The sequence below is a fragment of the Paenibacillus sp. 4624 genome, assembly GCF_050435065.1.
GTDB classification, from domain to species: Bacteria; Bacillota; Bacilli; order Paenibacillales; family Paenibacillaceae; genus Paenibacillus; species Paenibacillus amylolyticus_D.
In genome coordinates, this window is record NZ_JBNDJR010000001.1 from 749,729 (window position 1) to 807,399 (window position 57,671).

51 protein-coding genes (2 of these 51 running past the window's edge) are annotated in these 57,671 nt (G+C 46.9%); 43 read left to right on the forward strand and 8 right to left on the reverse strand.

The genetic code is table 11. The features are described from left to right. The 5 genes from ABIE27_RS03390 to ABIE27_RS03410 form a co-directional block, all read left to right on the forward strand. Positions 1-766: the final stretch of a GGDEF domain-containing protein gene (locus ABIE27_RS03390; RefSeq protein ID WP_429349902.1), read on the forward strand. Its footprint begins 1,226 nt before the window's first position; 766 of the gene's 1,992 nt are visible here — the last part of the coding sequence; its start codon lies beyond the left edge, outside the window; it ends in the stop codon at positions 764-766. Between the two features lie 168 nt (positions 767-934). Then, a complete protein-coding gene (locus ABIE27_RS03395; protein ID WP_123062377.1) occupies positions 935-1,792 on the forward strand; it encodes a hypothetical protein in 858 nt (285 codons plus the stop codon). A 109-nt stretch (positions 1,793-1,901) separates the two neighbouring features. Next, a complete protein-coding gene (locus ABIE27_RS03400; RefSeq protein ID WP_123062376.1) occupies positions 1,902-3,017 on the forward strand; it encodes an aminopeptidase in 1,116 nt (371 codons plus the stop codon). A gap of 96 nt (positions 3,018-3,113) precedes the next feature. Then, entirely contained in the window at positions 3,114-3,359 is a 246-nt protein-coding gene (locus ABIE27_RS03405) for an HPr family phosphocarrier protein (protein ID WP_090923662.1), read from the forward strand. 220 nt (positions 3,360-3,579) lie between these two features. Continuing rightward, a complete protein-coding gene (locus ABIE27_RS03410) occupies positions 3,580-3,873 on the forward strand; it encodes a YlaN family protein (protein WP_090923661.1) in 294 nt (97 codons plus the stop codon). A 176-nt stretch (positions 3,874-4,049) separates the two neighbouring features. Here ABIE27_RS03410 and cax read toward each other — a convergent pair whose 3' ends face one another. Next, positions 4,050-5,120, reverse strand: coding sequence for a calcium/proton exchanger (gene cax / locus ABIE27_RS03415; protein WP_090923660.1), 1,071 nt, complete (start codon positions 5,118-5,120; stop codon positions 4,050-4,052). Between the two features lie 183 nt (positions 5,121-5,303). Here cax and ABIE27_RS03420 point away from each other — a divergent pair, with 183 nt between their 5' ends. Then, a complete protein-coding gene (locus tag ABIE27_RS03420; protein ID WP_090923659.1) occupies positions 5,304-5,666 on the forward strand; it encodes an Asp23/Gls24 family envelope stress response protein in 363 nt (120 codons plus the stop codon). Positions 5,667-5,777: 111 nt separating this feature from the next. On the opposite strand, the gene ftsW is transcribed toward ABIE27_RS03420, so the two are convergent. Together ftsW and ABIE27_RS03430 are read right to left on the reverse strand one after the other, a co-directional pair. Beyond that, positions 5,778-7,064: a putative lipid II flippase FtsW gene (gene ftsW / locus ABIE27_RS03425; RefSeq protein WP_429349903.1), complete on the reverse strand. Its 1,287-nt coding sequence runs from the start codon at positions 7,062-7,064 to the stop codon at positions 5,778-5,780. Between the two features lie 12 nt (positions 7,065-7,076). Next, positions 7,077-7,424, reverse strand: a complete 348-nt coding sequence (locus ABIE27_RS03430; protein ID WP_090923657.1) for a YugN family protein — start codon at positions 7,422-7,424, stop codon at positions 7,077-7,079. A 210-nt stretch (positions 7,425-7,634) separates the two neighbouring features. Here ABIE27_RS03430 and ABIE27_RS03435 point away from each other — a divergent pair, with 210 nt between their 5' ends. The 8 genes from ABIE27_RS03435 (at position 7,635) to ABIE27_RS03470 (ending at position 16,062) form a co-directional block, all read left to right on the forward strand. After that, positions 7,635-8,807, forward strand: coding sequence for a M20 metallopeptidase family protein (locus ABIE27_RS03435; protein WP_123062374.1), 1,173 nt, complete (start codon positions 7,635-7,637; stop codon positions 8,805-8,807). A 142-nt stretch (positions 8,808-8,949) separates the two neighbouring features. Then, a complete protein-coding gene (locus ABIE27_RS03440) occupies positions 8,950-10,677 on the forward strand; it encodes a DNA repair helicase XPB (RefSeq protein WP_429349904.1) in 1,728 nt (575 codons plus the stop codon). 29 nt (positions 10,678-10,706) lie between these two features. Further along, positions 10,707-12,596, forward strand: coding sequence for a helicase-associated domain-containing protein (locus ABIE27_RS03445; protein ID WP_161556826.1), 1,890 nt, complete (start codon positions 10,707-10,709; stop codon positions 12,594-12,596). 96 nt (positions 12,597-12,692) lie between these two features. Continuing rightward, positions 12,693-13,130 (forward strand): YlbF family regulator, encoded by a 438-nt coding sequence (locus ABIE27_RS03450; protein WP_123062372.1) that lies wholly within the window; start codon positions 12,693-12,695, stop codon positions 13,128-13,130. Between the two features lie 93 nt (positions 13,131-13,223). Continuing rightward, on the forward strand, positions 13,224-13,487 hold the full coding sequence (locus ABIE27_RS03455) for a YlbG family protein (RefSeq protein WP_123062834.1): 264 nt from the start codon (positions 13,224-13,226) through the stop codon (positions 13,485-13,487). A gap of 163 nt (positions 13,488-13,650) precedes the next feature. After that, the gene (locus tag ABIE27_RS03460; RefSeq protein WP_090923653.1) at positions 13,651-14,088 is read left to right on the forward strand and encodes a hypothetical protein; all 438 of its coding nucleotides are present in this window, start codon (positions 13,651-13,653) and stop codon (positions 14,086-14,088) included. A gap of 154 nt (positions 14,089-14,242) precedes the next feature. Beyond that, positions 14,243-15,154 (forward strand): selenium metabolism-associated LysR family transcriptional regulator, encoded by a 912-nt coding sequence (locus ABIE27_RS03465; protein ID WP_123062371.1) that lies wholly within the window; start codon positions 14,243-14,245, stop codon positions 15,152-15,154. Between the two features lie 44 nt (positions 15,155-15,198). Continuing rightward, positions 15,199-16,062: a PHP domain-containing protein gene (locus ABIE27_RS03470; protein WP_429349905.1), complete on the forward strand. Its 864-nt coding sequence runs from the start codon at positions 15,199-15,201 to the stop codon at positions 16,060-16,062. A 16-nt stretch (positions 16,063-16,078) separates the two neighbouring features. Here ABIE27_RS03470 and ABIE27_RS03475 read toward each other — a convergent pair whose 3' ends face one another. Together ABIE27_RS03475 and ABIE27_RS03480 are read right to left on the reverse strand one after the other, a co-directional pair. Next, positions 16,079-16,528 (reverse strand): GNAT family N-acetyltransferase, encoded by a 450-nt coding sequence (locus ABIE27_RS03475; protein WP_123062369.1) that lies wholly within the window; start codon positions 16,526-16,528, stop codon positions 16,079-16,081. Between the two features lie 204 nt (positions 16,529-16,732). Next, entirely contained in the window at positions 16,733-18,538 is a 1,806-nt protein-coding gene (locus ABIE27_RS03480; RefSeq protein WP_123062368.1) for an Rqc2 family fibronectin-binding protein, read from the reverse strand. Positions 18,539-18,885: 347 nt separating this feature from the next. Between ABIE27_RS03480 and ABIE27_RS03485 the strand changes: the two genes are divergently transcribed. The 19 genes from ABIE27_RS03485 (at position 18,886) to spoVM (ending at position 40,826) form a co-directional block, all read left to right on the forward strand. Beyond that, the gene (locus ABIE27_RS03485) at positions 18,886-21,744 is read left to right on the forward strand and encodes a calcium-translocating P-type ATPase, SERCA-type (RefSeq protein WP_123062367.1); all 2,859 of its coding nucleotides are present in this window, start codon (positions 18,886-18,888) and stop codon (positions 21,742-21,744) included. Between the two features lie 176 nt (positions 21,745-21,920). Then, a complete protein-coding gene (gene dapF, locus ABIE27_RS03490) occupies positions 21,921-22,754 on the forward strand; it encodes a diaminopimelate epimerase (RefSeq protein ID WP_123062366.1) in 834 nt (277 codons plus the stop codon). A 234-nt stretch (positions 22,755-22,988) separates the two neighbouring features. Beyond that, positions 22,989-24,878 carry a bifunctional homocysteine S-methyltransferase/methylenetetrahydrofolate reductase gene (locus ABIE27_RS03495; protein WP_429349906.1) on the forward strand — a complete coding sequence of 630 codons (1,890 nt, stop codon included), beginning with the start codon at positions 22,989-22,991 and terminating at the stop codon, positions 24,876-24,878. 19 nt (positions 24,879-24,897) lie between these two features. Further along, positions 24,898-25,797 carry a YicC/YloC family endoribonuclease gene (locus ABIE27_RS03500; RefSeq protein ID WP_123062364.1) on the forward strand — a complete coding sequence of 300 codons (900 nt, stop codon included), beginning with the start codon at positions 24,898-24,900 and terminating at the stop codon, positions 25,795-25,797. A gap of 51 nt (positions 25,798-25,848) precedes the next feature. Beyond that, positions 25,849-26,109, forward strand: coding sequence for an extracellular matrix/biofilm regulator RemA (gene remA / locus ABIE27_RS03505; RefSeq protein ID WP_006209218.1), 261 nt, complete (start codon positions 25,849-25,851; stop codon positions 26,107-26,109). Positions 26,110-26,122: 13 nt separating this feature from the next. Further along, a complete protein-coding gene (gmk, locus tag ABIE27_RS03510) occupies positions 26,123-26,695 on the forward strand; it encodes a guanylate kinase (protein WP_123062363.1) in 573 nt (190 codons plus the stop codon). 164 nt (positions 26,696-26,859) lie between these two features. After that, positions 26,860-27,072: a DNA-directed RNA polymerase subunit omega gene (gene rpoZ, locus ABIE27_RS03515; protein ID WP_123062362.1), complete on the forward strand. Its 213-nt coding sequence runs from the start codon at positions 26,860-26,862 to the stop codon at positions 27,070-27,072. A 315-nt stretch (positions 27,073-27,387) separates the two neighbouring features. Continuing rightward, positions 27,388-28,701, forward strand: coding sequence for a bifunctional phosphopantothenoylcysteine decarboxylase/phosphopantothenate--cysteine ligase CoaBC (coaBC, locus tag ABIE27_RS03520; protein WP_123062361.1), 1,314 nt, complete (start codon positions 27,388-27,390; stop codon positions 28,699-28,701). 3 nt (positions 28,702-28,704) lie between these two features. Then, on the forward strand, positions 28,705-31,254 hold the full coding sequence (priA, locus tag ABIE27_RS03525; protein ID WP_123062360.1) for a primosomal protein N': 2,550 nt from the start codon (positions 28,705-28,707) through the stop codon (positions 31,252-31,254). 128 nt (positions 31,255-31,382) lie between these two features. Continuing rightward, positions 31,383-31,871, forward strand: coding sequence for a peptide deformylase (def, locus tag ABIE27_RS03530; protein WP_123062359.1), 489 nt, complete (start codon positions 31,383-31,385; stop codon positions 31,869-31,871). Positions 31,872-31,883: 12 nt separating this feature from the next. Beyond that, positions 31,884-32,843, forward strand: coding sequence for a methionyl-tRNA formyltransferase (fmt, locus tag ABIE27_RS03535; protein ID WP_429349907.1), 960 nt, complete (start codon positions 31,884-31,886; stop codon positions 32,841-32,843). Continuing rightward, entirely contained in the window at positions 32,840-34,384 is a 1,545-nt protein-coding gene (rsmB, locus tag ABIE27_RS03540) for a 16S rRNA (cytosine(967)-C(5))-methyltransferase RsmB (RefSeq protein WP_429349908.1), read from the forward strand. The genes fmt and rsmB overlap by 4 nt, the downstream gene beginning before the upstream one ends. Before the next feature lie 260 nt (positions 34,385-34,644). Continuing rightward, a complete protein-coding gene (rlmN, locus tag ABIE27_RS03545; RefSeq protein WP_123062832.1) occupies positions 34,645-35,685 on the forward strand; it encodes a 23S rRNA (adenine(2503)-C(2))-methyltransferase RlmN in 1,041 nt (346 codons plus the stop codon). A gap of 7 nt (positions 35,686-35,692) precedes the next feature. After that, positions 35,693-36,469 carry a Stp1/IreP family PP2C-type Ser/Thr phosphatase gene (locus tag ABIE27_RS03550; RefSeq protein ID WP_123062357.1) on the forward strand — a complete coding sequence of 259 codons (777 nt, stop codon included), beginning with the start codon at positions 35,693-35,695 and terminating at the stop codon, positions 36,467-36,469. Further along, positions 36,466-38,685, forward strand: coding sequence for a Stk1 family PASTA domain-containing Ser/Thr kinase (gene pknB, locus ABIE27_RS03555; protein WP_429349909.1), 2,220 nt, complete (start codon positions 36,466-36,468; stop codon positions 38,683-38,685). Before ABIE27_RS03550 ends, pknB begins: the two co-directional genes overlap by 4 nt. Positions 38,686-38,746: 61 nt before the next feature. After that, positions 38,747-39,664, forward strand: a complete 918-nt coding sequence (gene rsgA / locus ABIE27_RS03560) for a ribosome small subunit-dependent GTPase A (protein ID WP_123062355.1) — start codon at positions 38,747-38,749, stop codon at positions 39,662-39,664. Position 39,665: 1 nt separating this feature from the next. Then, positions 39,666-40,325 (forward strand): ribulose-phosphate 3-epimerase, encoded by a 660-nt coding sequence (gene rpe / locus ABIE27_RS03565; RefSeq protein ID WP_123062354.1) that lies wholly within the window; start codon positions 39,666-39,668, stop codon positions 40,323-40,325. 3 nt (positions 40,326-40,328) lie between these two features. After that, on the forward strand, positions 40,329-40,580 hold the full coding sequence (locus tag ABIE27_RS03570) for a hypothetical protein (protein ID WP_090923633.1): 252 nt from the start codon (positions 40,329-40,331) through the stop codon (positions 40,578-40,580). 165 nt (positions 40,581-40,745) lie between these two features. After that, positions 40,746-40,826, forward strand: a complete 81-nt coding sequence (gene spoVM / locus ABIE27_RS03575) for a stage V sporulation protein SpoVM (RefSeq protein WP_019424875.1) — start codon at positions 40,746-40,748, stop codon at positions 40,824-40,826. 191 nt (positions 40,827-41,017) lie between these two features. Here the strand turns inward: spoVM and rpmB are convergent, their stop codons facing one another. Beyond that, a complete protein-coding gene (gene rpmB, locus ABIE27_RS03580; RefSeq protein ID WP_024631107.1) occupies positions 41,018-41,206 on the reverse strand; it encodes a 50S ribosomal protein L28 in 189 nt (62 codons plus the stop codon). Positions 41,207-41,638: 432 nt separating this feature from the next. On the opposite strand from rpmB, the gene ABIE27_RS03585 reads away from it, so the two are divergent. The 5 genes from ABIE27_RS03585 (at position 41,639) to ABIE27_RS03605 (ending at position 47,229) form a co-directional block, all read left to right on the forward strand. Continuing rightward, the gene (locus tag ABIE27_RS03585) at positions 41,639-41,845 is read left to right on the forward strand and encodes a hypothetical protein (protein WP_123062353.1); all 207 of its coding nucleotides are present in this window, start codon (positions 41,639-41,641) and stop codon (positions 41,843-41,845) included. After that, a complete protein-coding gene (locus tag ABIE27_RS03590) occupies positions 41,842-43,641 on the forward strand; it encodes a DAK2 domain-containing protein (protein ID WP_123062352.1) in 1,800 nt (599 codons plus the stop codon). Before ABIE27_RS03585 ends, ABIE27_RS03590 begins: the two co-directional genes overlap by 4 nt. A 101-nt stretch (positions 43,642-43,742) precedes the next feature. Next, positions 43,743-44,606 (forward strand): DegV family protein, encoded by an 864-nt coding sequence (locus tag ABIE27_RS03595; RefSeq protein WP_429349910.1) that lies wholly within the window; start codon positions 43,743-43,745, stop codon positions 44,604-44,606. Between the two features lie 10 nt (positions 44,607-44,616). Further along, positions 44,617-46,662, forward strand: a complete 2,046-nt coding sequence (recG, locus tag ABIE27_RS03600; protein WP_123062350.1) for an ATP-dependent DNA helicase RecG — start codon at positions 44,617-44,619, stop codon at positions 46,660-46,662. 279 nt (positions 46,663-46,941) lie between these two features. Further along, positions 46,942-47,229, forward strand: coding sequence for a stage VI sporulation protein F (locus ABIE27_RS03605; protein ID WP_123062349.1), 288 nt, complete (start codon positions 46,942-46,944; stop codon positions 47,227-47,229). Between the two features lie 727 nt (positions 47,230-47,956). Here the strand turns inward: ABIE27_RS03605 and ABIE27_RS03610 are convergent. Together ABIE27_RS03610 and ABIE27_RS03615 are read right to left on the reverse strand one after the other, a co-directional pair. Then, positions 47,957-49,498 carry a response regulator transcription factor gene (locus ABIE27_RS03610; protein WP_429349911.1) on the reverse strand — a complete coding sequence of 514 codons (1,542 nt, stop codon included), beginning with the start codon at positions 49,496-49,498 and terminating at the stop codon, positions 47,957-47,959. Positions 49,499-49,515: 17 nt separating this feature from the next. After that, the gene (locus ABIE27_RS03615; protein ID WP_429349912.1) at positions 49,516-51,312 is read right to left on the reverse strand and encodes a sensor histidine kinase; all 1,797 of its coding nucleotides are present in this window, start codon (positions 51,310-51,312) and stop codon (positions 49,516-49,518) included. Positions 51,313-51,442: 130 nt separating this feature from the next. Between ABIE27_RS03615 and ABIE27_RS03620 the strand changes: the two genes are divergently transcribed. The 5 genes from ABIE27_RS03620 to ABIE27_RS03640 all read left to right on the forward strand — a co-directional run. Next, positions 51,443-52,771: an ABC transporter substrate-binding protein gene (locus tag ABIE27_RS03620; RefSeq protein ID WP_123062346.1), complete on the forward strand. Its 1,329-nt coding sequence runs from the start codon at positions 51,443-51,445 to the stop codon at positions 52,769-52,771. Positions 52,772-52,874: 103 nt separating this feature from the next. Beyond that, on the forward strand, positions 52,875-53,738 hold the full coding sequence (locus tag ABIE27_RS03625) for a carbohydrate ABC transporter permease (RefSeq protein WP_429349913.1): 864 nt from the start codon (positions 52,875-52,877) through the stop codon (positions 53,736-53,738). Then, positions 53,735-54,571 carry a carbohydrate ABC transporter permease gene (locus ABIE27_RS03630; protein ID WP_123062344.1) on the forward strand — a complete coding sequence of 279 codons (837 nt, stop codon included), beginning with the start codon at positions 53,735-53,737 and terminating at the stop codon, positions 54,569-54,571. The genes ABIE27_RS03625 and ABIE27_RS03630 overlap by 4 nt, the downstream gene beginning before the upstream one ends. Positions 54,572-54,586: 15 nt before the next feature. Then, complete coding sequence (locus tag ABIE27_RS03635) at positions 54,587-56,182, forward strand: sugar hydrolase (RefSeq protein ID WP_429349914.1); 1,596 nt, start codon at positions 54,587-54,589, stop codon at positions 56,180-56,182. A gap of 575 nt (positions 56,183-56,757) precedes the next feature. After that, positions 56,758-57,671: the 5' portion of a sensor histidine kinase gene (locus tag ABIE27_RS03640; RefSeq protein WP_123062830.1), read on the forward strand. Its footprint extends 739 nt past the window's final position; 914 of the gene's 1,653 nt are visible here — the first part of the coding sequence; it begins with the start codon at positions 56,758-56,760; the stop codon falls past the right edge of the window.

Below are 57,671 nucleotides of genomic sequence, written 5' to 3' on the forward strand. Positions count from 1 at the left end.
TTCTGGCATTGCGGGTTACATGTATCAGACAGAAGAGCCATTAATTATATCTGACTATACGCAGTTTGATAAGGTAACTTCCAGTTTCATGGAACTGACAGGCGCGATGTCTCTGATTGCAACACCAATTCGAGTGGACGGACAGGTAAAGAGTGCTATTTTGCTTGCCCATGTGCGGGAGCATTTTTTCTCCTATGAGAACTACAGGTTGCTGCAAATGTTATCGATTCATCTTGGTCTTGCTCTAACCAATGCCACCCTGCATGCGGAGGTGCGCCGGCTGGCTAATCTGGACATGTTGACAGGACTGTACGTAAGGCATTACTTGGATAATATTATTCACGAACGTCAGGCTCATGACTACTGCGGTTCATTAGTTGTCGTCGATATCGATCAGTTTAAACAGGTGAATGATACCTTCGGTCATCAAACTGGGGATCAAGTATTGAAACAAGTCAGTGATATTGTTACAAGTTCGGTTCGAGCCGAGGATATTTGCGCAAGGTGGGGCGGTGAAGAATTGGCTATTTACATGCCTCAGATCGGAATTCAGCAAGCGCTTGTTTACGCAGAACTGATCCGTACCCGAGTTGAAGCCGAGACGAGGCCGTCTGTCACGGTGTCAAGTGGCATTGCCGAATGGAACTGGATGGATGAGAAAGTAAGTGTAGAGTCCCTGTTTTACCGTGCAGATATGGCTCTATACTGTGCAAAGAACGGGGGTCGGAATCGGATTGTTATAGAGGAACAGGAAGTTACACGATAAGGGAGAAACATTCCGGTTATGGGGTCGTTTCTCTCTTTTTTTTGTTTTTTTTCGGAGCGGGGATGTGTGGATGAAAATCCGCGTGATTCGTCTGGCCGCAAAGAAGAAAGTATAACCACATATTGTGAGGGCAATCTAAGGGAAATATGACTGAAAGGTGGAATAGATATGCTGAACCGCCAGTCTACGTATGCTTTATCGCTAATCCTTTGCTTTGTGATGGCCATTGTTCCGGGGTGCGGGATGCTCCAGCATGATCGGACGCCGGAAGAAATATTTTCTCTGGCATTATCCGGCATAGCCGGGAAAGAGACGTTGACGTTTGAGGGACAGGCTGGATTAAGACGGGAAAACAGTGGAATGTTTGAAAATCAATTCAAATTTGAAGGTAAGCTGGAAGACCATGACCGGCTGACGTTGCAGACCCGATTACCAGGTGCCGTGACTGCAGCGGACTCAGGAGTAAGTTTGAATGCGGTGAAAAGTAATGGCCAACCGAGCGGGTTCAGTGCCTCTTTTCAACGTAAAAAAGGACAATGGAATGCTTTAACGGCGCAGCATGAACCATTACGTGGGTCCTTATCCCGTTTTAACCCCATTGCGCAATTAGAGAAGATTGACGGTATGAAAAAAACAATTCAATCCGAATATGGCTCAGGCCGCCAAACACGTATATTGCGGATAGAGCTTGCGCCAGAGGACGCCAAAACTTGGGCTACAGAACAACTGACAGATGAGATGGCTTCCATTCGCGCAGAGTACATGCACAAGGCGAGCCAAGTGAAAGGTGCAAGTAAGCAGAAACTTGAGCAGGAATTGCAAAAGGTATGGCAACAGGGCGAGGATACGATGCAGAAGTTGATTCAAAAGGCCGAGGTACATACCGTCTATCATCTGACGGTCGATCGCAAAACCAGCTTACCGATGCGACTTTCCTCCGAAAGTCAAGTGAAATATACCGATAACAGTAGCCGAAGTAATATAGAAGCACTGGTAACCGATGTGAACTTTAAATCATATCAATAAATAAAACCTGTGACTGCCTGCTGACGGGATGTCTGGTGCGTGCTACAATAGTAACGTAATTTACCGTTGTTCAATTCATTGAATGGCAGATGACAGGAGGATTTATCGAATGAAGGACCCAAGAATTCAGAAGCTTGCAGCGAACCTGGTAGGTTATTCTGTTGATGTACAGCCCGGCGAAAATGTATTGGTTGAGATGATTGGATCAGAGCGTGATTTGATCAATGCCATTATTGAAGAAGTGGGCAAAAAAGGCGGTAACGTATTTGTACAGTTGACGGATCGAACTGTTCAGCGTGCAATGCTTCGAAATGCTACGGAAGAGATGATGAAAACGTGGGCAGAGATTGATCTGAACCGTATGAAACAAATGGATTGTTATATCGGCATTCGTGCGGGAGAGAACGTGAATGATCTGTCCGATGTGCCAGAAGAAAAAATGAAACTGTACAACTCTCTGTATTCCCATCCGGTACATAGCGAACAGCGTGTCAAACATACCAAATGGGTGGTGCTTCGTTATCCTAACGCAAGCATGGCACAACTCGCGAACACGAGCACGGAAGCATTTGAAGATTTCTATTTTGACGTATGCAACCTGGATTATGCGAAAATGGACAAAGCGCAAGACTCACTCGCGAGTCTCATGAAACGTACAGATAAAGTACGGATTACGGGACCAGGCACGGATCTGAGCTTCTCCATTAAAGATATCGGTGCAGAGAAGTGTTCCGGGCAAAAAAATATTCCGGATGGTGAAGTGTACAGTGCACCCGTACGCAACTCTGTTAATGGAACGATTAGTTATAATACACCGACGCTGTATAACGGAATTACATTTGAGAATATCAAGTTTACATTCAAAGACGGTAAAATCGTGGAAGCATCCAGCAATGATACGAAACGTCTGAATGAAATTCTAGACTCAGATGAAGGCGCGCGTCATATCGGTGAGTTTGCGATTGGTTTCAACCCGCACATTCTGCACCCGATGAAAGATATTTTGTTTGATGAAAAAATTGCAGGCAGCCTGCACTTTACGCCAGGTCAGGCATATGAAGAAACAGATAACGGAAACCGCTCATCCATTCACTGGGATCTCGTATTGATTCAGCGTCCAGACTACGGCGGCGGGGAAATCTATTTCGATGATGTGCTGATTCGTAAAGACGGCATCTTTGTCATTCCTGAGTTGGAGTGCCTGAATCCTGACCAGTTAAAATAGGAACTGCATTTTGCAGTTGCTAGGAAAGCGGATTCACGGTATCATGTAGTGGTAATTAATAGATGATACCAAAAGTGAAAAGACGGAGGGATTCCTATGTCGAGTAATAACGCGGCTGTAGTGGAAATTGCTCAAACAGCAGGCAAGTTTACTTCTTCAATCGTGCTTCATTCGGAAAACAAGTATATCGACGTAAAAAGTATTCTTGGGTTGTTTACAACGCTGATTAGCACGCACAGTTATGAACTGCATGTTCATGGCCCGGATGCAGACGAAGCGAAGGCAGCGATGTCAGAAGTATTTGCAAAGCATGGCCTGAATGTAAACATCGCATCTGAATAACATCATTTAAGAACACCTCTGCCTTCGGGCAGGGGTGTTTTTAGTCATAGCGGAACACGATGTCCCTTAGAGTGAATTAGAGAAAGGGAGAAAAGGCTGTAACAGAGCTCACAACTCATGCGGTTATTTTGGTCAGGTTCTTGTATTAGCTCTTCATTTCGTCTAATATTAGAGGTAGAACGTCTTTACGCGATTTTGGGACATAGGGGGGAAATGATGCATGACTTCATCTGATCTGCAGGACCAGCTGAACCTGAAAGCAATCAATCTTCTTCAAGAAGATGCAGATAAAATACAGAAGCTTATTGAAGTACAGATGGAGAATCTGGCTACCCGCTACTGCCCTCTCTATGAGGAAGTATTGGATACACAGATGTATGGGTTCTCCAAGGAAGTTGATTTTGCTGTTCGTGCAGGACTCCTTCCAGAAGGTACAGGTAAGCAGATGGTTAGCGCGCTTGAGCGGAACTTGGCGATTTTATATGAAGCTTTGAACAAAAAGAATGAGCAATAGCCTGCTATCGCGCGGGTCAGAATAGAAGGCATGCACATTCCGTTGCATGCTTTTTTTGTATGTGTCGATGTATCGTCTATTGTTGCAGTAGGAGTAAAGAGACAGCCGCGGGAAAGAAATCCCTCGGCTGTCTCTTGATGTATGCAGGAGTGGTATGACGGTCAATCTACAGTTCTTTATACCAAGAAGAATGAGACGCCTAGAATGACATAAACAACAAGCAGAAGCAAACCTTCATACCAGTTGGTGGAGCCATCCTGTGTGATCGATTTGGCGATAAAAACAGACACACCGATGGCGACCAGTTCAATGGTGGTAAATACGATATCCATCGTACGACCCGTAAAGTAACTTACAAAGATCAGCACTGGAGCTACAAATAGTGCGATCTGCAAACTGCTGCCTACTGCAATTTCAACAGCGGCACCGATTTTGTTTTTCATCGCAAGCATGATGGCTGCACTGTGTTCGGCTGCATTACCGATAATGGCCACAAGGAATGCACCAACAAACAGCTCACTTAGTCCAAACTCTGAAGTGAATACTTCAAGTGTGCCGACCAGCCATTCACTGACAAAAGCGACCATGACCGTAGCGATCACGAGATAGAGGATCGACTTTTTCTTCGACCACGCCGGAGCATGCTCATGAGGCAGTTCTTCGTCCTGGTCATCTGTTACATCGGCAAGATAGCTTTTATGTGTGACCATTGAGAAGATGAGCCACGCGATATAAGCTAGAATGAGCAAGCCGGCCACAATGAGACTGAGTGTATTCGTATCCCGCTGTGTGATAGAGTGGGTGTTCAGGAATACGGCCGGGACGAACAGAGCAATAATGGCAACGATCATCAGGGAGCCGTTCAGCCCTGCAAGCGAAACGTTGTAATTTTGCGTTTTATACTTTAGCCCGCCGGCAAAAATGCTGAGTCCCAGCACGAGTAGCAGGTTGCCGATGATGGATCCGGTCAGACTGGCCTTGACCATGTCGAACAAGCCCTCTTTAACGAGAAAAATCGCGATAATTAGTTCGGCTGCATTGCCAAAGGTGGCATTTAGGAATCCTCCTAGTCGTTGACCTGCATAGTGAGCTACACTTTCGGTCGCTTTACCTAAAAATCCGGCCACAAAAATAACCGAAATGGCAGATATGACGAACTGTAGAATCGAATCCCATTTCAAGAAGTGGGCGATGGCACTGAGTGCAAAAAATGCAATCAGCAAAAAAGATGAAATCCGGTTTCTCACAAAAAACACCTCGGTTATTTACTTATTTTGTTTTGAAATTCACGTTATGTACCTATGCGATTAATTTCATATTTCAATATAACCAAAGAGGGGCAGGTTGTAAACGCATCTTTTACAGTTAAATTTGCTTTTTAGGGTGGAAAGGATTTAAAATACGAGTAACGAAGTGAAGGAGGATGTGGCATGGCAGAACAACTTCAAATGGAGAGCGGAAACATCCGGATTGCCGATGACGTGGTTGCGAAAATTGCCGGAATGGCTGCAATGGAAACACCTGGAATCGCCGCAATGTCTGGAGGTTTGTCAGAGGGCTGGGCGAAACGTCTCAGTGGTAAAAACGTACAGAAGGGCGTAGGCGTAGAGGTCGGCCAGCTGGAAGCAGCCATTGATCTGCGCATCATCGTCCTGTACGAAACCCCGATTCATGAAGTTTCCCGTATGCTTCAGCAGAATGTAAGAGAAGCAGTAGAAACGATGACCGGATTACGTGTAGTCGAAGTGAATGTAAAGGTTGAGGGAGTCTCTTTCAAAGGCGACGATCTGTAAATCTTTAGACTACGCGATGGGAATGAACAAATCTATTTTGTTCCTTATCTTTATACAAAGAAACGAAAAAAAGACTTTGCATCGTACAGATGCAAAGTCTTTTTTCATTCCTTAACGAACTCGGCGAATCGAATCCCGTGAACGAAGTGCAGGGGAGGTACGTGTCTGCACCGTTACCGATTTCGTTTTTTCTTCCTTGATTGCTTCAAGGTTGTTGGTCCGTGAAATACTCAGTACAATACCCATCGCCACCATCATGACAAAGAGCGAAGTCCCCCCATAACTGATAAACGGAAGTGTAACTCCTGTTACCGGTATCGTCTGAGTCACCCCACCAATGTTGATGAAGGCCTGGATTGCGATAAGTCCCATGATGCCTATACCCACCAGCGTTCCAAAAGGATCAGGGCAACGGAGCGACACGATAATGCCTCGCCAGATAAAATAAAGATATAGGAGCAGGAACAGTGCACTTCCAATGAACCCTAGCTCTTCTCCAATGACGGAAAAAATAAAGTCATTATAGGCATTGGGCAAATAATGCAACTTCATAGTGCCTTGTCCAATGCCTGAACCTGTAATGCCGCCGTCCCCGATGGCAACCAGAGATCGGTAAAGGTTGAGACTTCCGCCATTGATATCAGACTCAGGATTAAGGAAGGCTTGAATACGTCCAATTTTGTAGTTCTGCTCCGCGGTCACCGTTGTTGTGCTATCCAGCGCAGGAGTGTCCGGAGACATGGAGGAAAATAGGGCACTAGCTCCAAAAGCAAGTGCACCACCAAGCGCAACCAGAAGAATAGAACCCAGAATATGCTTCATGTTAGCTCCACCAGCGTAAATGACAAGGCCGCAGGTAGATACCAGAATGAAACACGTACCAAAGTCTGGCTGCAGCATGATCAATCCTGCAATAAATCCGACGATGAACAGGACAGGGAAATATCCGGTCTTGAAATCACGGAAACGCTCACCTTTTTTGGTGATGAGTGCTGACAAATATAAAATAATTGCAATTTTGGCGAACTCTGCAGGCTGCAAACTGAATCCAAACACGCGAATCCAGCTTCTTGCACCATTTAACACCGCACCGGATACCAACACAACTAAGAGTAGTGCGGTGGTGAACAGGAAAAACGGTGCATAGAGCTTTTTGTACTTGTTAAAGCGGATATTCATGGCAAAAAACATGCCAACCAGACCGATCATCGCCCACATAAGTTGTTTTTTCGTGAAGTAAAGGGCATCGTTTTTAAAACTTTCGCTTGCGATTGCGATGCTGGAACTGGAGCTAAATACCATCACCAGTCCAAAGCCCACCAACAATAAAGTGAGGATTAGCAGTTGAAAATCCGGCGTGCCTCTCTTCGTTCTCGTCTGGGCCGTTTGTTGTTTCATAATCTGGCCCGCCTAAGCTTCGAGCAGTTCTTTGAGCTGCTGCAGTTTTTGGGTGGCCAGCTTCACGACTGGCTGCGGAACGGAAGAGTCGTAATCAAGTCCATGCGGAAAAGTAGCTTTGCCCAGATAAACGGCTTCAACGGCCAGAACCGTATCGGGTTTCTCCAGTTTGCCTTCTACCGCGCGCGTATTAATGCGTACAAAGTATTCTGAGTTGGTTTGTTCATCTTCGATTTTGTAGTCATATGTAGCACGGTAATATTCCCATTGCCACCGGACAAATCCGACTTTCTCGGCGCTCTCATCCAGGTATGCCAAGTCGCTCTTCAAGCCATCCAAGCCTGTATTCTCAAAAATCATAAGCGTTTGATCCTCCTCATAAGCTTCCGAGTATAATTCTCGTGTGTTTCTCTAGTTCATGATAGTATGTTTCCCCTTCCCGTGCAAGCTTTCTAAAGGCCTTTCGTATCGGTTTTCATGTAATTCTGTTACAATATACAGCAATAGGTTTGAAGAGGAAGGTTGGGGGCTATGTACAAGCCCTGCTGATGATCGAAAGGATGGGATTACATGACAAATAATATATGGTGGGAAGATCTGCAGATCCACATGGTGGAATGGCGGCGTCACCTTCATCGCAATCCTGAAGTTTCCTTTCATGAAGAGAAAACATCTTCTTTTGTAGCAGATATGCTGGAGAGCTTTGGTATTGAGGTGAAACGTCATATCGGCGGCCATGGGGTGATTGGAATACTTCGCGGTGAACGGCCAGGGCCTGTCGTCATGCTTCGTGCTGACATGGATGCGCTGCCGATTCAGGACGAGAAAGATGTGGAGTATGCCTCACAGCAACCTGGGGCGATGCATGCTTGCGGTCACGACGGTCATATTTCGATGTTGCTGGGAACCGCGCTTTATTTCAGCCGTCATAAGCAGGAAGTGCGGGGCGAAATCCGTTTTCTGTTCCAGCCTGCGGAAGAGTTGTTGCCAGGTGGTGCTGTTCAGGTCATTGCAGACGGAGCGCTGGAAGGTGTAGACGTTATCTACGGCATTCATCTATGGACGCCGATTCCCGTTGGCGTCGTTGCAAGCACAGCAGGACCGATGATGGCTGCGGCAGATGACTTTTACATCGATATTAAGGGAAAAGGTGGTCACGGCGGCATGCCACAAGCTACCGTTGATAGTGTCGTTGCGGGCTCCGCCCTTGTGATGCAGCTTCAGACTATCGTTAGCCGGTCCGTCGACCCGTTGCGTCCGGCAGTACTAACGATTGGCACGATGCAGGCCGGTTCTGCGCAAAATGTGATTGCAGAGCAGTGCAAGCTCAGCGGCACGGTACGAACGTTTGATGAAGAGACGCGGACAGGAATGAAAGAACGTGTTCTTACCATGGTGGCTCAGACAGGAGCTGCATATGGTGCGGAAACCCAGGTGAAATACATCATGGGATATCCGCCCGTGATCAATGATGCGCAGGAGACGGAACGTTTCTTCAATGAAGCAACAGCGATATTTGGCCCGGATCGGGTGCAAAACTCTCCGATGCTGATGCCCGCAGAGGACTTTGCGTATTATTTGCAAATGGTCCCGGGGTGTTTCATGTTTGTCGGTGCAGGTAATCCAGAGAAAAATGCGGTGTATCCACATCACCATCCGATGTTTGATTTTGACGAGGACGCCATGCAGACGGGGGTAAAACTGTTTGTGGCAATGGCGAAGGGTTACGCAGCTGAATGCTGAGAACTGTAGTTGGGCATCCTGAACATACCAAGGTATGGACAGGATGCTTTTTTTGTTGTGAATGAAATGAAGTTTGCGATCGGAGTGTACGAGTCAGATCTTTGTTCGAACGATCTAGATCAGGAATGGGGATGTGGGAAAGATGGAGATGTTCAATCCGCAGGGAGCGTGCATTGTACAGCGTGATTTCACAGTGTTGCTCGAAGTGGGGCATCCCGGGTTTGAAACAGCCAGAGCGGAGCTCGGTATGTACGCCGAACTCGTAAAGACACCTGCAACGTTTCATACCTATCGGATCACCCCTTTATCGCTGTGGAATGCAGCGGCACTAGGCTGGAATCCAGAATGGGTGATTAAGAGTCTTGAGAAGGTGTCACGCTGGAATGTGCCCGCGGCTCTCACTCAGGATGTGTTCAGAATAATGGAGCAATACGGCAAATTAAAGCTGCATGCCGAGCCGGACCATGCCAAAATGCGCCTAATTAGCGAAGACGAACAATTGCTGGATGATTTGAGTGGCATCAAATCGATATCTGCTTTCCGTATGGAGCGAATGAGCAAACATGAGCTTGTGTTATCGGGGGAAAAGCGTGGTTTACTGAAGAGAGAACTGACACGTCTTGGTTACCCTGTATTGGATTACGCCGGTTATCGGAAAGGGAGCGAACTTTCATTTGGCTGGAGGTCTAATATTAATGATTCAACGACGAGTATGTCTAGCAGATGCGGAGAGGGAGGACGACCTACATTTGCGCTACGTTCTTATCAGCAGAAGGCAGTGGATGCTTTTCAAGAGGGCGAAGGCACCGGGGGGAGCGGACTTCTGGTACTACCCTGCGGAGCGGGCAAAACGATTATTGGCATGGCTGTGCTGGAACGGTTGCAATGTGAATGTCTTATTTTAACGTCCAATACAACGTCTGTCCGGCAGTGGATACAGGAGATTCAGGATAAAACAACGATAACTGCGGAACAGATCGGAGAGTATTCGGGGCAGAAAAAGCAGGTGAAACCGGTGACGGTAGCAACGTATCAAATTTTGACTCATCGCAAATCGAAAGATGCGGATTTCACCCACATTCATCTTTTACATGAGAGAAAGTGGGGGCTGATCATCTATGATGAAGTGCATTTGTTGCCAGCTCCGGTTTTTCGGGCTACTGCGGACATTCAGGCCACTCGTCGTCTGGGTTTGACCGCCACGCTTGTTCGTGAAGATGGATGTGAACAGGATGTGTTCTCGCTGATCGGCCCCAAATTATATGATATGCCATGGAAAGAGCTGGAGCAGCAAGGCTGGATTGCTGAAGTGAAGTGTAAGGAAGTGAGGGTACCCTTGTCGCCTGAATTAAGATCAACTTATGTGCAGGCCGAGGGTAAACATCAATTTCGGCTGGCAGCTGAAAATCCGGCGAAATTAAAGGTTGTAAAACGTTTACTGGAACGACATCAAAATTTACCGACACTTGTCATTGGGCAATATCTTGACCAGCTTGAGATGATTGCCCGGGAAATTGATGCACCACTAATCTCTGGATCGATGTCACAACAGGAGCGCATTCACTGGTTTTCTGCTTTTAGAAAGGGCGAAATTCGTACGATTGTTGTGTCCAAGGTTGCCAATTTTGCGATTGACTTGCCGGATGCTGCGGTAGCCCTCGAAATCTCTGGCAGCTTTGGTTCAAGGCAGGAAGAGGCCCAGCGGCTTGGAAGGATTTTACGTCCCAAAGCAGGTGAGAACAAAGCTTATTTCTATGCACTGGTTTCCGAAAATAGCAAGGAACAGGATTTTGCGTTAAATCGCCAGATGTTTTTGGTAGAGCAGGGGTACGAATATGACATTGTACATGAGCAGGAACAGATTCATTAACATGTTGCAGAAGGGGAAGGAAAATGCGGATGTCTGATCTGGAGTTTGAAGTGGAGAAATCGATGCAATCGAAAAAGTTGTTTGATCTGGCAAGTTGGTCTGAACTTACGTCAGCAGAGCAACGGGTGCTTGGTGCTCTTTTTCACAAATATGCGGGTCAAACGTTCTCTTCTCTTCTGCCTTCGGACGTGTGGGCTAAGGAAGGATTAAGTGGAGCTGAAGCGAAGCTAGCTTTTGCCATGTTGCGGCGTAAACAATGGATTAAATCCGTATATAAAAGCTGGGGAGAATGCTCTTTTCATATCCCTGAATGTCATCTGGCCATGTTGACCTTAGCGTATACAGGCCGTGTAGACTGCACCGTTGAACCGATGGCCGGTTCTGTTCGAGGTGTTATAAAGGAAGGTAAACCGCATATCGCAGGGGAATTACTTCATCTTCTTGCTTGGATTGATAAAGAAGGCCTGCCTGTCACTGGCAAAGGTACGATACATAAGAGAACGGTACAAAAGTTAAGCACATTAACGATCATGTCACAAGAGGATTTTGAACCATTGGAGATGATCTACGAACATAAGGGGCGATATCCGGTGCATGTGGTTATTCTGCTGGATATGCTGCTTTGCTTAAATTTGGTGCAACAAACCGATCGAGGTTTCGAAATCAGGCAAAATAAATTGCAACAGTGGATCAAGTTGTCCTGGTTCGAGATGCATGGTGAAGTGTTTAGAGTATGCATGGAGCGATACGGGGTGTCTGGATCAGAGATGCAGCATTTTCGATATCAGCTCGCGGTACTTGCTCCTGGAGTGAATCAATGGTGCCGTGTACTATGTGGAAGTAATGCAGCGTTTCAAGGCTGGTTACATGCTTTAGCTGGCTGGGGGTTTGGTGAGATCGGTAAGAATGAGAATGAAGAGGTGGTATTTCGCTGGTTGATCCATCCAATCGAATTCTTGAATAGGGGAGCGGATTGTGGTGTTCATCTTATAGATAGTCTACACAAGCAGGAGGAGATACAATCAGGCAAGTTTTATGTACAGCCAGATTTTGAAGTTATGGTGCCGCCCGATGTGCCAGCTGAAGTCTGCTGGAGACTTGAGCAATACTGTGAACGGATCACACGCGACCACATGTCAATCTATCGTTTAACCAAAGAACGAATGGAAATCGCTGCTGCGAGTGGATTGAAGTGGGTGGACATCGCTGATTTTTTACAGAGACATGGACAGGGTGAACTCCCCGACCACGTATTTGCTACCTTGAAGGACTGGGCAACAGTCGGCGAGCTTGTTCAAGATAAGCAGTCACTCTTTACTTTACTCTTGGATAGCGAAGGTTCCCATCCAGAGGAGCAAGAACAGGTCGTAGAAGTAGAGACTATAGGAGTCCTCGGAACCTCTGAGCGCATACAGATGCAAGATATTCTGGTAGGTGGTGAGAATCCTGGTCACCCTGAACAGCGGGAAAGTGAAAGTAACAGAGGATCGAAGCATCATTTCCCCTTCTTTTACAACGGTGAGACTCAAGGATTACTGCAAATACCGTTTATGTCTGGCATAACGGCGAACCACGATGACGCAGAGAATGACTTGGGCCATGAAATGAACGAAAAATTGGCATGGAACGAGAGGAAGGCTAATGTACCTGAGACTTGGCACAGGGAATGGAGAAAGTATCACCATTCGACAGCGCGCCAAATTGCAATCCAAGCCATTGACTGGCAAGTAAAATTAGGAATTCAAAAGGGTGAGGATACGTTTGTTCTGATTCCACATCAGGTGGAAGGACATGAGCGGTGGATGCTGGAAGGATGGCGTATTCTGGATTCGAGCGAAGCTGAATCACGTACGGAATGGCGAACATTTTCCCCGGAAGGCTGGGATTCAATACGTCTTATTCTACCGGATGATGTCTAGTGTAGAGGAAAAACTCTTCTTAACCTTTCTTGGATATGCTATGATGAAGTAGTCTACGTTAAGTAGAACTTTATATATAGATAGGATGAATAATTCATGAGCGTAGCGGAAATAAACACGGTCGATATGGCCCAAGTGTTAACGGGCGCATATGAACTGGGCGACATGATTAACCAATCTGCCGAAGTATCGGATTATTTATATTGGAAGCAGCAAGTCGAAACAAGTTCTGAGATTCAAGAGGGTATCCGGAGATTAAATGCCAAGAAAGAGCTTTTCGAAGAAACACAGCGCTTTGGTCACTTTCATCCAGACTACCACGCAGCGAAGGATCAGGTGAAAGCGCTGGAGAAAGAACTGGAATCCTTTGAAGCCGTGATTCGTTTCAAGCAGGCTGAGCAAGCATTGGATGAGATGTTGTTCCAAATGTCCGAGACCATTGCTTTTGCTGTATCGACCACCATTAAGGTGCCAAGTAACGACCCGAATCCTAAAGGCGGCTGTGGCAGCGGCGGCAAATGTGGGTGCAGTTAAACCCGAAGACATTTACATCATAGTATTTTAGACGTTGAACAGACCGGGCCTTTCGAGGGCCGGTCTCCATTTATAGAAGGGCGGGGAACGATGGTGTTTGCGGAAAGAACAGGATTTATTATTTGGGTCAGTGATTTGAAAGCGGCCCGCAATCTCGAAAAATATGGTACCGTGCATTATATCTCCCGCCGTATGCATTATGTTGTTATGTATGTTAATGCAGAACGGGCTGACGATACGATGAAAAACGTAAAGCGGCTTTCCTATGTACGCAAAATCGAGCGCTCCTATCGAAACGAAATTAAAACCGAGTATGCTAGCAAAACAGCGGACAAAACAAGTTTTTACGGAATATAGCAGGGAACATAGGAGGGACCCGCGGGGTCGCTCTTTTCTAAAATAAGAATAAATGGCCTTTTGCGAAAAAAGTTAAACTTACGCCTTGTTGTTACGGGACTAATGTTGTAATATATTGGGTAATAAATAGATAGAAAGTCCTATCTGGTGGAGAGTGATTCCCATGCGTGATAAGGTGATGCAACGTTGGAGCACCTACGAGCCGTTTTTTGTGGCTCTCGGAGACAAGAAAGTAGCTGACATCGTCATTACCCATCATGCAAAGATGCGGTATGCAGACCGTATTGAGCCTGCACGTAGTGATGATGACCATATTGCGGCTTGGTTATGGGAGTGTCTGAAGCAGGACAGGGTAACACCATATTACCGCAATGAGCAGGATGTTTACCTGATTGACGATGATCTGGTGGTGGTTGCTGAGTTTTCCGAGCTTGAAGGAGAATATGACATTACAGGCAATCCGCTGCACAAAATGATTGTAGTGACGTTTTTGGGACGTATGTCGGAGACGATTGAACTGAGAGATCTGAAGTCATATTATTCTTGGCTGAGGCATTCCAGAAGAATGACGCTGGTCAAAAATAGCCGGAAGCATAGATGATGAAACAGATTTGAAATTGCAATCATAAAAATTTATGGATGAGATGTGAAGAATGATTTGTACTAACGCATGCAGACAAGCTGCATGCTTTTTTTTGTTGCAAGACTGGAAATCGGATACAATATAGTAAGTGTAATAGAAGAGGGGCGAAGATATGAATTTTCATCAGTTGCACATTTTTTATACGGTAGCGGAAAAGGGGAGTTTTTCCGCAGCTGCTCAGGCGTTACATATGACACAACCGGCCGTGACGATGCAGATCCAATCGCTCGAGGACTATTTTGGAACTAAACTGCTGCTTCGTTCTACCAAAAAAATAGAATTGTCGGAGGCAGGAAGGACGTTACTGCCTCACGCCAAGCGAAGTGTAGAACTGGTTCGTCAGACAGATGAAGCTATGTCTGCTTTTACGCAGAAATTGCAGGGAAGATTGCAACTTGGAGCAAGCCTGACCATTGGTGAATATGTGTTGCCACGTATGCTTGGGCCTTTTGCAAAGCAGTACCCCGATATCTCGATTGTGATGAAAGTGATGAATACCACCCAGATCATGGATGAAATTTTGAAGCACCAGTTGAATTTTGGATTAATTGAAGCACCGGTAAATCACCCGGATATGATCGTCGAACCTGTGATGCAGGACGAACTGAAACTCATTGTACCAGCAGGGCATGATCTAGCAGGACGCGGGAAAGTCAACCTGGAAGAGGTTATGAACTACCCCTTCGTGCTGCGTGAGGAAGGTTCAGGTACTCGCCAGGTGATGGAAGGTCAACTGCAAAAGAAAAAAATAGATCCGAGTGACATGAATGTGGTCATGGAGCTTGGGAGTACAGGTGCGGTCAAATCGGCTGTAGAGGCTGGCGTGGGTATTACGATGTTGTCTCCTTCGTCCGTGCAGCATGAGCTGGCACTGGGGCTTGTACATATTGTGGATATTCGCGGGCTTGAATTCAAACGGCAGTTTTATGCCATTCACCTTAAGTCGTCTTTGTTGCCCTTGTCGGCTGTTGCCTTTTTGGGGTATTTGCGTCAACAGGAGCACGAGCAGGGAGAACAGCCTTAAGGATCAGGCGCTGTAAAACATCAATCGGAGAGGAAGGGTAGCCAATGAATCAGCATCAAGGACGCTGTGATCTTCATACGCATAGTCAGGCTTCAGATGGGATGCAACCACCCGCTGATAACGTGAAGCTTGCAAAAAAGAGAGGACTGACTGCAGTAGCCTTAACGGATCATGATACGGTAGCTGGTGTAGCCGAAGCGCAGCGAGCAGGAAAAGAGTACGATATTGATGTTATAGCTGGAGTTGAGATCAGCACGCGGGCGGGTGGTAAAGATATTCATGTGCTCGGTTATTACGTGAACACGGAGGATGAGTTATTTCTGCAACGGTTGCGGGGATTGAGAGAAGCGCGGGAGGAACGCAATCATCTGATTATTGGCAAGCTCCAGCAACTTGGCGTGGATATAACCTGGCAAGAAGTATTGGATGGACTGGGGCGAGCATTAGAGCCGGATGAAAGTATTGGTAGACCTCATATGGCTGATGTACTGGTGAAAAAGGGATACGCTACCGACATGCGAGATGCATTTGATCAATATCTTGCTGAAGGCAAGCCTGGATTCGTATCCGTCCCCCGAGTTACCCCCGAGGATGCCTGCAAGTGGATTAGAGCAGCGGGAGGTGCTGCGGTAATTGCACATCCAGGTCTTTATAATGATGATGAATTAGTACGCCGAATTATCGCAGCATCCCTTCCGGATGGCATAGAGGTATTTCATTCAGACCATGGACCGGAAGAGGAATGCAGATTTGCTGAGATGGCCAGGGAATATGATCTCATTGTGACAGGTGGTTCAGATTACCATGGCGAACGACAAGGTGTTGTTTTTCATGGAGATTTGGGTAGCAAGACGGTACCTTTTGATGTGCTCGAAAAACTGCGGGCGGCTGCACACAGCAAGAGGTAACATCATTAGTAGGTGTTTATCCTTGAATTGAATAGTTAACCCAATTGCCACGTTTAGCTCCAAGCCGATCAAATAATTGTTGCGCACGCTCGTTAGTCACGGCTGTAATCCATGACATATACGCACATCCATGTTCATGCGTATATTGCTGACAGCGTGCGAATAAATGGGATTCGGTTTCTCCTTCTCTGAATGCTTCCGTGACAAAAAGGTCGTTCATAATCGTTACACGTTCTGCTTTCATCGTACTGTAGGTGAAGAACAAAGTAGCGAATCCGATCAACTTTCCGTCCTTTTCTGCTACAAATTGAGCGCCGATCTGCTGCTCCAGCAAGTTGTTAATCAAAAGTTGGATTGCTTGGTCACCGGGCCACGGATTATTGTAGAAACCTACGACATAGTCATGCATCAATGCTGTCAGTGGTTTCAGATCATCTGAGCGAGTTTCTCTAATATGAATCGGCATAATACACATCCTTTATTTATGTATTCATTGAATCAATAAGGTATTAGTATACATTTTAATGAATAAATATACAATCAGGAATTAATAAATTGAGTGACATGTAGTGCTTTTCTAAACATATATGACAACCTGAAAAATCCCCTCAGCCTTGCTGGCAGGGGATTTTCAGGTTATCGTTACATCTCATTCGATGAACTACGTGGCTTATCCATTTTTTATCGTGGACGGTAAGCTTTTAATTAATTCATCATTTGGTGTTACAAACAGAGTTTTCTGATGGTCGTATATGACAAAGCCAGGCTTCGCACCACTTGGTTTGCGAACGTGACGAATATACGTGTAATCCACAGGCACGCTGCTTGATTCCTTCGCTTGGCTGAAGTAGGCTGCAAGCTGTGCGGCTTCCTCCAGTGTAGCTTCACCAAAATCAGTGCTGCGAATAACGACATGGGAACCTGGAATGTCCTTGGTATGCAGCCAAGTGTCATTCGCTGATGCCAGACGATTGGTCACATACTCGTTCTGTAGATTGTTTTTGCCGACCAAAATGTCAATCCCCTCTGATGAAGTGAACCGATGCACAGTTGGACGATCATTTTTTTTCTTTTTCTTGCCTTTTTTGTTGCGATCACGCAGATAACCTTGCTGTACAAGTTCGTCTCGAATTTCTTCGATATCGTTCATGGAGGCGATGGACAACTGTTGCAGCAGATTATCCAGATAGGCAATTTCATCCTTCGTCTTGCCAAGTTGCTCGTGAATGACAGCCAGACTGTTTTTGTATTTGTTATAACGCTTGAAGTAACGCTGTGCATTATCCGATGGTGTAAGCAGTGGATCAAGCTGAATCGTAATGTTGCTCTGATCTTCATCGTAAAAGTTAACCAACTCTACACTCTTATCACCTTTGTTGACCAAGTGCAGGGATGCGAATAACAGCTCGCCCCAAAGTCTGTATTTGTCCGCATCGTCGGCTTCAAGCAAGTCTTTATTGAGGTTATCGAGCTTTTTAATGTTTTTGCTGCGCTCATTCTGCAGGAACCGAAGCAGATCGCTTACTCTTTGTTTAACTGTATCCCGCTCGGCCTTGTCCCCGTAGTAATCCTCCATACATTTGCTCATTGTATCGTACGTCTTTTCCTGATCCTGAATGCTCTGAAGTCGAACAGCAGAAAAGATCATTTTGCCTTTGGCGTTCAGCCCTGTTACAGGGGTGTACTGGTGTTCTTTTACAGATTCGATGACTGACTCAAAAGCAGTCCAAAGTTCTCCTGCCTCCATATGATCTGAATCGGAAACGGTTCGAGTTGCAATTTCACCTGCAATCAGCGGACTCATCCCACTAAATGCCTGGACCAGCCAGCGTGAGGCGTCTGCTTTTGTTTCAATAGCCGTTTTTATTGGTTCTGTTTGTGATTCAGCTTCATTTTCGTTTGCATCTACACTTACTGCAGCAGCAACCTTCTGCTCAAACTCGTTTTTGGATACCTCTAGCGGATTGATTTTATGTTGCTCTGGCGGTGCAGTGTAGGAAAAGCCCGGCATGATCACACGGTAACTACTGATGGAAGGCGTAACATGGTGGATACCGTCCAATATAGTGTCCGTCGCAGGGTCCAGCAAAATGATATTACTGTGACGTCCCATCAGTTCGATAATGATTCGTTTGACCGAAACATCACCAAGCTCGTCCCGCTGCCGCACATCGATATGAATAATCCGTTCCATCCCGATCTGACGGATATTCTCAATGATAGCCCCTTCGCAGTGCTTGCGCATGAGCATACAGAACATAGGAGCTTCTGTAGGATTCAAAAATGTTTTCTCAGTAAAATGTACACGCGGATACGTCGGACTTGCCGAGACAAGCAACTTGCTGTTGCCGCGCTGAGCGCGCAGGGTGAGCACCACATCATGGCCGTTAGGCTGATGAATTTTGCTAATACGTCCTCCGATACAGCCTTGCAGCTCATGTACGATGGCTCGGGTCACAATACCGTCAAGTGCCATATTGTCCACTTCCTCTCTATCTAGCATCTCCATGAATTCATGCAGAATGCTTCATCTATAACGGTTCACAGGCAACCGCAGCATATGTAATAACATTTGTTATAACGATGGCTGACTGCATTTTTCCAAATACGGAGTTGCGCAGTAATCATCGCAGACCTTTATTTTAGCTTATTCTGCCCATGAGGGAAAGGATTCAGCTTCCGGGTGCTATTCACGGACCTATCCGAATACATATAGAGCAGGTAGTTTGTCCGGCATAGTGTACAGCCTGCCCTAGCAACATGCCGGTGAAACATGTGAGCTTGCATTGCAGATGAAATAGAACTGGGAGGGAATTTTGGAGCATGGAACATACCAAGTGGCATCAACTAAACGACGAAGAGCTTCGTGAAACTCTCGGCGTGAGCCCGCAGGAAGGGTTGACGGACGAAGCGGCAGCAGAGAAACGGAAAATTGCTGGTTCAAATGAACTGAGTGAAGGACAGCGAATATCCCCGATCACCCTGTTGCTGAATCAGTTTAAGGACTTCATGGTGTTAGTTCTCATGGGAGCGACGCTGGTATCCGGTTTACTTGGAGAGTATCTGGATGCGGTAACGATTGTGGCAATTATTGTTCTGAATGCTATTTTGGGATTTGTACAGGAGTTCCGGGCGGAACGTTCTCTTCGGGCACTGAAGCAGTTGTCGGCTCCTGCCGCCAAAGTGCTCAGGTCGGGACAGGAGGTACACCTTGCGGCCAAGCAATTGGTGCCGGGAGATATTATCATGGTGGAAAGTGGTGACCGCATTCCTGCTGATGTGCGCTGGCTGGAAACCAATAGCCTCGATGTAGAGGAGTCGGCACTCACCGGGGAATCGGTGCCTGTCAGCAAACATTGCAGACCTATTGCCAGTGACGATGTTCCTTTAGGAGATCAGAAAAATATCGGTTTTATGGGCACTATGGTCACCAGGGGGACAGCCAAAGGTGTTGTCATTCGGACGGGTATGGATACCGAGATGGGCAAAATCGCTGATCTGATCCAAAATACGGAGGAGCAGGAGACCCCCCTACAGCACAGACTGGAGCAGTTAGGCAAAATTTTAATCTTTGTTGCACTGGGATTAACAGTGATGGTCGTAGTCGCAGGTATCCTGCATGGACAACCCGCAGTAGGCATGTTCCTGGCAGGTGTCAGTCTCGCCGTGGCAGCCATACCGGAAGGATTACCCGCTATCGTTACGATTGCGCTGGCGTTAGGTGTACAGCGGATGATCAAACGTAAGGCCATCGTACGTAAACTGCCATCCGTAGAAACATTAGGCTGCGCTTCGGTGATCTGTTCGGATAAGACAGGTACACTGACACAGAACAAAATGACAGTAACGAACGTGTGGCTTGAAGGGCGCAGTATTAAGGTCACAGGAGATGGTTATGCACCAGAAGGTCACATGTTGGAAAATGACCGAATAATTGAACTGAAAAATGACCAGTCCTTACGAAGAATGCTACAGATCAGTGCACTTTGTAACAATGCCAGTATTGTCGAGACGATTGTAAACGATCCAGCCAGCAAGAAAAAGAGCAAGGAGTCCAAAAAAGAGAGCAAGAAAGGCCGGAAGAACGGCCAGCAGGAGGAGGAACAAGTTAGTGCTAACCAAGTGCTCTGGGAGTTAAAAGGGGACCCGACAGAGGGTGCACTGGTAGCCATGGCTTCTAAAATGGGCCTTGCTCCAGCAGGACTCAAGGAATTGTATGACCGGGAGCAGGAATTCCCGTTCGACTCCGAGCGGAAGCGGATGTCCGTTATGATCAAACATCAAGGTGGGCGTATGGTGTATACCAAAGGGGCACCTGATGTACTGATTGAGCATTGCAGTTATATTTTGTGGGAAGGCAAAGTGGTTCCGTTCACCGGTACACTGCGCCAGAAAGTGATGGCTGCCAACGAAAGTATGGCTGGTAATGCCCTGCGAGTTCTTGGTATGGCCTACCGTGAAGTCAAGCCGAAGGAACATGTCGCTGACGAGCATGCAGCTGAAAGCCAGCTTGTATTTGTTGGGCTTGCTGGCATGATCGATCCGCCTCGCCGTGAAGTTCGTGATGCCATTGCGACATGCCGCAAAGCGGGCATCCGGACAGTGATGATCACGGGAGATCATGGAACAACGGCGGAAGCGATCGCTCATCAGCTTGGTATTCTCCCGCGCGGGGGAGCATCGTTAAGCGGGCAGCAGCTGGCAGGTATGACGGATGAACAATTGGATAAAACGGTCAATGATATCTATGTGTTTTCCAGAGTCTCGCCTGAGCACAAATTGCGTATTGTCAAATCGTTGCAGCGCAAAGGACACGTTGTCGCGATGACCGGAGATGGTGTGAACGATGCACCTGCGATCAAGGCTGCAGATATCGGGATTGCCATGGGCATCACGGGAACCGATGTGACGAAGGAAGCTTCATCTCTCATTTTGAGTGACGATAATTTCTCCACCATTGTGGCGGCTATTGAAGAAGGGCGTAACATCTATGAGAACATTCGCAAGTTTATCCGTTATTTGCTGGCTTCCAATGTTGGCGAGATTTTAACGATGTTCTTTGCCATGATGATGGGCTTGCCGTTGCCGCTCGTGCCGATCCAGATTCTATGGGTAAACCTGGTAACCGATGGTTTGCCAGCGATGGCGCTCGGGGTGGATCAGGCGGAAAAAGATTTGATGGAGCACAAACCTCGCGGCGCAAAGGAAAATATTTTCGCCCGCAGGCTGGGCTGGAAAATCATTAGCCGCGGTGTACTGATCGGACTATGTACGCTCGGTGCCTTCTGGTTGACACTTCAGGCCGCTCCGGATCATCCTGGTCAGCTGATCAAAGCTCAGTCCGTCGCTTTTGCTACATTGGTGCTTGCCCAGTTGATTCATGTGTTTGACTGCCGTAGTTCCCGTTCGATCTTCCACCGCAATCCGTTGCAAAATAAATATCTCGTTCTGGCTGTCATTTCATCGGTTGTGCTGATGCTGGTGGTAATGTATGTAGAGCCGTTGCAACCCATCTTCAAAACGGTACCTCTCGGTCTGCGCGAATGGGCCATTTGTATCGTAGCAGCAGGCATTCCAACATTCCTTATGGGCGCTGGCAGTGTCTGGGGTGGTCGCCGGAATCGCCGCCGCATGGGCGGTTCTGGACGCTTCGTACCGAAAAGTACAAAGTTTTCAGCATAAAATCAATACCTTTTAATATCCCGTTTCGATATGCTATCCTCAAAATGATTCAAAGCGAAGGCTTTGATATTTTGCAGGATAGCTTTTTTTGTATGCTTTGTACGCATGATATGAAGATTAGCTATAAATAAACTATAAAGCTTGGCCGCGGACTGCCAAAAGGAGTGGGCTAGATTATGGAATTTACGAAAATGCACGGACTAGGCAACGACTTTATCGTTGTATTTGGTGAAAAACAGCTTCCGGCGGATGCTGCTGAACTTGCGGTAAAATGGTGCAATCGATTCTTCGGCATCGGCGCAGACGGTCTGGTTTATATACTGCCTTCAGAGAAGGCGGATTTTCAGATGCGTATCATGAACTCGGACGGTTCGGAAGCGGAGCAATGCGGCAACGCGATCCGTTGTGTGTCCAAGTATGTGTATGACCATGGGCATGTTGACCGCGAACAGATTACGATTGAGACGATTGGTGCAGGTGTTCAACCTGTAACTCTTAATATCCGGGATGGCAAAGTGGAGACGGTTCGGGTAGACATGGGCGAGCCGATTCTGGATGGCCTTCAAGTACCTACAACAGTAGATGCGAATCCGGTGGTCAATCATAACATTGAAGCGAATGGACATGCATTCAAATTTACAGCGGTGTCTATGGGCAACCCTCACGCGGTCATCTATGTCGATGATGCGGTGAACTTTGATCTTACAACATGGGGGCCATTACTTGAGGTGCATCCGATGTTTCCAAAAAAAATCAATGTTGAATTCGCGACGGTACGTGACCGCGGATATGTAGACATGCGTGTATGGGAGCGCGGGGCTGGCCCGACACTGGCCTGCGGAACAGGAGCTTGTGCAACACTGGTATCTTCTGTGCTAAATGGTCATACCGATCGTACAGCTGTGATCAGCCTTAAAGGCGGGGATCTGAACATTGAGTGGAATGAGGCGGATAACCACGTTTATATGACGGGACCAGCCGAAGTTGTTTTCAAAGGAGTCACCTCATAATTTCATGAAAAGTAGAAGATTACACGAAAGAGGCCTACGGGCCTCTTTTTTATCCAAAGTAGACAAGTTGTTTTTACAAGCTGTCCGGTCATTAAGGACAAATTCAGTACATATTTCGGAGGAATGTCCACTGGAGACGGACATACAGTAACTACCTGTGTTTTTCTTCGTTTTTAAGCATTTTTTGTGTTACATTAGTATGAAAACGATCACAGTCAGGCGGGGGGAAATGGGATGAAGGCAGATTTACGTACAGCGATGAAGCAACGTGTTCTTGTTGGGGATGGGGCGATGGGGACATTTCTATATCAAATGGGATTTCCGGTAGGGATATCTTATGAAGAGTTGAACTTGATTTCACCTGAAGTTGTGGCTGATGTACATCGCCGTTACCGTGATGCAGGCACGGATATATTCGAGACAAATACGTACTCGGCCAACTTTGACAAATTGTCCAAATTTGGACTAGAGTCCAAGGTGGAGGACGTGAACCGTGCGGGCGTACGCATCGCGAAAGAAGTGGCAGGGACAGAGAACTACGTTCTTGGTGCAGTAGGTTCGATTCGCGGTGGAAAACGGACAAACGTGTCTACTAGTGAATTGAAACGCTTCTATCAACAGCAGATTTTTGCGTTACTAGACGAAGGTGTTGACGGCATTCTGCTTGAAACGTTCTATGATATTGAAGAGATGGATATCGCTCTTTTGCAGGCACGCAAGTTGAGCGACCTGCCTGTGATTGGACAATTCGCGGTAGAGGATGTAGGCCATACGCTGGACGGTTACACGATGCCCGAAGCATTTCGTATCATGCGCGAACAGGGTGCTGACGTCATCGGTTTCAATTGCAGGTCCGGTCCGAACGGGATCATGCGCGCAATGGAAACCGTTGCTGGACGCGTCGGTGTTCCGATGTCCGTATATCCGAATGCGGGTGCAGCGGACTATGTAGATGGTCAATTCCGATACGGTGCAACTCCAGAGTACTTTGGGCAAACGGCAGTTCAGTTCGCAGATCTTGGTGCTCGCATCATCGGCGGTTGCTGCGGTACAACGCCGGATCATATCACTGCGATTAAACAAGCGCTTGCGGATTACGTACCTCAGCCGATTGCTGAACCTGATCCTGCCGAGATTACGTCACGCATTGTACTTCATGAGAATGTGGACGAACGCGCAGGACGAGGAGGCCAGCCGACGATTGTTGATCTGGTCAAACAACGCCACACGGTCATTGTAGAGCTTGATCCCCCGCGTGATCTGGATATTGCTAAATTTATGAAGGGGGCCGAAACACTGAAGGCGGCTGGAGCGGATGCCCTGACGCTTGCAGACAACTCCCTTGCTGTAACACGTATGAGTAATATGGCACTCGGACATCTGGTGCAGGATCGCACAGGACTTCGTGCGCTTGTGCATATCGCCTGCCGTGACCGTAACTTGATCGGAACTCAGTCCCATATGATGGGATTTGACGCACTCGGCATTAACCATGTGCTTGCCGTTACAGGGGACCCTGCGAGGTTTGGTGACTTGCCTGGTTCAAGCTCTGTGTACGATCTGACGTCGTTTGAAATCATACGAATGATTAAACAGCTCAATGATGGTGTAGCCTTTTCGGGTAAACCGTTGAAACAGAAAGCCGGCTTTGTTATTGGAGCGGCCTTCAACCCGAACGTGAAACATCTGGACAAAGCGGTACAAAGGCTTGAGAAGAAAATTGCCTCCGGGGCAGACTATATTATGACTCAGCCAGTATATGATCCGCAATTGATCGTTGCGATGCGTGAGGCAACCAAACATCTTGATATTCCTATTTTTGTCGGTATTATGCCACTCGCAAGCGGCCGAAATGCAGAGTATCTGCACAATGAGGTTCCAGGTATCCAGCTTTCCGATGAAGTGCGTTCACGGATGGCAGGGCTGGAAGGTGAAGAAGGGCGTGCCATGGGGGTAACGATTGCGAAAGAGCTGCTGGATGCAGCTACAGAGCACTTCAAAGGCATCTATCTGATGACTCCGTTTATGTTCTATGGCATGACAGCTGAACTGACTCAATACGTCTGGGAGAAGTCGGAGCATCAATGTCCTACTTGTTTCAACCCTAATAATCAATTACAATAGTAAAACGGATGTGATGCCGATGTCATTCAGTATGACCGGATACGGTCAATCCGCCTTTCATTTTGGCGGCTACAAGGTACAATTGGAGATCAAATCAGTCAATCATCGTTATTGCGAAGTGATGATGCGTCTGCCAAGAGAGTGGACGTATTATGAAGATGGTTTGAGAAAGATCGTACAGAGCCGCTTGAAACGTGGGCGGATTGATGTTTATGTAATGAAAGAAAAAGAGGAAGACCAGGCTCTCCCCGCTGTTCTGAATGAGCAGGCGGTCAGGGCCTATCTGCAGGCTGCAGAGCAACTTGAGTCTCAATTTGGAATGCAGGGTAAGCCGAGTATTGTGGATATGCTGGGTCTGCCGGATGTCATGGTTCATCCGGATGGGACAAGTCCCGTTCAGGAGGAACAAAAAGACGAGTGGGAGCAGGTTCTGCAGGCCGGATTGAACGAAGCTCTGTCCAGCTTGGAGCAGATGCGCGCTCGTGAAGGTCTTCATCTGGCCAATGATCTGGAGCGGCGGATCACCCGTCTGGAGTTACTGCACACCGAGATGCTTGCACTTGCACCCACTGTGGTGAGCGATTACCGCAACAAGTTGAAACAGCGTCTGACGGAGTTGCAGGAAGACGGCTCTTTCCCTTTTGATGAGCATAAATTGGGTATGGAAATCGCAGTCTTTGCTGATCGTTCCAACATTGAAGAGGAGCTTACGCGTTTACTTAGCCACTTTGGACAATGCAGAGAGTTGTTAAAGAGCGAGGAAGCGGTAGGCCGCAAGTTGGACTTTCTGATTCAGGAGATGAATCGTGAGGTTAATACGATTGGATCAAAAGCCAACCACTTGGCTCTGGTGAACCGTGTTGTCGAGATGAAAGCGGAGCTGGAGAAGATTCGTGAGCAAGCGGCGAACATCGAATGAACGGCTGAATTTCGGCAAAAGAGTCGCATGTATAGGGGGAAGAACCTGATTATGGCAATCAAACTCATTAACATTGGATTCGGTAACATCGTATCGGCGAACCGGATTATATCCATCGTGAGTCCGGAATCGGCGCCGATCAAGAGAATTATACAAGAGGCTAGAGATCGTCACATGCTGATCGATGCAACGTATGGAAGACGTACACGTGCCGTAATTATTACGGATAGTGATCATGTTATTCTGTCTGCTGTTCAGCCTGAAACGGTCGCCCATCGTCTTTCCTCGAAAGATGATGATAACGACGAATAAAATGGAGTGTAATATGTCTAAGGGATTACTGATAGTGTTGTCCGGCCCATCCGGGGTCGGGAAGGGTACAGTATGCAGTGCGTTGCGCCAACGGGTGCCGAATTTGACTTATTCGGTCTCAGCAACCACTCGTCAGCCACGTTTGGGTGAAGAGCATGGAGTGAACTATTTTTTTCACTCTCATGATGAGTTTCTGAGAATGATAGCCGAGGATCAACTGCTGGAACATGCAGAGTATGTGGGCAATTATTACGGTACTCCGCGTGATTTTGTGGAGAGAACGATCAACGAAGGCAGAGATATTATTCTGGAGATTGAGGTTCAGGGTGCACTTAAAGTGAAGGAGAAATTCCCTGAGGGGATTTTCGTCTTCCTGCTTCCTCCTTCTTTGGACGAGTTGAAGGATCGTATTCAAGGACGGGGCACGGAAAGTCAAGCGACGATTGATCACCGGATGTCTGTAGCAGTCGATGAGATCAATCTGCTCGAGCATTATGACTATGCTGTGGTCAATGATGAGATCGATTCGGCTTGCAAACGAATAGAAAGCATCATTATCGCCGAACATTGTAAGATCAATAAATAATTCCTTTTGCCGCCGCATACAGCGATATTCATGGGGCAGTTGTCATATCATGTTAAGGTTGAGGTTCATTCCGGACTACTGCTTGTACGTGAGGACACGCAACATAAAGGTTCTGTCCGGCGGCAACTTGTGATTATATTAAAGCAAAGAGGTGTTTTGTTAATATGCTGTATCCTTCAATTGATGAAATGATGAACAAAGTTGACAGCAAGTATTCCCTGGTTGTTGCTGCTTCCCGCCGTGCGAGACAGCTTCGCGAAGGCGAAAAAACAGAGCTGAGAAACGCAAAGTCCCATAAACAGGTTGGCGTTGCTTTGGAAGAGATTTATGGTGATCTTCTTGTTGTGATCAAAGGGCAGGACGAAGAAGAAGAGTAGGCCCCAGGGCTGCTCTTCAACTGCATACGGCGATAGCCGAATCATTTTGACAACCGAAAGGTTGTTATTTTTTTACGAATAAGCCTTGATCAGATTGATGAACTAGGACGTGTCTTGAAACCTACTGAAGTGCATCTTTTACCGCCTTTTCGCCCCCTGCTGCGTCAGTTTCCCTTGACGTGCCCCGGCACGCCTGTGGAAAACTTCCTGGCTTGGAACGAAAATTCAGCAAAATCTGCTCCCCTCAGCGTTTTCAGACACGCCCTCGTATTTATACTTGTATTGATGTCTTAACATTATCGGGGGATATTGAACATGTTGAACGGTAAAAAAATCGTGCTTGGCGTAACAGGGGGCATAGCAGCTTATAAAGCAGCAACATTATGCAGCAAACTGGTGCAAAAGGGAGCGGATGTTCATGTCATTATGACCGCTTCGGCGACACAGTTTATTACCGAATTAACGCTGCAAACGTTGACCCGAAACGCAGTATATACAGATACATTTGATGAACGTGAGCCAGCGGTGGTTTCTCATATCAATCTCGCAGACATGGCTGATTTGGTGCTGGTCGCTCCGGCAACAGCGAATGTCATTGCCAAAATGGCACACGGGATGGCTGACGATATGCTCACTACGACCCTGCTTGCTACTACTGCACCAGTGATGATTGCTCCTGCCATGAATGTGCATATGTATGATCATCCGGCGGTGAAACACAACATGAATCTGCTGGCTGAACGGGGTACATTAATGATTGAACCGGGTGAAGGACTTCTGGCCTGCGGCTATGTAGGCAAGGGGCGTTTGGAAGAACCGGAAACCATTGTGGATGTGGTGGAGCGTTTTTTTGCACAGCGTGATGAGGTATCATGGAAACGTTCAGAACCGGCTCTAGTTGAAGCTTTTGCACTAGGTGGTGCACAGGAAGGGATTCAGGAGTCTATGCAAAGCGGGGTTTCGGTGCAGAATACGCTTTTAAAAGGCAAAAAGGTTGTGGTTACCGCTGGCGGTACGATCGAGCGCATTGATCCAGTTCGTTATATTACGAATGATTCATCTGGGAAAATGGGGTTTGCCATCGCCGCTGCTGCGCGTGATCTTGGGGCTGATGTGAAGCTTGTTATGGGTAGTACACAGGCACAGCCGCCAGAAAATGTACAAATCATCCCCGTACAGTCTGCACAGGACATGTATGAGGCGGTATCCCAGGAGTGGGATGGTGCGGATATCGTCATTAAGGCAGCCGCTGTGGCGGATTATCGCCCGAAAGAAGTTTACATGGAAAAAATCAAGAAAAAAGGCGACACGTTGTCGCTCGAACTTGTGAAAAATATAGATATTTTGGAGACGCTGGGTAAACGGAAGACCCATCAGTATTTGATTGGTTTTGCCGCCGAGACCCAGTCGCTCGAGATGTATGCACGTGAGAAACTGGAACGGAAAAATTGTGATCTGATCGTAGCCAATGATGTCACCCGTTCGGGAGCAGGATTTGGAACAGACACCAACGCGGTGCATATTTATGACCGTGATGGGTTAGTAGAGGAGCTTGAGCTGATGTCCAAGGAAGATGTGGCACATCGTTTGCTCCGAATTGCGGCGGAGCGCATTGCCGGGAGGAATTAAAAGATGGAGATTGCCAAGGTCATTGTCGATGTGCCTGTGAAGCAGACCGACCGGCCTTTTGATTATCTGGTTCCCGACTCTATGAAGGAGTGGATTGAGGTGGGGAGCAGGGTAGGTGTACCTTTTGGACATCGTACCGTGCAAGGGTTCGTTGTTGATCTGGTTCCCCGTACAGGAGAGGAATCTTTTAAACTAAAGCCTATTCAGGAGCTGCTGGATATCGTGCCGCCACTATCCAAGGATCTGGTGGAGCTGGCAGAGTGGATGAGCGAGCGATATGCGAGCAATCGGATTTTGTCCTTGCAAGTGATGGTGCCAACAGCGCTGAAAGGAAAAGCGGAGCGCTACATTTCGCTAGGAGATGCACTGGATGGACATGCTGGAGGTGAATCTTCAAACGAGGACGTTCTGTTTGTGTGGGGAGAGGAATCGACAAGCGAGAAGGTACAGCAGGACATTATTCGTTTTGTCAAAAGCCGAGGACAGGTGCCCCTGCAGCAATTAAGCCGCAAGTACCCGAATCATGCAGCCTTGATTAAAAAGCTGTTGCTGAGCGGTGTACTATTGGAAAGTCAGGCGATCAAGGACAAGCTGAATAAAAAAACGGTGAAATCGGTGAATCTGGCGGTGGATATCGCTGCTGCGGAAGAAGCGTTGTCCTCGTTCCCGGCAAAGGCACAGCGGCAGAAGGAGATTCTTTCTTTTTTGCTGGAGATGAAGGATTTGCTGCCCATGCCTTTGAAGGAAGTGTTGTCTACGCTGCAAGTTTCGGCGGCAACGATTAAGGGGCTTGAGGAAAAAGGCTTGGTTGTGACAGAGGACGTGGAAGTATTCCGTGATCCGTATCAAGGCAGACGTTTTAAACCGACAGAGCCGCTGGCATTGACAGAGGAGCAACAAGGCGTTTTTGGCAGTATCCACGGTCGGTTGCAGGAACAGCGTCATGGCGTATTTCTTTTGCATGGCGTTACCGGAAGTGGCAAAACCGAAGTTTATCTGCAGACCATTCAGCAGTGTATCAATCAAGACAGGCAGGCCATCGTGCTGGTGCCGGAGATTGCTCTTACTCCACAGATGGTGGAGCGCTTCAAAGGACGTTTTGGTGATCAGGTTGCGGTCATGCACAGTCGTCTTTCCGGCGGTGAACGTTATGATGAATGGCGTAAAATCAGGGAAGGTCAGGTGAAGGTGGCGATTGGTGCCCGCTCTGCGGTGTTCGCTCCATTCAGCCGTCTGGGACTGATTATTATGGATGAAGAACACGAGACTTCCTATAAACAGGAAGAAACGCCGAAATACCATGCGCGTGATGTGGCTGTCAAAAGAGCACAACAGCATCAGGCCGTGGTGGTTCTGGGTTCGGCCACGCCTTCGCTGGAAAGTTATTATGCTGCGCGTTCCCAAAGCAATGATGATTTTGCCCCGCTCTTGCTCGAAATGCCTACAAGGGCGCTTGGCAACAATCTACCGACTGTACGGATCATCGATATGCGTGAAGAACTGAAGGATGGCAATCGTTCCATGTTCAGCAGAGCGCTGCACAAAGGGTTGGAAGAACGCTTGGAGCGCGGGGAACAGACGGTGTTGCTACTGAATCGGCGCGGATATTCAACCTTTGTGATGTGCCGGAGCTGCGGATATGTGGCGGGCTGTCCTGAATGCGACATCTCTTTGACATATCATCAGCGTTCCAATAATTTACGCTGTCACTATTGCGGGTATGCAGAAGCGGCGCCCGAAACGTGCCCGGATTGTGGAAGTGAGCATATTCGCTACTTCGGTACAGGAACACAACGGGTTGAAGAGGAACTCGCCAAGTTGTTCCCAGGGATTCGGGTAATCCGTATGGATGTGGATACAACGACGGAGAAAGGCGCGCATGAGAAGCTTTTAAAACAGTTTCGGGAGAAAAAAGCCGATGTGTTGCTTGGAACCCAGATGGTTGCCAAGGGTCTCGATTTCCCTGATGTGACGCTCGTTGGAGTCATCACCGCGGATTCGGCTCTTAACTTGCCTGATTTCCGTGCTGCCGAGAAAACCTTCCAACTGTTGACACAAGTGGCAGGCCGGGCGGGCCGTCATCAACTACCGGGTGAAGTGTTTGTACAGTCTTACACGCCAGAACACTACTCCATTGGACATGCAAGTCAGCATGACTACGTATCCTTTGTGAAAGAGGAGTTGCTGCATCGGAGAAATTTACAGTATCCGCCATACTGTCGTCTGATTCTGGTGACCTTCTCCCATGAACAGCTTCCTGTTCTGATTCGACTAGCTGAAAACTATACCCGATTGCTGAAAGAGAAGGCGAATGCTGCCGGATGGCTGGGCAGTCTGGATCGTTTCAGTAACGAAGCCTTTGATGTGCTTGGGCCTGTAGCTTCTCCAATTCCAAGGATCAAGAATAGATACCGATTCCAATGTATGATAAAATGGCGTGGGGATGTGGATGCTATCGGTCTGGCTCTGGCAACGGCCCGGCACATGGACGATGATGTTCAGGCCCAGAAGCTGCTTATTAGCCTTGATGTAGATCCGCAGATGTTAATGTAGACATTTTACAGCATTTTGATGCGGAAAATGTGGATGTGAACAAGCGGTATAAACATAGATTAATATGAACAACGAAATAGAGATTATTGTCGTGAAACTATGATGAGAATTAGGAAGGTGCTTACAACATGTCGATTCGTATTATCGTTAAAGAACCAGATGAGGTGCTTCACAAAAGAGCTAAGGAAGTAACCAAAGTTACACCTAACGTGCAAAAACTGCTTGATGATATGGCAGATACGATGTACGACGCAGAAGGGGTAGGTCTTGCAGCTCCGCAAGTCGGCATTCTGAAACGTTTGATTGTGATTGATGCAGGAGATGAGCAAGGGCTGATCAAAATGATTAACCCGGAGATTATTTCCAGTGAAGGAGAACAGTTTGGACCCGAAGGTTGCCTAAGTATTCCAGGGATTAATGGTGATGTCCGCCGTTTTGAGACGGTTACCGTTAAAGGTTTGGATCGGGAAGGCAATGAATTAATTATTACAGGCAGCGGTCTGTTGTCCCGTGCGTTCCAGCACGAAATTGACCATTTGGATGGCGTGCTCTTCACAGATATTGCTGAAAAAGTATATGAAATTACCCCGGAGCAAACTGGACCGCGTCGTAATTAAGGAGTGATCGATTTGAATATTGTCTTTATGGGAACACCTGAATTTGCCGTTCCTTCTCTGGATATGTTGATGGCGGAAGGATACCATGTGGTAGGCGTGGTAACGCAGCCGGATAAACCGCAGGGACGAAAAAAAGTGCTTACACCTACACCGGTCAAGGCCGCAGCTGAACGCCACGGTCTGCCGGTGTTTCAGCCTGTCAAACTTCGTGATCCGGAAGCGGTAGCCCGCCTTGCGGAATGGAAACCGGATTTGATCGTGACAGCCGCATTTGGACAGATTCTTCCCAAAGCGGTGTTGGATATGCCGGTTCGCGGCTGTGTAAATGTGCATGGATCTCTTCTGCCTAAATATCGCGGAGGAGCTCCGATACAACGTTCTATTATTAACGGAGAATCAGTCACAGGGGTCACGTTGATGTACATGGCAGAAGGGCTGGATACCGGGGATATGATCTCTCGTGTGGAAGTGCCGATCACGGATGAAGATACATCCGGCACGATGTTTGCCAAATTGAGTGAGGCTGGTTCTAAGCTGCTTCAGGCGGAGATGCCGCGTCTAATCGCAGGCGAAACGACAGCTGTTCCACAGAATGATGATGAGGCTTCCTATGCTCGTAATCTGACTCGTGAAGACGAAAAGATGGATTGGACTCGTACATCCCGTGAATTGTTCAATCAGATTCGTGGGCTTGTCCCTTTTTCAGGTGCATTCACGATGTGGGATGAGCAGATATTCAAAGTTTGGGCAGCGGCCAATCCAGATCAGGTTACAAATGAAGCTTCATCTGTTTCAAACGCTGGACAAGCCGAGCCGGGAACCGTGTTGCAATTGAACAAATCAGGTATTGAAATCAAGACAGGTAATGGTTCTTTGTGGCTGACGGAAGTCCAACCTGCTGGCAAAAAAGTAATGCAAGCTGCTGACTTTGCACGCGGTGGAACATTGAAACCTGGTGTGGTGCTGCGATGAGTACTTCAAGATTAGGACATTCTTCAGGAAAAGAACGCAAAGGAGCAGGCAACGGAAACGCAGGAGGACCCGCCAATCATCGTCAGACTAACAAGGGTTCTTCTGGCAGCCAGGGTCGGCGTGCAGGAAATAATACGGTACCGGCTTCTTCTGCTAAGGGAAGCCGGACTCATGATCGTGTGCAAAAACCGAAGACATCCGCTCGTGCACTCGCAGTCAAGGTACTGAGTGCGGTAGAGCAGGACGGAGCATATAGCAATCTGGAACTGAACCGCCGCCTTAAAGAGGCAGAACTTAGTTCTGCAGATGCAGGACTCGCTACGGAACTGGTGTATGGAACGATTGCAAGACTGAACACGCTGGATTATTATCTGGAGCGTTTTGTTGCCAAGGGGATGGAAAAATTACAGCCTTGGGTGCGCAGTTTGCTTCGGATTAGTGCCTATCAATTCATTTACCTGGATCGAATTCCGGAACATGCCGTCGTCAGCGAAGCAGTGAACCTGGCAAAGAAGCTTGGTCATCAGGGAATCTCGGGCATGGTTAACGGTGTGCTGAGGAATATGATTCGAAACAAGGAGCAGTTGCACGTTCCCTCACATCTGCCGGTTGCTGAACGCATCTCACTGGAGCATTCTCATCCGCTCTGGATGGTGGAGCGGTGGATTGCTCAATATGGGGAAGAAACAACAGAAGCCATCTGCCGTGCGAATAATGAACCTCCAGCAGTGAGTATTCGTGTGAACACGACGATGACAACACGAGACAAACTGATGGAGGAAATAGCAAGCACAGGGGCAGTGGTGGAACCTTCGCATCTTAGCCCAGATGGCATTCTGGTTCGAAGCGGTGGCAACATGGCTCTAACGTCATGGTATCGGGATGGGCTTTTCTCGGTTCAGGACGAAAGTTCTATGCTGGTCGCTGAAGCTGTAGCGCCGGAAGAGGGACAAAACGTGCTGGACTGTTGTGCAGCTCCTGGTGGCAAAACAGCTCATATCGCAGAGAAAATGCGGGACCGGGGACGCATCGTAGCTAATGATGTTCATGCCCATAAACGCGAGCTTATTCTGGATCAGGCTGAACGTCTTGGATTAAGCTGCATAGATGCGGTAACCGGGGATGCGCTTGATTTAAACAGGCGCTATGCCGAGTCTTCGTTTGACCGGATTTTGCTGGATGCACCTTGCTCAGGTCTAGGGGTCATTCGTCGCAAGCCGGATGTAAAGTGGACTAAATCCGCATCCGACATTGAAGACATCTCCAGTTTGCAGCGAGAGCTTCTGGATTGCGTTGCGCCCTTGCTCAAACCAGGTGGCATTTTGGTATACAGCACTTGTACCATTGAATCGGCAGAGAACGAGCATATGGTGGCGGACTTTTTGGATCGTCATCCAGAGTATAAGGCTATCGAAACCTCCGCATGGTCACAGCCGGGAAGCAGGGACTGGAGGACTGTAAATGGTGGTGTTCAGATTTTGCCACAATACGCTCACAGTGACGGTTTTTACATCGCAAGGTTGACAAGAACGGCTAATTAAACGTTTAATAGAGCACTAAAGGAAGGCCGCCGAGGAAAACCCTCGGCGGATTTCTTTGTGAGAGGCGACTTGGTTATTACTAGTGTATAAAACGATGTCAGGGTGCGATGGTAACAGTGAGATGTTATAATGCATGAAGAACGGCTCTCCAGGGTATACATGGATGTAAAGTGCCGTTTGTGATAGAATAGGACAGTAAAACGATGGAAAGCAAAAGAAATGCAAATGAAAAGAAAAAAGGAATAGGTGTTGAAAACAAAATGAAACCTTTTATATACGATTTTTCCTTGGAGCAACTGCAGCAATGGGCTGTGGAAAACGGGGAACCTGCGTTTCGCGGCGGTCAGATCTTTGACTGGATTTATGTGAAACGTGTTAATGATTTTAGTGAAATGACCAATCTCTCCAAGGCGTTGCGTGAGAAGCTGGCAGAGCAGTTCGAATTCGTAACCCTTAAGGAAATTACGAAGTTTGAGTCCAAGGATGGCACGGTGAAATTCCTCTTTGGTCTGCATGATGATCATGCGATTGAAACGGTTATTATGAAACATAACTACGGGAACAGCATCTGTGTAACAACACAGGTGGGCTGCCGGATCGGTTGTACATTTTGTGCATCCACGCTCGGGGGGCTGAAACGTAACCTGACAGCCGGAGAGATCGTTGCTCAGGTTGTACAGGCTCAGAAAATTTTGGATGAGCGCGGCGAACGGGTCAGCAGCATCGTGATCATGGGTTCGGGTGAACCTTTTGAAAACTATGAAGCAACGATGACGTTCTTGCGGATTATGATTCACGAAAAAGGTCTGAACATTGGTCAGCGCCATATCACTGTGTCTACAAGTGGAATCGTGCCAAACATCTACAAGTTTGCAGATGAAGACACGCAAATCAATCTTGCCATTTCGATTCACGCACCGAATGACGCCCTGCGTTCGAAACTAATGCCGGTGAACCGTCGATTCCCATTTGATGATGTGATGGAGTCTCTCCGCTATTATCTGGCTAAGACAGGCCGAAGAATTACGTTTGAGTACGCATTGATCGGCGGTGTTAATGACCAGCCAGAGCATGCGGCTGAACTGGCAAGTGTGCTCAAAAACATGTTATGCCATGTCAACCTGATCCCGGTTAACCATGTCCCTGAGCGCAAATATGTTAGAACATCAAGAAGTGATATTTTTAACTTCCAGAGAATTCTCTCGGAACAGGGAGTGAATGTAACGATTCGCCGTGAACAGGGACATGATATTGCTGCCGCTTGCGGCCAGCTTCGTGCAAAGCATATGGAGTTGAGGTGAGAGCGTTTTGATCAAAACAGTTCATGTGAGCCATATCGGACGAGTACGTTCGGTGAATGAAGATTCAGCCTGGATTCGGAATCTGGATACAGGATATATTCTGGGAATCGTTGCGGACGGCATGGGTGGACATCTTGCTGGAGATACGGCAAGCCGCCTTGCAGTGGAAACGCTGGTACAGGATCTGGCAACACTTGAGCCAGGTTTGTCCCATGCATCCCTCTCAGCTGCGCTTAGCGATGCGATTCTTCATGCGAATGAAGTCATATTCCGCACCGCATCTACGGACGATAAGTATCATAATATGGGGACGACAGTTGTCGCCGCTCTGTTAAATGATGCGGAAGGTGTGATTGGGCATATCGGAGACAGCCGTGCATACAAAATTGCAGGCAAGGAAGTATTTCAGCTGACCGAGGACCACACACTGGTGAATGAATTGTACAAAAATGGTCAGATTAGCAAGGAGGACGTGTCTCATCATCCACGTCGCAATGTGCTTACCCGTGCACTTGGCACAGATGCTGAAGTGAAGGTGGATATGGACGCTGTGCGATTGGACGAAGGGGAAGTACTGCTTCTCTGCAGTGACGGACTCAGTAACCTGGTCAGCAATGAGCAGATTATTCAGGTTGCAGGTAATCTTGAACTTCCATTGGAAGATCGTGCAGATCGACTGCTACAGCTGGCATTGCTTGCTGGAGGAGACGATAATATCACTCTCGCTTTATTTGAACCTCAGCAGCAAGACGCCCTACAAGCGGAAACGGGGTGTGAGTCATGATTGGGCACCAGCTAGGCGGACGCTATGAAGTCATTGAGCGTGTCGGTGGTGGCGGCATGGCTCTGGTTTACAAAGCTCAAGATTTGCTCTTAAACCGAAATGTAGCAATTAAAGTACTCAGACAACAGTTTGTTCATGATGAAGAGTTTATCCGCCGTTTTCGGAGAGAGGCACAATCAGCGGCATCGTTGTCTCATCCGAATGTAGTCAGCATCTATGATGTGGGTCAGGAAGATGACGTTCATTATATTGTTATGGAATACGTTGAAGGCAAAAATTTAAATGAAATTATTAAGGAACGTGCGCCTTTGCAGGTCGACGAAGCGGTGCACATTGCTTCCCAGATCGCGGATGCACTGGATCACGCGCATCATAATCAGATTATTCACCGGGACATTAAACCGCATAACATATTAATTGGCCGGAATGGCCGTGTAAAAGTAACGGATTTCGGGATCGCTCGTGCTGTTACCTCTACAACGATCACGCAGACTGGCTCTGTTGTGGGTTCAGTGCATTATTTCTCGCCAGAGCATGCCAAGGGTATTGTGACTGGGGAGAAGTCGGACTTATATTCTCTTGGAATTGTACTCTATCAAATGCTTACAGGACAGCTTCCTTTTCTTGGGGAAAGTCCGATTAGTGTAGCCTTGAAACATCTGCAGGAAGAGTTTGATGAACCGCGCAAATTCAATCCGCTCATTCCGCAAAGTGTGGAAAACGTCATTCTGAAATCCATGCGTAAAAATCCGCAGGAGCGATATCAGTCGGCCAAAGAAATGCAGCATGATCTGGAAACATGTCTTATGCCAGAGCGCCGCAATGAGTCCAAGGTGGATTTTCCGGATGAGGATGATATCGATCAGACCCGGGTAATGCCGGCCATCAAACCGGAGCCTCGTGGAATGAAGTCTACTGGAGCGGTGCCTGTGATGGAAACAGATCAGGAACAAAGCGCAGGTAAACCGAAGCAGAAAAACTGGAAAAAACCAACGCTCATTATATCCTTGACTGTTCTTCTTCTGGTCGCCATGGTTGGGGTGGTATGGTATGTCAAAGGAATGCTTGTTGTACCTGAGGTAACGGTGCCTAACGTAGTCAATCAGACAGAAGAAAAAGCCCGCCAAATGCTGGAGGAACAGGGCTTGGTGGTGAGCAACGAAGTCATTCGACAGTACAAAGAAAATGTAGATCCAGGCATTGTCTTTGATCAGAGCAGGAATGAAGGCGATGTGGTCAAAAAAGGCACTGAAGTTCAGCTAAGTGTTGGTATGGAAAAAACAAAAGAAAAAATGATTGATGTTAAAGATATTCCATATACAGAGGCGGTCAAAAAATTGACAGCGCTCGGTCTTAAGGAAGACCAAATCAAGCGTAAGGACGAATTCTCCAATGACGTGAATTCCGGTTCTGTCATTGCTCAAACGCCTGGTGTAAATGAAGAATTTGATCCTGAAACTGTTGAGATTGAGTTAACCGTAAGCAAGGGAACTGAAACGGTTAAAATGCCTGATCTTAAAAACCATACCCGCAGTGAAGCAGAGCAAATGCTGAAAGAAAAAGGACTTGTGCTCGGACAGGTACAGGAAGAGTCCAGTTATACGGTTGAACAGGGCAAAGTAACCCAGCAATGGCCTGTGGAAGCGGGGACGGATGTTAGCCCTGGCGACAAAATTACAATCTTTATCAGCACAGGTTATCCGGATCAGGCATTGGAGTATCCGTTTAACATCAACGTATCACCCAAAGAAGTGGGCAAAAACAGTAAAATCAGGATTACCTATGAAGATGCACGCGGCAAAAATCAGGAGTGGGGCACACGTACGATCAATTCTGCTCAAGTGTTGACGATACCGCTTGTGCTTGCACCAAATGAAAACGGTGCGGTGTCTGTTTATCGTGATGGAAAATTCCTGGATACGTATGTTGTATCTTATAGTGAAGCGAAGAACGGTACGGTTAACGTACCTTCCATTGATCCGGAGCAGAGCACACAAGCTCCACCAGCGAACACCCCTGATCCGGGGAATGGTGACAATGGCAATGGTGATGGTAATGTGGACAATGGCGGGGAAACGGACCCTGGCTCTACTCCCGTTGAGGGGGAAGGAGATAGTCAGGAAGGTGACACCTCGGCCATGAAGACGGATAATGGTCCGGGCAAGCATAAAGAGGATAAGAAAAAAGGAGTTATCAACGCATCAGGCCGTCCATAAGGACGGCTTATGCTGGCGTAAGGAAAGAATATAATTTAATCTGAAGGAGGGCGACGGAGCTGTGCCAGAAGGTATCATCGTTAAAGCATTAAGTGGTTACTACTATGTCATGCCAGTGGAAGACAACGGGGTTCCTTCGGTTGAAGGTTCCGCCGTTCAATGCAGAGCCAGAGGCATTTTTCGGAAAAGAGGTACTTCTCCGCTTGTTGGCGATCGTGTGAGTTACATGCTCACGGAGAATGGAGAAGGAACCGTTGATGAGATCCACAAGCGAGAGACCGAGTTAATTCGTCCGCCGGTGGCAAACGTAAGCTTGGCTGTTCTGCTGTTTTCGGTCAAAGAGCCTGATATGAATCTGAATCTGCTGGATAAGTTTCTCGTGCACATCGAGCAGGCTGGACTTGATGCCCTTATCGTGCTGACGAAACAGGATCTGATTGATCCAGAAGCTGAGGACCGTGACATCGTGGCTGAAGTGAAGGCGATGTATGAGCAGATTGGTTATGAGGTAATATCGACCAGTTCTCGAACTGGAGAAGGCAGTGAGTTGCTCAGAGAACGCCTCGCGGGCAAGATCAGCGTATTCTCTGGTCAATCCGGTGTTGGCAAGTCTTCCATGCTAAACGCACTGATGCCAGGACTTACCCTGGAGACGAGTGCAATCAGCATGCGTCTTGGGCGCGGGAAACATACAACCAGACATGTGGAACTCATTCCACTCGATAATGGCGGATTTGTCGCGGATACACCAGGATTCAGCCAGCTGGACTTTTTGGAGATTGGCGTGGAGGAATTATCCACTTGCTTCCGTGAGTTTGCCCAGTTTGCTGACCAGTGCAAGTTCCGTGGATGTACGCATACGCATGAACCAGGCTGCAAGGTGCTGGCGGCCAAGGAGGAAGGTCTGATCTCTGAAAGTCGATATCAGCATTATGAGCAGTTTCTGACTGAAATGAAAGATAAAAAGCGGAGGTATTAATATGATTAAAATTGCCCCATCGATATTATCAGCTGACTTTGCCAAGCTGGGTGCAGAGGTTGCCGAAGCACAAGCGGCAGGTGGAGATTGGATTCATGTTGACGTTATGGACGGGCACTTCGTCCCTAATATTACACTCGGTCCTGCTATTGTAAAGGCCATTGCACCTCATACAACGCTGCCGCTTGACGTTCATCTGATGATTGAGAATCCGGAACGGTACGTGGAAGAGTTCGCTAAAGCCGGCGCAGCGGTGATTACAGTTCATGCTGAGGCGTGCGTGCATCTGCACCGTGTCATTCATCTCATTAAAGAGCAGGGAATTATGGCCGGGGTTGCTCTTAATCCTGGCACTCCAGCAAGTGCCATTCAGGAAGTATTGGATGATGTAGATATGGTTCTTGTCATGACTGTGAATCCTGGTTTTGGCGGACAAGCATTTATTTCCGGTACGATGAACAAAATCAGGCAAATTCGCACATGGCTGAACGAGAGAGGGCGTCATGACGTACATATCGAGGTAGACGGCGGTATTGCTGCAGATACAGCTCCACTCGTTGTGGAAGCAGGCGCCGACGTTCTGGTCGCGGGCAGTGCTGTATTCGGACGAGAAGACCGCGCCGCTGCAATTGCCGAGATTCGTAGCAGTTACGAGGGTTAATTCATGACTTTCAAAGAGACGTTGCTGACAATGGCGGGGAGCATGATTACGGGCCTGGTGCTTGCACTGTTTTCAGTTCTCCAGGCTCCATTCAATGCGCTCACGTCGTTAATTGGGGTTGCTGTAGTTATCATGTATTTCCGAAAGTTTGATCGGAAGGGACATCGGATTACTTTTGTCATTTTCAGCATACTGTATTATCTCATGAGTGTTTTTATGATCGCTGTTTATCAGTACATCCCTACTCAAACGTAAATGGGCTGATCTCAGGCTTGTCATTGTGGAATAGGGACAGCAGGTTCCGCATAAATATGGTTACATGAGCAGGTTTCTCATGTAGCCTTTTTTGTCGTGTTTGGGTGAAAAAGGCCTGAAGCATAGGATACGGCGGATGCATGAGCATGATGGGGAGGGTGAAGTATGAAATTTTACACATTCAAACTGCCGAAGTTTTTGGGAGGGTTTGTAAAGGCGATCCTGAATACGTTTCAAAAGAACTGATCTGATTAACAGCACAGTTAGTCGAATACCGCCGTTTTGGCTCCACGCTCATCTGGAGAACCAGATCTGTATGATGTGCCATGCGGCGGCCATTCCTGTGTGTGGGACATGTGCTTTTTTTGAACACCAAAAAAGCACCTGCAAGGAACAAGGTGCTTTTTGCTTACCCGATTTATAGTAGCTTTGCGTGATTATACGCGAGTCACTTTACCGGCTTTCAGTGCACGGGTGCTTACGTATACACGTTTTGGTTTGCCGTTCACGAGAATACGAACCTTCTGAACGTTTACGCCCCAAGAACGACGGTTACGGTTGTTAGCGTGGGATACGTGGTTACCGGTGCCCGGTTTCTTACCTGTCACATAACATTTGCGAGACATAGATTACACCTCCTATCCTAAAATAACCAGTGCCTTTGGGAGAGACAAACGTCATTCCATAAGGACTTAATTGTTCTTTCCTGATCCTAAAGACCAGGCTTCAGTAGCTAATGGGTTGTTCAAGCCGGCGTGGCCGGATCATTTCCATTACTTAACCTGCATAAAACAATACTTAAATATAATATCATAATCAAAAAAGCTTCGTCAACTGATCCAAAAACTTTATTTATTTCTCTTGTCTAATATAGTACAATGTTGAATAGTCCATAGTACAGCCATGAACAGGCTGTTGCCGCGGGAAGCCGGAGAAAAAACCGTACGTAGAGGTTGGAGGTTTGCTTTTTTGGCAACGCTGTGAGATGCGGCATTCCATCATTGGCACCAGTCTCCATGCGGCATTCATGTCGGCTTCTGATACCGGTGCATATCCCTATGCCCTCACAACGGGTTGCAGAGAATGCAGGAATTGGTAGCCCGGCCGCCCAGACCGTTAATCCGGCTGACATGTTGTATTGTATGCCTGTGCCGGACAAGGTATGGACGAAGAATAACGCAGCCGCGTTAGCGCATGAACAGACCAAATTGATTCTTGGTGCAAGTTGTTCGTGTATCAAGCTAGGAAGGGGAATTCTCACTTGAGTATACGTTCTTTAAATGGAACAGATTTCACCGCAATGGTTCTCGCCGGAGCGGAACAACTAGGGCAGCACGCAGAACATGTCAATTCCCTGAATGTTTTCCCTGTGCCGGATGGTGACACGGGAACAAATATGAATTTGACAATGACTGCTGGTGTTGCAGAGATCAAAAGAAAGAGTTCTGCTTCCATCGGAGAAGCTGCTGCAATATTATCCAAGGGCTTGCTTATGGGTGCGCGCGGAAATTCAGGGGTTATTTTATCCCAGTTGTTCCGTGGATTCAGCCGTTCAGCAGCTCCTTATGAAGAATTGAATACGATTCAATTCGCAGCCGCCCTGCAAAATGGTGTTGACGCAGCATACAAAGCTGTAGTTAAACCTGTGGAGGGAACCATTCTTACCGTAGCGAAAGAAGCGGCTAAACATGCCAGCTACTATGCAAGACGGACGAATGATATCACTGAATTAATGAATGAAGTTCTATTAAAAGCAAAAGAAGCACTGGCGATGACTCCAGAGATGCTGCCTGTTTTAAAGCAGGTTGGTGTGGTGGATTCGGGTGGTCAGGGTCTTGTATATATTTACGAAGGATTTATGGAAGTGCTATTGAAAACGGACGGTAGTTCACTTGTCTCCATGCAAAAGGAGTCTGCTTCTTCAGTAGCGGCAACGGTGAAAACGCCTGCAATAGAACCAGTTGCAACGAAGGCAGCACAGGTAATTACGCCTGAGATGCCCTTATCAGCTCAGGCCAGATTGGAAACAGAAGATATTGAATTCCTGTACGACATGGAGTTTTTCATCAATCGTGAGCTTGGCGAGAATGCAGGAGCAGCATTTGATGAAGAGTTGTTCCGGAAAGCGTTGTCAAAAAATGGAGATTCGATCATCATCATTGCAGACGATGAAGTGATCAAGGTTCATGTGCATTCCAAGACACCTGGTGATGTATTGAATCTGGCTTTGAAATATGGAGAGATTACACAAATTCATATTCTGAATATGCGTGAACAGCACCGGGACCTGCTGAGCGCGGGCATGGATATCGCAGCTTCACCTGATCTCTTTGCTGAAATTCCGCAAGAGAAGACAAGCACATTGGAAGAAGCGGTGCTTCCGGCTGATGAAATGGCACCTTATGGCTTTATTGCGGTTTCTTCCGGTGACGGCATTGCGGAAATTTTCAAAAGTCTGGGTGTAGATGTGGTGATGTCTGGTGGTCAGACGATGAACCCAAGCACAGAAGATTTTGTAAAAGCCGTTCGTTCGATTGCGGCGGATCAAATCTTTATTTTGCCGAATAACTCCAACATCGTGCTTGCAGCAGAACAGGCTCGTGAATTGCTGGAGAATGAGCGCCGGATTACGGTTATTCCAAGCAAGACCATTCCACAAGGGATGGCAGCGGCATTTGCTTTCCAGGAGGATGAGTCTGCAGAAACGAATCGTGAACAGATGCTGGAAGCCATTAGCCGGGTGCAGTCTGGACAAGTGACACATGCCGTTCGGGATACACAGTATGATGAACTGGATATCAAAGCGGGTAATTATATCGGTATTTATAACTCCAAAATTGTTGCGACAGATGAGAGCATGCTTCATGCTTGTGAGGGTCTGCTTGGACAGATGATGGAGAGCGGCGATGAAGTGGTAACGGTTCTTGAAGGAGAAGAGGCTGACGCTGAAATTACGGCTTCTCTTGTATCCTGGTTGGAAGAACAGTATCCTGATGCTGAAGTCGAGGTACATCAGGGAGGACAGCCGGTTTACTATTATCTGTTCTCGGTAGAGTCCTAATTGCGGTTGTTTCACAAGCCAATCACTATCGATTCTAGACGCTGAACGAATGACTTGTTAAACAAGCACGATAGCACTTGATGTGAAGAGGAGGAGAGCCTGTGAGCCACAAGGTTGCGATTGTAACGGACAGTACGGCGGATATTCCTGAGGAACTGGTTCGTAAATACGGTATACATGTGGTTCCCTTGCGTGTGTTGTTCGGGGAAGAAAACTATGCGGATGGAGTGGAGCTGACGTCGGAGCAGTTTTACGACAAGTTAAGGCAGAGCGCAGTCCTGCCTACCACTTCACAGCCTTCTCCTACCGATTTTATGGACGTGTACCAGCGTTTGCTGGACGAAAACCCGGACAGACCTATCGTATCTATACACTTGTCTTCAGGCATGAGTGGTACGTATCAATCGGCGATGCTCGGCAAGTCGCTTCTGGAACGCGAAGCCGATCTTACGGTCATTGATTCAAAATCGGCTTCCTACGGGTATGGTTTAATGGTTGTGCATGCTGCCGAGCTTGCCGAACAAGGCAAGTCTGTAGCGGAGATTGCAGCTGCCGCTCAGGCGATGCAGCAGTCCCGCAAGCTGTTTTTTCTGGTGGATACGCTGGAGTATTTGCAGAAAGGCGGACGGATTGGCAAGGCCTCAGCGATCTTGGGAACGCTGCTAAACATCAAACCGCTCCTATCTATCGATGAAGAAGGCGTAATCTACGCCGTAGAGAAAGTCAGAGGTCATAAAAAGGCCATGGCACGTATTATTGAACTGTTTCAGAAGGATCTGGCTGGGAAGCGAGTCAACCTGGCTGTAGGTCATACGGCCGATCCCGCGTCAGCAGTGGCTTGTGCGGAACAGTTGCGAGGTCATTTTACACTGAATGAAGTGATTTATACGAATATCGGTGCCGTTATCGGTAGTCATGTCGGACCCGGTGTTATTGCTATCTTTATGTGGCCTGTTCCGGAATGAGGGATTAGATATGAATTTGGAAGAAATATCAGTCAAGCAAATTAACGGCGTGAGTGCTCTCAAAGAGGGAGAGCTTCACGCCTTTGGCATCTCTAGTGTGAAAGACTTGCTGGAGTATTATCCGTTTCGTTATGAAGATTATCGTCTGCGTTCGCTTAGCGAGGTGAAGGACGGAGACAAAATCACGGTGCAAGGTCAGGTTATGGGTGTTCCAGTGTTGCAACGTTACGGCAAAAAGTCTCGTCTGACTTGCAAGATTATGACGGAAGAGTGGATGATTACGGCAACGTGGTTTAACCGCCATTTTCTCAAAGACCAGCTTACGCCCAACCGGGAAATTGTGCTTACAGGGAAATGGGAACAAAAGCGTATGCAGCTTACCGTATCTGATTCGGAATTTCCGGATAAAGGGGATGGACGTTCAGGTACACTGCAGCCTGTCTATTCCGTCACGGGTAAGGTCACGCAGCAGTGGATGCGTAAGACGATTAATCAGGGATTAGTTCAGTACGGTGAGATGATCCCCGAGATTTTGCCACAAGCATTGATTAAAAAATATAATCTGATGCCACGCAAGCAGGCTATTGCGGGCATTCATCGTCCGCAAGACAATCAGGAAGGTCAGCGGGCCAGACAGCGCATGGTCTATGAGGAGTTGTTTTTGTTCCAACTTAAAATGCAGGCGTTTCGTGCGTTAAATCGAAACCGAATGGATGGCATGGTACATACGACGGACAATACGACGATTCGAGAGTTTGTACGTAGCCTGCCGTTTGAGTTGACGGATGCGCAGAAGAAGGTGGAACTTGAAATATTACATGACATGCGTTCACCCTATGCGATGAATCGATTGCTGCAAGGTGACGTAGGTTCTGGTAAAACGGTGATTGCAGCCATTGCACTTTATACGACGGTGCGCTCCGGTTTTCAAGGAGCACTTATGGTGCCGACTGAGATTCTGGCAGAGCAGCATATGCGCTCTTTGCAGAAGCTGTTTGAGCCTTTTGGCGTGACGGTGGGTCTGTTAACGGGCAGTGTAAACGGGCGCAAACGTAAGGACTTGATCGCCTCATTGCAGATGGGGATGCTGGATATTGTTGTGGGTACACACGCCCTGATTCAGGAAGATGTTTTTTTCCGGGAGCTGGGCCTTGTGGTTACGGACGAGCAGCATCGCTTCGGGGTGAATCAGCGCAGCGTTTTGAGACGTAAAGGCTATAATCCTGACGTATTAACGATGACCGCTACGCCGATTCCCCGGACACTTGCGATTACGGCTTTTGGTGATATCGAGGTATCGACGATATCGGAGCGGCCGAAGGGACGGATTCCGATATCCACGTATTGGGTGAAGCATGACATGATGGAGCGAGTGCTTGGTTTTATTTCGAGAGAGGTAGACCAGGGGCGTCAGGCTTATCTGATTTGCCCGCTGATCGAAGAGTCGGAAAAGCTGGATGTGCAGAATGCGATTGATTTGCATGTGCAGATGCAGCAAAATTTCCCGAAATACAAAGTAGGACTGCTCCATGGGCGAATGACGGCTGCGGAAAAAGAAGAAATGATGCGCGAATTCTACAGCAATGACATTCAGTTGCTGGTGTCTACCACGGTTGTAGAAGTGGGGGTCGATGTGCCTAACGCCACACTGATGGTGATTATGGACGCAGACCGTTTTGGTTTGTCCCAGCTGCATCAGCTCCGGGGTCGCGTTGGACGTGGTGCGCATGCATCCTATTGTGTACTGATCGCTGATCCTAAGACAGAGGTTGGGCAGGAACGGATGAAGGTCATGACCGAAACCGAGGATGGATTCGAGGTATCACGGCGTGATTTGGATCTCCGGGGGCCGGGTGATTTCTTTGGCACCAAACAGAGCGGATTGCCTGAATTCCGACTGGCCGATATGGTGGCGGATTTTGCTGTACTGGAGCAGGCGCGGGATGATGTATCCGCACTGATTGCGGATGCTACGTTCTGGACTTCAGTTGACTATACACCACTACGTGATTTTCTTCAGCAACAGCAGGTGTTCAAGGGCGATCTGATAGATTAAGCGCTGGATGTGGAATGTGGACAAGCAGTTTGGAAGCGTAAGGTTGCGTAATTGAGATACGTGGCCTGAATGCGTAATGAGATGAGTAACCTGAAATCATAACGTGATATCGTAAAGTGAAGCGTAAAGTAAATGCTAAACCTGAATGTGTTACTTCAAAGCTTAATTTAGATGTACTAGATTTGTTTCAAAGCATGTTTTGTAAAAAGTGACAAGTGACCAAGCCCTCCCGACATATGAATAAGAAGTGAGTTCATTTTTTGGGAGGTGCTGTACGTTTTGGGTTACCAACAATATGGAATCAGTCCGCAGCTGGTGGAGCGGATCAAACTAAAGATGAAAAATCCTGCGGTCAAAGAGCGGATTAAAAAGCTGATTGATGGCGTGACCAAGGCAGATTTGCAGGATAAGGCGAAGGTCCGCAGGCTGATCAAATCGTCGGCAGTCATTATGAATGAGAACTTCTCACCTGCACAGGAAGAGCAGTTTGTCAATTTTGTCATCGCGCAGAAGATTGATCCGAACAATACGTTCCATTTGATTAAGCTGTGGGGCATGTTCAGGTAAAGTTGAATGTGATGGTGTTACTTCAAAAAAGACGGGGGTTTACATGGGGCATTCCGAGTGCAGTACCATCTTCCGAGTGCTGTTATCCCCGAATTTTTTGTGAATTACCCTCTATAAGGGTAAAATCCGGTGATAAAGGCGAACGCTCCACTTCTTTAGGCTATTTCTGTCCTCTCGGTTAATGTGTAAACGAACATTCTTTTGAAAGGCTACTTTACATTCAAGTGGAATGGTCATGTAAAGAGTAATGTAAAGAAGGGTGTTTCATCAGTCATGTGTGACTTGATGAAATGCCTTTTTTTGAATTTTGACAGAGGGTAACCTTTTGCTTTCCTCCAATTGGAAAGGGAGACTGCAACATCAAGTAAAGTAGACATAACGTCACAGTACCTGATGCGAGATGTGTGACGGTTATCGGGCTCTGTTATTTTTTTGATAGAATGTGGAGGAAATTAGATTGGGAATGTTTAAAATGCTGAGAGGGCAGAAGGGAGCTTGGTTTTTCTAACGATCACCAGAGACGCTATTTAGGGTATATCACACCTTTTTATTTTCTAACGATCACAGGATAGCTTATTTGAGTCGTTTGGCGCTAAAATGGGTTTGTTTTTTCTGTTTTTCCTGAAATAAGCTCTCTGGTGATCGTTACAATTTCAGAAGACTCTTTTTCGCCCAAATAAGCTTATCTGAGATCGTTAGAAGTTGGAGTGGTTCTAACTTTGTACTGTTACTGTTTCCGGAATTCCTCGGGTGTCAGTCCGGTCACTTTTTTGAATACGCGGAAGAAGTATTTTGGATTATCGTAACCGAGCTGCTTGGCAATACGATAGACTTTATCCTCGGTCAAGGTTAAGGCGCGCTTTGCTTGCTCGATACGCAGGCGGTTAACGTAATCTGTGAAGTTCTCGCCGTGTTTTTCTTTAAACAGATAGCTGAGATAGCTTGGATTGAGGTAAAAAAGGGAGGAGACCCATTCCAGCGTTAAATTTTTGGCATAATGAATATCGATATATTTCCTGACGTTGTCGATAACCTGATCGGATCGATAAGGATTATATTCTTGAAGCAGTAGTGCTGTCCCTGTCAACACCTTGTCCATATACTGACGAATGGATTCCATATCAAATGAAATGTCAAGCACGGCTTCGAGACTGGAGGAAGCATTTCCGTTGCCGCTGCTACCGCTTTGCAAATAATGTTGCAACAATCGTTTCGTTTCAGCCACGATGTCCCGGCATTGCTCTTTCAAGTGTGCAAGTAATGCATCAGGCTGCTGGAGAAAGAAAGCAAAGAAATCAGCGATTAACTCCTGAACTTTGGATACACTACCGCTTTCAATGGAAAACAGCAATTCATGCGACCGGTTCCAGCGCAAGGAAGACAACGTGCTGTTCTCCTCTGTATAGGTGTAACACTTACCGAAATCGGTAATGGAACGTTGATCGAGAGCCAGAATGCTTTGATGGTGAGCATCACGAATACGACTTACATTGGATAGAGGAAGACTGATTCCGATACAACATTCGGTTGTTGTTGTTTCTGCAAGGATACGCTCCGTATATAGGACGGCATGTTTCTGCAGTTCAGTAACTGTGCCAGCCTGATTATACATCATCAGAAAAACAAGTTGTTCTGATTGGGGATGCGGGATATAGAGACTTTGCGGAAAAGAAGGAAGATGCTCTACGATGCAGGGTTTAGGACTATAGATCATCATAAACAGGAGTAGCTCGGCTTCCAGAAGGACCGCGAATTCGCGGGAACGGAATACAGGGCGCTTCGCGGGCAGATGTGGACTCAGCACAACATGGAGAAAAGTTTGCTGGTCAGCATCGATTTTCATTTGTTCTGTCTCTACAGTCAGTTGAACAACCTCTTGTTTCAGCGAGCGCTCCTGTTCAAGTGTTAGAATCGCTTGTTGCAAGGCACGTTGAACTTCGTCCCGGCTAAATGGTTTAAGCAGGTAGTTGACTACCTTGGCCGAGATGGCCTCCTGCATATAATCAAAATCAGTATGGCCACTAATCACAATCAGTTTGATATGAGGAAAACGCTGACTCACCGTTCGAATCAACCATTGCCCATCCATCTCGGGCATACGCATATCGGTGAAGACAATATCAGGACTAGAGGATTCGATCAATTCCAATGCATCGGCTCCATTGTCAGCTTCACCAAGCAGCGTCAACTTATGCTCCGATGCCTCCAGTTTTTTTAACAGACCTTTACGAATCAAATGTTCGTCATCCACAACGATAAACGTATACATAGCGTTCACCTCTACTCTCAAAGACTTGGAATCTCTACGATAATTCGGGTTCCTCGATCAACCTCACTGTGAAAAGTCAACCCGTACCCGTCTCCATAATACAGAACAATTCGTGAATGTACGTTTTTGATGCCAATGCTCTGCTTGAGCCTTTGACCGACAGAAATGAATTCCGGCGGCTGTGATAGCATCTGCCTCAGCTCATCTGCCTGTTCGGGTGGAATGCCTACGCCGTCATCGCATACTTCAAAGATGATTCGTTCATCTTGAACTTTGCCGGTAATCATAATTGTGCCGTTGCCACGTTTGTTCTCCAGGCCGTGATAAATTGCATTTTCCACGAGCGGTTGCAACAGCAGTTTCAACATATAGCGGTTTTGGATCTTAGGCTCTACGTAAAGCTCAAAGTTGATTTTATCACCATACCTGATTTGCTGGATGGCCATATAATTTTCAACATGTTGCAGCTCTTCGTTGATGGTGACGCGCTCACTATCTGTTTTGATGCTGTAGCGGAACATATCGCCGAGTGACTTGGTCATAACGACAATGCTTTCGACCTCTTCAATCTCTGCAATACTGTTGATTGACTCCAGAGTATTGTATAAGAAGTGAGAATTGATCTGTGCTTCGAGTGCTTTCATCTGTGAATCGAGTGTCAGGATTTTATTTTGATAGCTCTCTCGAATATGGGTATCAATATCCTTCATCATTTTATTGAATTCATGATAGAGGATTCCGATTTCATCCACATGTTTGCTTTTTTGCGGTCTGATTTTCACAAACTGATGTGATTTGGTCTTACGCATCATTTTGGTTAATTCAATGATTGGCTTGGTAATCAGATTGGACAAGAAAAAGGATAATAGCAGAAAGATGAGAGCACAGCTTACAGCAACATACAAAAATAGCTTTTGTGAGATGTTGTACTGCTCGTAGAGTCGTTCAAGAGAAATGTTGGCAATCACATTCCAGTTATGTCCAGGCACCTTTTGCATAACGGTCATGATCTTATCCTGAATAGTTTTATACTGTGAGCTACTGTTCACTTGCTCCATTGCCGCATTAAAGCTGGCAGGAAGCGGGTGGTCGATCTGATCTCTTTCCGTGGAGTAGAGTATTTTTCCCTGATCGTCAGCCAAGTACAGGTTGGATAGACTAGGCGCAGGATTGCGTTTCAGTCCATCAAAAATGTTCATACCGCAATCCAGCATGAATACGCCGAGAAACTCATGATTGTTCGGATCGTAAAGGGCTCTGGAGAAACTGATCGACTGCTTAGCATTTATAATATAAGGTTTAACGCCCACCTCACCAACATATAAATCGCCTTTGCGCTGAATGGTGTCGAGATACCATTGATCCTGAAGACCAACGTAGTCTAAACGCAGATCTGTGCCACTGCTTCCGTAACTAATCCATTTTCCATCCGGTGTGAAGAGATACAGACCATTAATGTAATTGTATCCGAGCAAAATGTTTTCAAAGATCAGCTTGAGCTTGCTGCGTATCATAAAAATTTCGTACTGATCATTCGTATTTTTAAGCTTCGTTAATTCATCACTAACCGTGCTGTAAGCGGTTGCATTAGAAGACTGCTGAAGAAGAGTGACCGAAATTCGATCAATATTTTGCAAAATCTCTTCCATGCTCTTGACCGAATTGCCAATCGTTGTGGATGTGATCAGTGAAGTCTGCTCATTCACCAGCTTCGTATAACTTCGATAGGAACTCAGGGATACAACGATAATAGGTATGATCGACACAAGAACGAGGATCAGAAATAGTTTAGTTTTGATGTTGAACAGAATCATACGTGCTCCCCCTGCGAATGTCAATTCTAAAAATAGTGCACCACACAAGCTAAAGTAAATGTACTGATGAAGGCCGTATGATGAAAATGTGCACAAAGCAAGAATAAACATGAATCGGGGGAATGACAAGATGAAAAATAGAAAACAACTGTGGCCTTTGACTTTAGTGCTGCTAATGACGTTCCTTAGCGCATGTAGTTCTGCCAGTCAGGAACAGGGAAGTTCCGACAGCAGTGGGGGAGCGAATGATTCTGCCAAACCGATAACCTTGACGATGATGCTCTCAGGAAACAAGGCGTCGGAAGGGGAGGACTTCGAACTCGAAACGTTGCCTCGTTTAGTCAAAGAAAAGTTCCCAGACATCACGCTTGAGGTTCAGAAGCTTCCTGATGACCAGTACAATACCTCGGTACGAACGAAACTGGCAGCTGGACAGGGACCGGATATTTTCTGGATTTTTCCGAAAAATTCAGCAGGTGGAGTCGTTGATTTTGCCAAAGCCGGGTTTGCCGCTGATTTGTCTGATTTGAAGTTCTGGGATAACATCACTCAAGGTGCGAAGGATGATATGTCTATAGACGGCAAGCCCTACGGCGTATCGGGTGGTATTGCATTTCTGGGGGCTTATTACAATAAGGAACTGCTACAACAGGTCGGTTACTCCGAATTTCCGAAAGACTGGCCTTCCTTTCTTGAATTGTGCCAGAAGCTGAAAGAGGCAGGAATTACACCGATTGCTATGGGAGATAAAGATCCTTGGGTGATCCAATTTGGAATGTACCAGATCGCCGCAAATACGGTATACCCGGATGATATGGACTTTGATGTAAAGCTGCAAAAAGGTGAGAAATCATTGACTGATCCAAAGTGGGTTGAAACGATCTCAAGGTATAAAGAGCTGTACGACAAAGGTTACGTGGTGAAAAACTCACTGGGTATTGGCAGTGCACAATCTGCGCAGCTGTTCATTGATGGCAAAGCAGCGATGACATTGACCGGCACATGGGATTACGCTTCCATGACATCCAAAGGTGCAGCCGATTTCACTCGCGGATTCTCTTCCCTTCCAGGCAATGATTCTGGCAAACCAGTATATGTATCTGCTGCAACATCGGCAGGTTATGCACTCAATGCGAAATCAGCCAATCTGGATGCAGCGAAGCAAGTGCTGAATTATCTGTTTGACGGACAGTCAGAATTATTCAAAGCTTTTGTGGCTTCCAACAGTTCCATCAGTGTGTACAAGGGAGTGACATTAGAGAAGGAATTGTTCAAGGAAGTGAATGACAACTATCAGCAAACAGGCAACTCCGTATATTTTAGCAATCAGATGTGGCCTGCGGGAGTATCGGATGTCATGCAAGCCAAATTCGCAGAAGTTATCGCTGGACAAAAGACAACACCTGAAGAGGTCGCGGCTGCGATGGAAAGAAAATTTAGAGAGCTGTGGAAAAACTAGAATTAAACGATCTGTCTGTTGCCAGGGAAGGGCATTTCAGCTACTGCTCTGGCTTACAGTCTTCTAGGATTGGAGAGGATGGAGCAAGATGAACTCGACTGTCATGAAAAAGTCTATGTACTGGTTTGCTGTGCCTGCATTACTTTTTTACCTGACGTTCTGGATTTTCCCGATTCTGCGATTATTCCAGTACAGTATAACGGACTATAACGGATATGCTCAGGCGTATAGCTATATTGGATTGGACAATTACCAAGATTTGTTTCGCGGGGATGTTCTCGGCGTATCGTTGAAAAACACACTGATTTATACGTTTGTTACGGTTGTCGTGGGTAATCTAATTGGTTTGGCGATGGCCTTGCTATTAAATATGAAAATAAGAGGAACCGGAATCTACCGTTCTTTGGCTTATATTCCTACGTTATTCAGCGCAATCGTTGTGGGATTTCTCTGGAGTTACGTGTACATGCCGGATTACGGGCTGATCTCTTCTTTTTTGAATAAACTGGGTATTGCCAATGAACTGAATTTCCTCGGTGATTACTCAACAGCCTTGTATTCCATCATCTTTGTGGAAATCTGGAAAACCATCGGGACTACGATGATTATTTTCCTAGCCGGTCTGCAAACCGTTCCGAATGATCTGTTAGAAGCTGGTCGGATCGACGGATGTGGTCCTTGGCGGTTGTTGCGACATGTGAAAATACCTCTTCTGGCAACGGCTATTACCATTAATGTAACCCTTAGCTTGATCAATGGGCTTAAAGCGTTTGACTTTCCGTTTATCATGACCAATGGCGGTCCGGGTACAGCGACGAATACGTTAATCTTTTCGATCTATAAAATGGCATTTACCGAGCAGCTCTTTGGCAAGGCTTCTGCGCTTGGTGTCGTATCCTTTGCAGTAATTATCGTTATTACGGCAGTATTTGTACTGAAAATGAACAAGCGGGAGGTGTCGGCATGACTTCTCGTAAATGGATGGGAAAAGGGTTTACCCAGCTCGCTGTCATTCTGATTATGGCGCTGAATCTGATTCCACTGATCATTGCTTTTTCGACTTCACTGCGGGATCCGAAAGATAACACCAATCCGCTTGTCCTGTTTCAAGGTATGTCTCTGGCAAGTTATACAGCTGCCTTCGAGCGTATGCATTTTCTGGATGCCTTATGGAACAGCGTTGTGTTAACTGGAGTATCGGTCATCTTTGTTGTTCTGTTCGCGGCGATGGCTTCATATCCAATGGCTCGGCTGAAAACAAAGCTCAGCAAGTTTATGTATTTGTTTTTTCTGTCCGGGCTCGTGGTGCCTGCTCAGATGGTGTTGATCCCTATTGTACAGATGATTAATGCGCTTCATATTCCGACGAACCAGTATACTCCGATCTTTATGTTTATAACCTGCAGCTTGCCGTTTTCTACCTTTCTTTATACCGGATTTATTCGCAGTGGTGTACCTGAAGAGGTAGAAGAAGCTGCACATATGGATGGCGCCGGATTATTCCAGCGTTTCTGGACGGTTGTTTTTCCGCTGCTTATTCCAGTCACGGTGTCCGTTATTATTACGCAGGGAGTATGGATCTGGAACGATTACTTTTTTAATATGATTTTTATTTCCGGAGCCGGACAATCACCTTTACCTCTGGCGATGCTTGGGTTTATGGGGGATCAGCAAAACCCGACACAATGGAATGTATTGTTCGCAGCTTGCTTTCTGTGTGCACTGCCGCTGCTGCTGGTCTTTTTATTTTTACAAAAATACTTTGTTGGCGGTATGACGGTTGGTGCAGTTAAAGGTTAAGGAGGAGAACCTGGCATGAGTGAAAAGATTATAAGTGAACGCAGGATGGGTGAACATATCATAAACGCATCATGGATGGATCAAGCGCAACAATGGATTCCAAAGCTCCACGAGCAAACGGTATATCCGGAGCAGATCGTTCGTTCCATGTCAGATTCACAGGCATTTCAAGGTTGGCGGATGGAGACGATAGGCCCGGCTTCGGTTTTGTCTGAGCAAACGCTGCGCAAGGGAGACGAGATAACACTGGATTTTGGCCAGCATCTCGTTGGCTATGTAACGTTGTCACTACTGAATGTCCGAAGCAATGCAGATGCACCTTTGAGATTAAAATTAACATTTGGCGAGATGCCATGTGAGGTTGCGGAAGACTTTTCCACATATGAGGGTTGGCTTAGTCGTTCATGGTTGCAGGATGAGGTGTTTAATGTGGATGTGTTGCCGGGCACAGTTACGTTGAACCGTCGATATGCCTTTCGTTATCTGAAGATTGAAGTACTGGAAACATCGATTCGGTATGATATTCAAATCAAGGATATCTATTGTACAACGGTGACTTCCGCATCGATGGATGCTGTATCACCATTACCGGAAAATATCGATGAGGAACTGGCCCAGCTTGATCTAGTATCCATTCGTACTCTTCGGGATTGTATGCAAACGGTATTTGAGGATGGACCGAAGCGGGATCGAAGGTTGTGGATTGGCGATCTGCGTTTGCAAGCCTTGGTCAATTATGAGACATTTGGCTGTAATGATCTGGTGAAGCGCTGTTTATATCTATTTGCCGGAGCCAGGCTGGAAGGTGGGCAGGTAGGTGCGTGTCTGTACGAAAAACCGGAGCCTTATGTAGATGATATCTACTTGTATGACTATGCCCTATTTTTCATCACTACATTATGGGACTATTACGAGGCAACGAAGGATCGAGAGACACTGGAGGTGTTGTGGCCTGTTGCCAAAGAGCAGATCGACATTGCCTTGAAAAGGCTGGATGAACGCGGCATTGTGCAGGATGATGACACATGGTATTGCTTCCTCGATTGGCATGAGCAGTTGAACAAACAGGCAGGTGCGCAGGCGATACTGATCTATGGCATGAAAAGAGGGCAATGGATTGCCCGAGAACTGGGTCTGTCCGTGGAGGAGAAGCAAATTGAGCTGCAGGTTCAGCAGGCGGAGCAGGCTACCCTTCAATATTTATGGGATGAGGAACAAGGTTTCTTCATTAGTGGTAAGGAGCGTCAGGTTTCGTGGGCATCGCAGGTCTGGATGATTCTGGCTGAAGTGATAGATGCAGACGCGGCGTGGCCATTGTTGCAACGACTGATGAAGCATAACGAAGCAATTCAAATGAACACGCCTTATATGATGCATCATTATGTGGAGTCGCTGCTACAGTGTGGACAAAAAGAAGAGGCTTTGGCGCAGATTCGCACATACTGGGGCGGCATGGTAAAGGATGGAGCAGATACGTTCTGGGAGCTATATAATCCCGACGACAAGACATATTCTCCGTATGGCAGTAATCTAATCAATAGTTATTGCCATGCCTGGAGTTGTACACCAAGTTATTTTATAAGACGAATTTTCACTTCAATTGTTAGCTGATCCAAATGCAGTAGAACGAGGTCAACCGGATTTTCGGTTGACCTCTTTGGCCTTACTGGATACGGGTGCACGCTCCGGGGCCATAGTTGCAAACCACATTGCGATGAATGTGGCGATGATTATTCCATTATGAGGAAGCTCTGCGAGTATGTAATCTTGTACGGCTAGTACCAGAATTGAAATACATAAAACGACCTGAAGTACTCGTCCTGTGGACCGTTCAGCATTGCTGGATCGTCTGAAGACCCATTTTAAGATATAGAATATAAGACTAAATAGCAGAAGCGAACCAAAGAGTAGAATGGCAAGCATGTATGAGCACCTTTCTGTAGAGAAGTTTGCTGGTAGAAGTTTCATTATGAAGGCGAATATTAGTTTCCTGATTATACCACATTCTTTTTCTTTTTTTGATATTCACAGGATATCCTTTGCTTTCCTCCAAGGGGGAGGGTAAACTGTTGCATACGAGTAGTACAGGTACAATGTCGCAGTGCGGGATGCATGAGGGTGATCTGGCGCTGTTATTGCTATTTTTTCAGATAGATGTGGAGGAAGATGGGTTGGAAATGTTTACGATGTTACTGGGGCTGTTTGAGCGGGCGGCGCTGTTGATTATATTTTTGTTTTTTCTATCGCGGGTGCCGCGGTTCAGGCAGATTTTGCAAAAGGGCAAGTTAAGATGGCAGGAGTATGCTGCGGTAACTTTGTTATTCTGTGCGTTTGCCATCTTTGGTACATATACAGGCATCAACGTTGAAGGCTCGCTTGTTAATGTACGGATCATCGCGATTCTATCGGGTGGAATCTTGTTTGGAGCACCGGTGGGCATTATTACAGGACTTGTGTCCGGGGTGCACCGTTATCTGATCGATATGGATGGCATAACCGCGATTCCGTGCCTGATCACAAGTATTCTTGCAGGGGTGGTGTCAGGTTACATTCACAAATACACCCCGAAATCGAAACACTGGATCATCGGTATTGGGGCGGGCATGATCATTGAAGCGCTCACGATGCTGTTAATCTTGCTGTATTCTTATCCTGACCCGCTTGGAGCAGATATTGTTTCAAAGATTGCACTGCCGATGATTCTGGGTGAGGTGAACATTGGGCTAATCGTGCTATTGGTGCAAAGTGTGGAAGGGGAAAAGGAGTTAATTGCAGGTCGTCAGGCCAAACTGGCTTTGGAGATTGCGAATAAAACATTGCCGTATTTCCGCTCGATTGATGAGGATTCCCTGCGCAAAATATGCAAAATCATTCAAGAGGATATCCAAGCGGACGCGGTAGCGATCACCGATACACGGAATGTTTTGGCTTATGTTGGTTTTGGTGAGGAACGGTATCACATTGGCAATGAAATTATTAGTGAAATGACTAAGAAGACGATCTCCAGCGGGGAAATTATGATTAGTAACGATGTAACGGATGAGAAAACCCCGGATATCCACTCGCTGCTGATCATTCCCTTGAAAGAACGAAGCGATGT

Coding starts and splice junctions, on each gene's coding strand:
- ABIE27_RS03395 (WP_123062377.1), top strand. CDS start 935: ATGCTGAACCGCCAGTCTACGTATGCTTTATCGCTAATCCTTTGCTTT.
- ABIE27_RS03400 (WP_123062376.1), top strand. CDS start 1,902: ATGAAGGACCCAAGAATTCAGAAGCTTGCAGCGAACCTGGTAGGTTAT.
- ABIE27_RS03405 (WP_090923662.1), top strand. CDS start 3,114: ATGTCGAGTAATAACGCGGCTGTAGTGGAAATTGCTCAAACAGCAGGC.
- ABIE27_RS03410 (WP_090923661.1), top strand. CDS start 3,580: ATGACTTCATCTGATCTGCAGGACCAGCTGAACCTGAAAGCAATCAAT.
- ABIE27_RS03420 (WP_090923659.1), top strand. CDS start 5,304: ATGGCAGAACAACTTCAAATGGAGAGCGGAAACATCCGGATTGCCGAT.
- ftsW (WP_429349903.1), bottom strand. CDS start 7,064: ATGAAACAACAAACGGCCCAGACGAGAACGAAGAGAGGCACGCCGGAT.
- ABIE27_RS03430 (WP_090923657.1), bottom strand. CDS start 7,424: ATGATTTTTGAGAATACAGGCTTGGATGGCTTGAAGAGCGACTTGGCA.
- ABIE27_RS03435 (WP_123062374.1), top strand. CDS start 7,635: ATGACAAATAATATATGGTGGGAAGATCTGCAGATCCACATGGTGGAA.
- ABIE27_RS03440 (WP_429349904.1), top strand. CDS start 8,950: ATGGAGATGTTCAATCCGCAGGGAGCGTGCATTGTACAGCGTGATTTC.
- ABIE27_RS03445 (WP_161556826.1), top strand. CDS start 10,707: ATGTCTGATCTGGAGTTTGAAGTGGAGAAATCGATGCAATCGAAAAAG.
- ABIE27_RS03450 (WP_123062372.1), top strand. CDS start 12,693: ATGAGCGTAGCGGAAATAAACACGGTCGATATGGCCCAAGTGTTAACG.
- ABIE27_RS03460 (WP_090923653.1), top strand. CDS start 13,651: ATGCGTGATAAGGTGATGCAACGTTGGAGCACCTACGAGCCGTTTTTT.
- ABIE27_RS03465 (WP_123062371.1), top strand. CDS start 14,243: ATGAATTTTCATCAGTTGCACATTTTTTATACGGTAGCGGAAAAGGGG.
- ABIE27_RS03470 (WP_429349905.1), top strand. CDS start 15,199: ATGAATCAGCATCAAGGACGCTGTGATCTTCATACGCATAGTCAGGCT.
- ABIE27_RS03475 (WP_123062369.1), bottom strand. CDS start 16,528: ATGCCGATTCATATTAGAGAAACTCGCTCAGATGATCTGAAACCACTG.
- ABIE27_RS03480 (WP_123062368.1), bottom strand. CDS start 18,538: ATGGCACTTGACGGTATTGTGACCCGAGCCATCGTACATGAGCTGCAA.
- ABIE27_RS03485 (WP_123062367.1), top strand. CDS start 18,886: ATGGAACATACCAAGTGGCATCAACTAAACGACGAAGAGCTTCGTGAA.
- dapF (WP_123062366.1), top strand. CDS start 21,921: ATGGAATTTACGAAAATGCACGGACTAGGCAACGACTTTATCGTTGTA.
- ABIE27_RS03495 (WP_429349906.1), top strand. CDS start 22,989: ATGAAGGCAGATTTACGTACAGCGATGAAGCAACGTGTTCTTGTTGGG.
- ABIE27_RS03500 (WP_123062364.1), top strand. CDS start 24,898: ATGTCATTCAGTATGACCGGATACGGTCAATCCGCCTTTCATTTTGGC.
- remA (WP_006209218.1), top strand. CDS start 25,849: ATGGCAATCAAACTCATTAACATTGGATTCGGTAACATCGTATCGGCG.
- gmk (WP_123062363.1), top strand. CDS start 26,123: ATGTCTAAGGGATTACTGATAGTGTTGTCCGGCCCATCCGGGGTCGGG.
- rpoZ (WP_123062362.1), top strand. CDS start 26,860: ATGCTGTATCCTTCAATTGATGAAATGATGAACAAAGTTGACAGCAAG.
- coaBC (WP_123062361.1), top strand. CDS start 27,388: ATGTTGAACGGTAAAAAAATCGTGCTTGGCGTAACAGGGGGCATAGCA.
- priA (WP_123062360.1), top strand. CDS start 28,705: ATGGAGATTGCCAAGGTCATTGTCGATGTGCCTGTGAAGCAGACCGAC.
- def (WP_123062359.1), top strand. CDS start 31,383: ATGTCGATTCGTATTATCGTTAAAGAACCAGATGAGGTGCTTCACAAA.
- rsmB (WP_429349908.1), top strand. CDS start 32,840: ATGAGTACTTCAAGATTAGGACATTCTTCAGGAAAAGAACGCAAAGGA.
- rlmN (WP_123062832.1), top strand. CDS start 34,645: ATGAAACCTTTTATATACGATTTTTCCTTGGAGCAACTGCAGCAATGG.
- pknB (WP_429349909.1), top strand. CDS start 36,466: ATGATTGGGCACCAGCTAGGCGGACGCTATGAAGTCATTGAGCGTGTC.
- rpe (WP_123062354.1), top strand. CDS start 39,666: ATGATTAAAATTGCCCCATCGATATTATCAGCTGACTTTGCCAAGCTG.
- ABIE27_RS03570 (WP_090923633.1), top strand. CDS start 40,329: ATGACTTTCAAAGAGACGTTGCTGACAATGGCGGGGAGCATGATTACG.
- spoVM (WP_019424875.1), top strand. CDS start 40,746: ATGAAATTTTACACATTCAAACTGCCGAAGTTTTTGGGAGGGTTTGTA.
- rpmB (WP_024631107.1), bottom strand. CDS start 41,206: ATGTCTCGCAAATGTTATGTGACAGGTAAGAAACCGGGCACCGGTAAC.
- ABIE27_RS03585 (WP_123062353.1), top strand. CDS start 41,639: ATGCCCTCACAACGGGTTGCAGAGAATGCAGGAATTGGTAGCCCGGCC.
- recG (WP_123062350.1), top strand. CDS start 44,617: ATGAATTTGGAAGAAATATCAGTCAAGCAAATTAACGGCGTGAGTGCT.
- ABIE27_RS03610 (WP_429349911.1), bottom strand. CDS start 49,498: ATGTATACGTTTATCGTTGTGGATGACGAACATTTGATTCGTAAAGGT.
- ABIE27_RS03615 (WP_429349912.1), bottom strand. CDS start 51,312: ATGATTCTGTTCAACATCAAAACTAAACTATTTCTGATCCTCGTTCTT.
- ABIE27_RS03620 (WP_123062346.1), top strand. CDS start 51,443: ATGAAAAATAGAAAACAACTGTGGCCTTTGACTTTAGTGCTGCTAATG.
- ABIE27_RS03625 (WP_429349913.1), top strand. CDS start 52,875: ATGAAAAAGTCTATGTACTGGTTTGCTGTGCCTGCATTACTTTTTTAC.
- ABIE27_RS03630 (WP_123062344.1), top strand. CDS start 53,735: ATGACTTCTCGTAAATGGATGGGAAAAGGGTTTACCCAGCTCGCTGTC.
- ABIE27_RS03635 (WP_429349914.1), top strand. CDS start 54,587: ATGAGTGAAAAGATTATAAGTGAACGCAGGATGGGTGAACATATCATA.